The sequence below is a fragment of the Sphingomonas quercus genome (assembly GCF_018863195.1).
Lineage (GTDB): Bacteria > Pseudomonadota > Alphaproteobacteria > Sphingomonadales > Sphingomonadaceae > Solisphingomonas > Solisphingomonas quercus.
The window spans coordinates 513,006-555,627 of the sequence record NZ_JAHKRT010000003.1 but is presented as its reverse complement, the minus strand read 5'-3'; the positions used below and the strand labels follow the sequence as shown (position 1 = coordinate 555,627).

The window sequence follows — 42,622 nt, the reverse complement described above, 5'->3', positions numbered from 1 at the left end:
GAGGCTGGCCTCAGCGGTCGGGCCGTTGCCGACCAGCGTGTGATAGTCGCCGCCGGTGTGGATGTCGCCCAGCGCGCGCACCTTCAGGTCCGGCAGCACGCGATAGGGCAGGTCGCGCGCCACCGCCGCCGCCGCCGCCGCCCCTTCGCCGGAAAGGGCCGCCCCGGCTGCTCCCGCCACCAGCGCCTTGCCGAAATCGCGCCTGTTCACTGATCCCTCCAAAGCTTGCCGAACAGCCCTCAGCATGGACAGGAAAGGGGTTCCGCCGCAATCCGCAGGCGGAACCCCGTTCGATCAGAGCTCGAAGCGCGCGCCGATCACGAAGCGCCGCCCCAGCGTGTCATAGAGCGTCGGGTTGGTGCCGTTGCTGATCGGCAGGCTGCCGAAGGACGGGTTCGGCGCCGGAGCCTTGTCGAGGAGATTGGTGATCTTGAAATAGGCGGCCAGCCGCCGGCCGTCCTCGCGCTTGAAGATATTATAGGTGCCGGCGATGTCGAGATAGAGGGCGCCGGGCATGTGATTGTCGTTGATCGTCTGCGCGGTGGCGGTGGCGACCGGGCAGCTCGATTGGCATTCGATATAGCTGTTGTCGATCACGCCCGAGCTGAACCAGCGCTCGGTGAGCGTGAAGTCCCAGCGGTCATTCGCATAGGTCTGGGAGACGTTGAGGCGCCATTTGGCGATCGAGCCGCTGTTCTGGCCGGCAATATCGGTGATCGGCTGGCCGGGCAGGCCCGGATCATTCTTGTAGTGGAGAGTATTGGTGGCGAGACCGCGGAAGGAAATGGTGCCCGGCACATTGTCGAAGATATCGGAGAGGTTCTTGGTATAGGCGACCTCGATATCGATGCCGTTGGTGTACACCTTGGCGAGATTGATCTTCGCGACGGCGACGACGGCGGGCGGCTGGTTGGTGACCTGGCTGACCGGCAGCGTCGGCGAGCCGTTGGGATCGCTGGCGCCGCCGGCGGTGGTCCAATACTGGATCAGATTGCACAGCGTCGGATTGCCGGTGTCGGCGCACAGATCCATCTCCTGCTGGGCGCCGATGGTGCCGATCGCGTCCTTGAGAGACAGCTGGTAATAATCGACCGACACGCTGAGCCCGGGCAGCCAGTCGGGCTGATAGACCACGCCGGCCTCGTAGGTGCGCGACACTTCGGGCTTGAGGTCCGGGTTGCTGAGCGTCGGGTTCTTCACGATGACGTTGTTGGTCACCGAGCCGAACCGGCCGACCACGCCGCCCGTCGGCGTCGAAGCGGCGGCATAGAGGTCGTTGAGGTTCGGTGCGCGGATGTCGCGCGACGCGATGCCGCGGAAGCGCAGGCCGGGGACGATCGGCGGCGCATAGGTGATGCCCGCCTTCCACGTCCATACGCCTCCCGACGAGCTGTAGCTGGCGTAGCGGGCGCCGAGGTTCAGATCGAAATCGCCGGTCTTCTCGCCCTTGAGCAGCGGCGCGAGGACTTCGACGAACCCTTCCTTCACGTTGAACGTGCCGCGCGAGGGATGGAAGTTGCCGGAAAACCAGTTGTTCTCGGCAAGCAGCAGCGGATTGTTGCACTGGGTATAGGAGCAGGGATCGGCCTGCTGGCGGAAGGCTTCGCGGCGATATTCGCCGCCGAACGCCAGCGACACCGGCCCGGCCCAGGTCGAGAAGGGCTCGCCGTTGAAGGACAGGCTGGCCGCGTCCTGCCGCAGCCGCGTCTTCAGCCATGCCGTGCCGCTGAAGTAGCGCGCCGCGGAGGGATCGCCGACGCCGGTGCCGAAGATGTTGTAAGGCTGGCAGCCCTGGCCCTGTGCCACCGTGTTGCGGCACATGACCGTCCCGTTCGGCCCCGGCACGGCATCGATGGCGGCGTTATAGAGATTGGTAAGCGTCTGGCCGATATTGTTGTTGGTGATGTGGTTCAGGCCGATGGTGTAATAACCGTCCCACTTCCATTCCGTGCCGAGCAGGTTGAATTTGCCATCCCCGCCGAACGTCCAGCGGTACATCTTGCGGATGTTCTCGACCTGGATGCTGGGCAGGTCGACATTCATCGTGCCGACCGTCAGCGTATCGTTGGCGGTGCCGCAGGCGGCCGAGATGCCGGCAGGCAGGAACGGATTGTTGCAGTGGACCGTCAGGTTGCCCGGCTTGTAAGTGCTGAGGAAGGCGATGTTATTGGTATAGACCCGCGCGAAGTTATAGGTCGCATAGACGTTGATGAAATCCGAGAAATCGTAAGACACACGGCCGTAGAAGGTCTGGCGGTTCAGCCTCGTATCGAGGTCGGCGACGCCGCCCTCGTCGGAATTCTGGTCGCCGCCGATCATCCACGGGCTCACCTGCGCGCCGGTCGCATCGATCGGCACCCAGCCGCGTTGCAGCCGGGCCAGCGAGCCGCCCGCCCCGAAGGTCGTGTCGATCAGGCCGCGTGCCGCGGGGTTGCTGGTATTGGTGATGATCGCGCCCGGCGCGAGCAGGAAGTTGGAGACGTTGGGCGAGGCGATGTTGAGCGGCGAACCCGCCGGCACCCGGCCGATCGGATAGCGGATCAGCTTCCAGCCCCGGTACCAGTCGCGATTGGCGGCCGGCCCGCCGACGCCGCTGTTATAGGCATATTCGCCGCTGGCCTCGATATGACCACGGCCGTCGGCAAAGCTGGTGCCGGCGGTGAGCTGGAGGTTGAAGTTGCGGCCGTCGCCATAGGTCGTCTCGCCGGCGCTGACATTGCCCTTGATGCCACTGAAATTGTGATCGAGGATGAAGTTGACGACGCCGGCGACAGCGTCCGAACCCCAGGAGGCGGAGGCGCCGCCCGTCACCACGTCGACGCGCTGGATGAGGCCTTGCGGAAACTGGCTGATGTCCGTGCCGCCGGTGGTGTCGACGCCGATCACACGCTGCCCGTCGAGCAGGACGAGCGTGCGGTTCGCGCCAAGGCCGCGCAGATTGAGCGTGGAGCGGCCGTTGGTGCCGGCGCTGCTGCTGGTCGTGCCGGTCGAGGTCGCGGCGCTGCCGGCGAGCGCGGGGATCTGGTTGACGACGTTGAAGATGTTCGGCTCGGCCTTGCGCTCGATCTCGGCGATGCCGACGACGGTGGTCGGCGTCGGCGCGCTGAAGCCGCTGCGCGTGATGCGGCTGCCCGTGACGACGATCTCGCCCCCGCTGGCCGGGCCCGCGTCGGCGGCGGCGGGGCTCGGCGGGGCGACATCCTGGGCGAACGCCGAGGTGCTGGCGATCGAAAGCGCTACCAGCCCGACGGTCGCCAGGGCGAACTGCCGCGTCGCATGGCCGTGGCGGGTGTTGCGGAGGATGAGCTCCGACGGGCAAACCGGGTAGGTCATGTCTTCCCCTCTCGATGACGTCACTTACGTGACATTCTTTTTGGAATATTCAGACGCAATTTAACTATCGCCTTGGCAATACTTGCCAAAAGCTATGTCAGGGACGGATCGTCCTGACGTGCATTGACGTGTATGTGCCGGAGGAGCCGCCTGTTGTTGAGCCGCTCCCCAGGCCACAGTCCGACAACCAGCCCGCTCAACGTCGGGACAGGGAGACTGTGTTTGAGTAAGTATGAGCTATATCCGCCGCGCTTTTCCATGCTGACTGGCTCATGAACCTATGCGCGGAATGAAGGTCGCCATTATGCGGCGCCGCCGGTACAAGCGTTGGTCAGACGGTGTCCGACAGGAATCTCGCGCGAACTGGGATAACGGGGAGCGCGGATCGCCGCGCTCAGGGAATTACTGCGGGGGGCGGCCGGCCCGTCGCCCCGGCACCCTGTCGGCTCCTCGGGATATTTGTCGACGCGATGGCGCCGTTTTACTCGAGACGGGGATGGGTGCTGAAATGCAGGAAAGGGTTCGGCAATGAAGTCCATGACCTTCGCAGCATTGGCCGTCGCCTTGATATTGAGCGGGCCAGCGAACGCGGCGGACGCCGCCAGGGGGCGCATTCTGCTGGTCGCGTCCAGCGTCAACGCGATGACGCTGAAGGACGGGCGCAAAATCCCCACCGGCTATTTCCTCAACGAGCTGGCCGTGCCGGCCCAGGCCTTCATCCGGGCCGGCTATGACGTCGTGGTCGCCACGCCGGACGGCAATGCGCCCGCCGTTGACGCCATTTCGCTGACCCCCGAGCTGTTTCGCGGCGACGAGGCTGCGCTCACGAACGCGCTGAAATTCGTGCTGACCAATCCCTCGATCCAGAAGCCGCAGCGGCTGGATGCGGTGGTGAAGGGCGGGCTGGACAAGTTTGCGGCGATCTACGTGCCGGGTGGCCGGGCCCCGATGGTCGATCTGATGGAGGACCGGTCGCTCGGCGCGGCGCTCAATTATTTCCACAAGGCCGGCAAGCCGACGGCGATGCTGTGCCATGCGCCGGTCGCCTTCGTCGCCACCGTCAAGGACCCGAAGGCATTCCGCCAGGCGCTGGTCCAGGGCGACACCGCCCGGGCGAAAGCGCTCGCCTCGGGATGGTCCTACGCCGGCTACAAGATGACCCTGCTGTCGACGGCGGAGGAAATGCCGAAGGAAGAGGCGCTCGGCGGCAAGATGCCCTTCTATATCGAGGATGTCGTCCGCGTCGCCGGCGCTGAGGTGAGCGTCGGCCCGCCCGCCAGGCCGTTCGTCGTGGTGGATCGGGAGTTGATCACCGGCCAGAACCCGGCCTCCGACCACGAGTTGAGCGACGCGGTGCTCGCGGCGCTCAAGGCCAGGCCCTCCCGCTAGGCGGCCGGGCTGAACTCCCCGGTTCTCGCCCGCGCGCTCGACCATCATCGGCGCGGCGAACTCGGCGCGGCCGAACGCGGATATGCCGCCGTGCTGCGGGCGGCGCCGGAGGATTATGCCGCCCGCTTCTCATTGGGCGTGCTCAAGGCTCAGCAGGGCCATGTGGATGCGGCGATCGATCATCTCGGCAAGGCGGTGCGCCTCCGGCCGGATGTCGCCGCGGGCTGGCTGAACCTCGGCGCATTGCTCGGCGCCGCAGGGCGGTTCGCCGAGGCGCTCGACGCGTATCGCCGGGCGGCCGCGCTCCTGCCGGACGATCCCCAGGCCCATCGCGCTCTTGCCGCCGCGCTGCTCGATGCCGGTCGCGTCGAGGAATCGCTGGCGGTGTTCGACCGGGTGCTGACCCTGGCGCCCGGCGACCTCGAGGCCCTGAAGGCGCGCGGCTCTTTGCTGTGGAGCCTTGGGCGGCCGGAGGAAGCACTTGCCGCGCTGGACAGCGCGCTGGAACGCGCGCCCCACGATGTCGAGACGCTCAACAATCACGGCAACGTGCTGCGCGACCTGCGCCGGCCTGAGGACGCGATCGCCAGCTATGACCGGGCGCTGGCGCTGCGGCCGGGATCGGCCGAGATTCACAATAATCGCGGCGTCGCCCTGGCCGAAACGCGCGACCGGCCAGCAGCACTCACCGCCTATGACCGGGCACTGGCGCTCGATCCGTCCCTTGCCGATGCCTGGAATAATCGCGGCCTCGCCCTGCACGAGGCCGGCGAGATCGCGCCGGCGCTCGCCTGCTATGGCCGCGCGATCGCCCGCAAGCCGGACTTCGTTGCCGCCCTCAACAATCGCGGCAAGGCGCTCTGCGAGGACTGGCGCGTGGCCGAGGCGTTCGCGTCCTTCATGCAATCGGCGCGCATTGCCTTTGGCGACACGCTTGTGATCGACGGCGGCGAGCGGCTGGCCGGGGCGGCGATCGATCCGGGCAATGCCGTGGCGGCGGAATGCGCGTGGCTGGCGGCGGACCCTCATAATGTGGTGATCGACGGCTTGCTCACGCCACCGGCGCTGGCGGGTTTGCAGCGCTTCTGCTGGGGCTCGGCGATCTGGCGCCGCGCCTATGCGGCCGGTTATCGCGGCGCGTTCCCGGAGACCGGGTTCGCCTGCCCGTTGCTGGCGCAGGTGGCGGAGGAAATGCAGGCGAGCTTTCCGCGCATCTTCGCCGCCCATCGGCTGCGCTATCTCTGGGCGTTCCGCTATGACCAGTCGGGCACCGGCACGCATGTCCACGCCGACGATGCCGCCATCAACGTCAATTTCTGGATCACGCCCGACGCCGCCAATCTCGACCCGGACAGCGGCGGGCTGATCTTCTGGGACAGATGCGCGCCGGCCGACTGGGGCTTCGCGGATTATAATGATGACGCCGATGGCGCGATGGCGTTCCTTGCCGAGACGCGGGCCAACCGGGTGAAGACCGTCTATCGCGAGAACCGGGCGGTGATCTTCGATTCCGGCCTGTTCCACGCCACCGACGCCTTCCGCTTCAAGCCCGGCGATCGCAACCGGCGGATCAACGTGACGATGCTGTTCGGCCGTCGCTGACCCTAGGGCTCGCGCTCCTCCCCGCGGCGGAAGTCGCGCGGCAGGATGCCGTAGCGCGACAGCTTGTCGTAGAATGTCTTGCGCGGGATGCCGAGTTCCTTGATCGCGGCGCGCACGTCGCCGCCTTGGGAGGCGAGCGCGGTGCGGATCGCCTCAGCCTCAAAGCGCCGCGTGCGTTCCGGCAGAGTCAGCGTGCTGCATGTCGGCGGCGTCGTCTTCACCTCCAGGACAAGGCGCTCCGCATAATGGGCGAGCTCGCGGACATTGCCGGGCCAGTCATGGCTCAGCAGATAGGTGCGGGATTCGACGTCGAGCTCGGGTTGCGGCAGGCGATAGCGCTTCGCCGCCTGCTCCAGCAGATGCGCGAACAGCAGCGGGATATCGTCGCGCCGATCCCGTAATGGCGGCAGATGCAGGCGGACTGTGTCCAGCCGGAAGAAGAGATCCTCGCGCAATGCCCCGCGCGAGACGAGCTGGCCCGCGGGCCTGGCGACGGCGGCAACGAACCGCACGTCGACGGTATAGGGGTGATCGCTGCCGAGTGGCGTCACCTCGCGTTCCTCGAGCACGCGCAACATGCCGGCCTGCAACTCCAGCGGCATCGCATCCAGCGCGTCGAGGAACAGGGTGCCGCCGTCCGCCGCCTCGATACGGCCGGTGCGCGACAGCCTGAGCCCCGGGATGACGCCGTCGCGATGGCCGAACAGTTCGCTCTGGGCGAGCGGCAGCGGCAGGGCGCCGCAATCGAAGGTCAGGAACGGGCGCCCGCGCCGCCCGCTCCAGCGATGCAGCAATGTCGCGACGAGTTCCTTGCCGGTGCCCGTCTCGCCCTCGATCAGCACGTCAACATTGGTGGCGGCGAGCTGACGCAGCGTCTTGCGTAACTGGATCATCACCGGAGTCTCGCCGACCAGCGGATCGCCGTCGGCGGCGACCTCCGCCGCGGTGCGCAGCGCGCGGTTCTCCAGCACCAGCCGCCGCGCCATCAGCGCGCGGCGCGTGCTCGCGACGAGCTGGTCGGAGGCAAAGGGCTTGGTCAGGAAATCCCATACGCCGTCCTTCAGCGCCGAGACGGCCATCGGCACGTCGCCATGGCCGGTGACGAGGATCACCGGCAGCTCCGGATCGACGGCCTTGAGGCGGCGGAACAGCGCCAGCCCGTCCATTCCCGGCATACGCACATCGGTGATGATGACGCCGGGGAAATCCTTGTCGACGCAGGCCAGAGCCGAGGCAGCATCGGCATGCGCCTCCGCGTCGAGATTGGCGAGGGCGAGCGTCTGGAGATTGGCGGCGCGCACCATCGGATCGTCGTCGACGAACAGCACGCGGCGAAGTTCGCGATTGATCATGCGCGCATCAGCCTCAGCCGAAAGGCGGTGCGCCAGGGTGGACGCGCCTCGATGACCTCCAGCTCGCCGCCGAATTCGCGGGCGATGTCGCGCGCGATGCCGAGCCCGAGGCCGAGGCCGGCCGGCTTGGAGGTGGTGAAAGGGGTGAACAGCGTGTCGGCGACCTCGGCGGCGATGCCGGTGCCGGTGTCGTGGAGCACCAGCTCGACCATCTCGCCGCATTCCGCCACCGACAGCAGCAGGCGCGCCGGGCGCTCCTCCTCGAACGCCTCAAGGGCGTTATGCAGCAGGTTGACGAGGATCTGTTCGAGCCGCAGCGGATCGGCCAGCACCTCGACGGCAGTGTTGCCGTCGCGCTCCAGCACGATGCCGGCGTGGCGCAGCTTGTGGCCGGTGAACAGCAAGGCGCCATCGATCGCCGCCTCCAGCGGGGTGCGGCGAAGCTCGCCTGAGCCGCGGCGGGCATAGGAGCGCAGCTCCATCGTGATCGCGCCGATCCGCGCCGTCAGCTCGCTGATCGTGCCGAGATTGGCGAGCGCGCGTTCGCAATCGCCCTGGCGGAGCAGCTCCCCGGCATTCTCCGAGAATGACCGGATCGCGGAGACCGGCTGGTTGATCTCGTGGGCGATCGCGGCAGTGATCTGCCCGATCGAGCCCAGCCGATTGGCGTGGGCCAGCCCCTCGCGCGCCTCGCGGAAATGCATCTGGGTGCGTTCAAGCTCCTCGGTGCGCAACGCCACCTGTTCCTTCAGTTCGACGCGGGTGACGGCGGCGAGATCGGCGCGTTCCCGCGCGCGCAGCCACAGGAACAAGGGCAGCGCCAGGAACACGGTGGCGGCGATCGTCGCCAGTCGCGCCGTCGCCAGGTAAGCGGAGCGGATCGGCCGGATCGGCTCCAGCGCGGTCAGCGTCCAGCCGGCGACCGGCACGGCGACGTTGGCGCGTGCATAATGGGCCGGCTCGTCGCTCTCCAACGCCATCAGCTCGGCCGCCTCCGGCCCGATGCGGAGCGGAGACAGCACGGCGCTGCCGAACTGGCGGGTGTTGCGCATCTCGGCCAGCCGGCCGGGCCGAAGGCTGCGAGTGGTGTGAAAGCGCCACGCCGGGCGGTTGGTGATCAGCACGACGCCGTCGGCGTCGGTGACGAACGCCGGCTCGGTGGCCGACGCCCACGCCCTCTCCACCGTGTCGAAGCCGAACTTCACGACGATCACGCCCGAATGCCGGGCATCGCTGACGGCCCGCGCGAAATAGAGACCGGGCTGGGCGCTCACCGTGCCGAGGCCGAAGAATTCCGCCGTGCCCTTTTCCCGCGACACCGTGAAATATGGACGGAAGGCATAATTCTGCCCGATGAAGCTGGTCGGCAGATGCGCGTTGCTGGCGGCGATGGTGCGCCCGTTCCTGTCGAGCAGGTAGAGCGCCGAGCTGCCGATCATGCGGGCGATCTGTTCCAGCTTGTCGTTGAGGCGCGCGGCGGTCGCGCCGCCGGGCGAGGCGAGGGTGGTGTGGACGTCCGGATACTCGCCGAGCACGATCGGCATCAGCCGATATTTCTGAAGTTCGCTGATCAGCAAAGAGGCGCGTCCCGCCGCGCTCGATTGCGCCAGGCGCAGGGCCTGTTCGGTGGCATGCGCGCTGGCCCAGCGATTGCCGCCCCAGATGATCGCGGCGACGAGCATGACATAGGTGATGGCGACGAGCAGCAACCGGCGCCGCGCGGCACGGGACCGGCCAAGAGCTATTTCGGGGGAGCGGAGCATCATTCAACTATAGTCTGAAGGAAACGCCGCCGTCTGCCACCGCGCCCCGAAGGAGGACATGCATCCATGCCCCATTCGATCGGGGACGGGCATGTCGATTGTGCGGATTTCCGCACTCTGCGCAATCTCCTGCGATGCCGGCAAAGCTCGCATGCGCCGCCCGCTGGAATAAAATCGTGCGATAACAGAAGGATGTCCCATATCTGTTTTTCCTCCGATTCCCGAGAGCGGCTTTCTAAGCTTTGCCAAGAAGCACGGTGCTACGTGCTCGCAGGTGAGAGGATAGAAAAATGATCGACATCGTTCGTCTGCGACGATCCGCCAGTCAAGCCATGACCACGATCCTAACGGCAGCCTCCGCTTACGTATAGTCAGCGTCTCGACCAGCGGAGACATTGTAAAATCGTGCCGCAACAGGCGTGGCGCGGGCGATGAGTTCGGCACGGCATTTTGCCCTCATCATCCCGGTCGCCAGCCAAAGGTCAACGCCGCCGCGCCGCTCTGGTGGAGTCTAGGGTAATTCCCGAGGCGCGGAGTGCGACAGCGTCGGAGGGGATGCGCGTGGATGTCGAATGGCTAGAAGATTATCTCCTGTTGCTGGAGGAAGGCGGTTTTTCGCGGGCGGCAGACCGCAGGGAACTCAGCCAGCCGGCCTTCAGCCGGCGGATACAGGCGCTGGAAAGCTGGATGGGAACGCCGCTGCTGGTGCGCGGCTCGCATAAATTGACCCTGACGACCGCCGGCGAGCGGTTCCGGCCGCTCAGCGAGGCGTTGTTGCTGCGCATCAACGCTGCGCGCATGGAAGTGCGCGAAGCAGCCGCCAGCAGCAAGACGGAAGTCCGCTTCGCGTCGACGCCGGCGCTCTCCCAGGCCTATTTCTCCTCGTGGATCAGGGGGCTGGAGGCCGGCGATCCGCTGCAGTCGATGGTGCTCTCCGTCGATACGCTGACGGCCTGCGAGCGCTCGCTGCTGCACGGCGAAGTCCATTTCGTGCTGTGTCATCATCATGAAGATGTCAGGACTCCGCTCGACACGTCCGAGTTTCTCACTGCGCAGATGGATGACGATCCGCTCGTCGCATTATCTGCGCCGGATGCCACCGGAGCGCCCTTGTTCAAGCTGCCAGGGACCGAGAACAGGCCGGTCAGGTTCCTCAACTATACACGCGAATCCGGTCTGTTTCGTATCATCGAGACGGTGCGCAACAATAGTCGGCTGAACGTCAATCTCGACCAGGTCTTCGCTTCGCCTTCTTCAATGGTGCTGGCGGCAATGGCCAGGGATGGGCGCGGCGTGGCCTGGATACCGCGCCTGCTTGCCCAGGATGACATCGCCGCCGGTCGGCTCGTGCCCGTAGGCGATGCCCGGTCGGACATCGCGACGGAAATCCGCCTTATCCGCCCGCGGCATCGCCAGAGCCAGGCGGCCGAGAATTTCTGGAGCAAGGTTATCAAGTACAGCAAGATGAAGCACTAGTCTCCACAACACGGAGACGGAAAAGCGGGCGCTGATTTGTCGGGCATTAGCGGCCGTCAGGCAACATGTTACACGCGGCATGCCCCATCAGCAAGGCTCCGGCCGCATGATTGTATGCGTTTGACGGCCGTGCCCGCCTATTCGATCAGAGATATGCTGGGCTGACCTCCAATAGCTTGGACAAGTAAAGCGGAAGATTCAGGCGAAAATGATAATCAGGGGAAGGTGAGATGGACAGGCGGGAATTTGGCAGGAGCATTCTCGGCGCGGCGGGTGTGGGCCTTGCGGCGGGCATGCCGGCGCTTGCTGCCGCGCAGCCGTCGCGCCGGGTCGGGCGTCTTGGTCCGGGGCAGGTGTTTGCGGATCTTAAGGTGCGCGTGAACGAGGGCTTCAACCTGGGCGGCGATTATCACAGCGTTGCCGGCGACGCGCCGACCGACAGGAAGAGCCTGGAGTTCTTCAAGCGCTACGGCGCCAACCTGGTGACGATCACCGCCAGCCGCAACCTCGCCCAGGTCGTCGGCCAGCCGGTGCCGAGCGAGCGCAGCGTCGAGGAGCTTGGCCCATGGGACGGCGATGCGCTGAAGCGGATGCAGGATGATTGCCGCAAGATGGACATGGTCCTCGAATGCGTGCGCATGGATTCGGCGTTCATCATCATGAAGACCAATGACGATCGCCGCCGCTGGCTGGATCGGCTGAAGGACAATATCCGCAAGTGCAGCGAGGCCGGCGTCACCTCGATCAGCTATCACTGGTGCATGATCCCGCAGCAGCGCAACAAGCGCGCGGTGGTGCGCGGCGGGGCGACCCATAACGGCTTCACCCTGCCGGCCAACTGGCGGACGCTGCCGCCCGATTATGCCGGGGTCGTCTCGCTGGAGGAATATTGGGCGCGGATCGAGATCTTCCTGAAGGACATCATCCCCGTCGCGCGCCAGTACAAGGTGCGGATGTCGCTGCATCCGTTCGATCCGGGCGGCCTGCCCGCCGGCTATCTCGGCGTGACCAACTATGATGCCGACTTCGCCAACGGCCTCAAGCGCTATGTGGCGATGGTCGACGATCCGCATAACGCGCTGTCCTACTGCGCCGGCGTCGGCGGGGAATCGTTCAAGAACCCGAACGACCAGCTCGAGATCATGCGTTACCTGCTCGAACGCAACAAGGTCACCCAGGTCCACATGCGCAACATCATCGGCGGCCAGAACGACTTCCAGGAAGTGTTCCTCGATATGGGCGACATCAATTACTACAACATCACCCGCCTGCTGCGCGACACCGGCTATGCCGGAACGATCCTGCCCGACCACAATCCCCGCCACCCCGACGACCCCAAGAGCCTGCAATCCTACGGCTTCGCCAATGGCTACCTCCTCGGCCTCAAACGCGGCGTCAACGAAGAGGCAAAACTCATCCTCGGCCAGGCGGCCTGAGCCGCTCTCTCAGCCCTCATTATAGTTCAAGGATCAAAGTCGATGATGTTGACCAGGCTCGGCGTGGGCGGCGTGACCGCCATCGCACTTGCGACGGCGGCGCCCTTGCGCGCCGCCGATCTGCCCCCGGGGCCGGGGCAGGATATCGTCAACCGGGCATGCACGGGATGTCACGACAGCAGCATGTTCACCTCGCAGCGCAAGGATGCCGCGGGATGGACCGATACTGTCAACGCCATGATCGCCAATGGCGCGCCAGTACCGCCGGCGAGCGTGCCGACGGTGGTCGCCTATCTCGTCCAGAATTTCGGCGCGCCTGCCGCTGCCGCCGGCGCCGCGCCGCCGCGATCGAAGAACCTGCCGCCGGTATATGTGCCGATCCCGTGGCAGCGCACGCCGGGCAAGCCGATCGACCAGCGCACGCCCGAACGTCAGGACAATGCCGCGGACTTCCCCGGCCAGTATCGCGCGCCCTACATGACCGCCAATGTCCAGTACAAGACGGAGGTGATCACCAACAAGCTGGTCCGCCCCTGGGCGCTCCAATTCCTGCCGAGCGGCAAGTTCCTGATCACGCAGCGCATGGGCCAGATGGTCATCGTCGATAATCAGGGCAAGATCACCGAGCTGAAGGGCATCCCGGAAGTGGCATGGGAGGGCGGGCAGGGCGGCCTGCTCGACGTCGCGCTGGATCCGGACTTCCGGACCAACCACCGCATCTACTTTGCCTTCAATGAGCCGACCGGGCCGAAGGAGGGCGTCGGGCGGGACGGCGCGCAAAGCCGCATCGCCGTCGGCCGCGCGGTGCTCGACGAAGCCGGCGCGGCGCTCAACGACCTCAAGATCATCTTCCGATCCAAGCCGACCGTTTCGATCACCCTTTATCCGACCAAGCAGGGCAGCCGCATCGTCTTCGACAAGGCGGGACTGATGTATGTGTCGATCGGCAATCGTGACAGCACCCGCCTGCAGCCGCCGCCATGGAATGTCGCGCAGGACATGCAGACCCATCTCGGCAAGATCATCCGCATCACCACCGACGGCCAGGCGGCGCCCGGCAATCCGTTCATCGGCGTGCCCGATGCCCTGCCGGAAATCTGGGCGCTGGGCACGCGGAGCCAGGAGGGGCTCGCCTTCGACAGCAGCGGCCGACTGTGGGAAACGGAGCACGGCCCGCGTGGCGGCGACGAACTCAACATCATCAGCAAGGGCAAGAATTATGGCTGGCCCCTTGTTACCCACGGGATCGACTATCCGGGCTGGATGGTGACCACCGCGACGCACAAGACGGGCCTGGAAGATCCCCGTTATTTCTGGGATCCCAATATCGCCCCGTCTGGCCTGACCTTTTACTATGCCGATCTGTTCCCGGCATGGAAGGGCAGCCTTTTCGTCGGTGGCTTGCATGGCGGGTTGCTCGATCGGCTGACCATCGCCGGCGACAAGGTCGTCGGCGAGGAGCCGCTGCTCACCGAACTCAACAGCCGCATCCGCGACGTCCGCGTCGGCCCGGAGGGCGGTCTCTACGTCCTCACCGACGATACGAATATGCTGGTGAAGGTGACGCCGAAATAATCTCGCCTATGTTCGCCGACGGCCCTCCCCCGTCGGCGAACAAGACACGGCCATCGCCGCGATCGGGAAAAGTCTATGTCGCCACGGATTGAGATGGACCCCGCCGAGTGACGGGATGATTAAAGTCTGACGCATAGGATCATCTGTGAGATGCCATAGCCCGATAGCAGGGCATGTCCGTATCTTCTCCGATGTGTTCGCTCTGGCGCCCGGTTGCCAGGATTCCACAGCGATGGCGGAGGCAGTCCGCCGCGAGCGCAGAATGCATGCATGAGGGGGAGACAATGCCGATGAGGTTCCTGAAGCAGCTCTACGTGCAGGTGCTGATCGGCATTGGCGCCGGCATTGCGGTTGGTGCTTTCTACCCCGACCTCGGCGTGCAGCTGAAGCCTCTCGGCGACATGTTCATCAAGCTCGTCAAGCTGGTGATCGCGCCGGTGATCTTCTGCACCGTCGCCGGCGGCATCGCCCGGATGAGCGACCTCAAGGCGGTCGGCCGCGTCGGCGGCAAGGCGCTGATCTATTTCGAGGTGCTGTCCACCCTGGCGCTGGCCCTCGGCTTGCTGGCAGGTCATGTGCTGCAACCGGGACGCGGCTTCAACATCGATCCGGCTACGCTCGATCCGTCGGTCGCGGCGGGCTATGTCGTGAAGGCGAGCCACGGCGGATCGCTTGTCGAACATCTCATGGATCTCGTCCCTGAAACCTTCTTCGGGGCCTTTGCCGACGGCAATCTGTTGCAGGTGCTGATCCTTGCCATCCTGGTGGGGTTCGGATGCGCGCGCATGGGCAGGATGGGCCAGCAGGCGGCAGCCGCGATCGAGGGCATCGGCAGGGTCTTCTTCGCGGTCATACATATCGTCGTGATCTTCGCGCCGATCGGCGCATTCGGCGCGATGGGCTTCACCGTCGGCAAATATGGCGCGCGCAGCCTCGTTCAGCTCAGCTATCTGGTCGGCGCCTTCTACATGACGTCGATCGTATTCATCGTCGTCGTGCTCGGCGCGGTGGCGGCCCTGTCGGGCTTCTCCATCTTCAAGTTCGTGCGCTACATTCGCGAAGAACTGCTGATCGTGCTGGGCACCAGTTCCTCGGAATCGGTGCTGCCGCAGATCATGGAGAAGATGGTGCGCCTCGGCGCGTCGGCGCCGGTTACCGGGCTGGTGATCCCGACCGGCTACAGCTTCAATCTGGACGGCACCAACATCTACATGACGCTGGCGACCCTGTTCCTCGCCCAGGCGACCAATTCGCACCTGAGCTGGGGACAGGAGCTGGCGATATTGGGCGTGGCGATGCTCACCTCCAAGGGGGCGAGCGGGGTGACCGGCGCCGGCTTCATCGTGCTTGCCGCCACCCTCACCGTGGCGCCGCAAATTCCGATCGCGGCCCTCGCGGTGCTGGTCGGTGTCGACAGGTTCATGAGCCAGTGCCGCGCGTTGACCAACCTCATCGGCAACGGCGTGGCGACCCTCGTCGTCGCGCGCTGGGAAAATCAGCTCGATCGGGACAGGTTACGGTTCGAGCTGGAGCAGGACCGGCATCGGGCCGGCACCGCCGGCGATCTGGTGTCCGACCCGCCAGGCTGAGAAGAGCGCCCCCGCGCGCATCGCGGGCGGCGGTTGTCGCCGGTCGGGAACAGCGCTTGCCCCGGCGTCTCGAAATGGCCCTGGTCCATCCCGACATCATCCCCGCCGCCGCCGGCAAGACGGGCGCCCGCCGTCGGATCACGCAGACCTTCGGCGTCAGCTGGAACAGCGGGACGAAGATCGCTGCCGGCGATCCGGGCTTCGATCGGTCGCCGAGAGGTTCTGCGATCGGCCGGCGTGGATAGCCGTGATCGGTGGCGTCGGCCCCGCCAACGGCTCCGCCGCCGTCACTATTTGTCGGGACGGTCTACCCGCCACTCCAGAAGAGTGACCCCACCGAGCACGACCATGAAGATGAGGGCGCAGACGATCGAAAGGTAGAGGAAATAATCTCCGAGGGTGTCCGACATGGCGATGTCCCGTTTATGGTGCGGCTCCTCCTTCGGCCGGCGGACGCGATCGCGCCTTGACGATGGTCAAACCTGCCGATGAATCTTCGGCGGCGGGGAGGGCAACCATAAACAGGGGCCGCCTGCACCGGAGCAGCGGCGACGAGCACGGGCTCGATCGCCGCCGCTCCCGGCGGGGGCGGCGGGCGTTCTGGCGAAGGCGCGCGCCTATTTTTTCTGGAGCGTCACCAGGCCGTCAGCTTCCCGGCCCTTCAACGTCGCCGTCAATTCGGCCAGCGACAGCGGCGTGAACTCGCCAGACAGGAAGTCGCGCATCTGCAGGATCGTCATGTTGCCGCGATCCACCAAATACTGGAACTCGGCCATATACTCGTCCGGCAAGCCGGGGCCTGTCGGCCGCGGGCCGCCGCGCGTCCCCGGCGCCGGCGCCTTGGGGCCGCGCTTCACGATCAGGCTGGACGCCTCGCGCTCCTCTGCCGTCAATGCCGGCTCCGCCGCGGAGACGCGATGCTGGGCCGCCTCCAGCTGATAGGTGGCCTTCGCCTCGGCGAGGAGCGCTGCCGCGCGCCTCTCGATCAGCGGCTCGATCGCGCTCGTATTCTTCTTGCCGGAGGCGGCGTCGGTCCACATCACATTGGCCGAGCGGATCACCGCCTTTTCGATTTCCGCCTGATGGCGGATGGCGATCTGCGCTTCCCGATAAGCGCGCGGCAGATCGGCCGGGGTGGCATCGGCGATATAGCCGAGGCCCTTAACCTGCGCCTCGCCCATGCGGCCGGTGCCGCGCGCCAGATTCTCGGCGACGACGCGGGCGGCCATGTCGTCGGTGCCGTTGGACAGTGCCGCCAGCCCGCCCAGCGCCACCACGGCGGCGCGCTTATACTGGGTCGGATCCTGCTTGTCGGGCGTGTCGTCGGAGGAGTGATACCACATGTCCGGCCAGGTGATGAACATCACCGCCGGGATGCCATGCTGCATATAGGTGACGTGATCCGACGAGCCATAATGCTTGTCGGTCTTGATGTAGAAGGCGTCCTTGGAGCCGTGCACCGATTCCACTGGCTGGGTCGGCGCATAGCCGTTGATCGAACGGCGGAACCGCACCCGCTCGCGGGTGATGTCCGAGACATATTCCATCATGCTCTGGGCGATGTCGTTCAGATAGGACGGGAAGGTGTCCGGCGTGCGCTGAAGGATCCAGTAGCTGCGGCTGGCGGCGACGCGGATCGCCTCCATGTCGAAGTTCAGCGTGCCGATCATCGCCCTGGCCTTGTCGGCATGCTTGTTCAGATAGGCATTGGTGCCGGAAATCTCCGGTACGAACTGGAAGTTGATGGTCCGCTTGGGCGGCGGCAGCTTTCCTTCCTTGATCAGCTTGATGTAGGCGCGGCCGACCTCGAGGATCATCGCGCAGCCGGAATTGTCGTCATTGGCGCCCTGCTTGATGACGCCCTCGAACAGGTGGCAGCTGATGCCGACTTCCTGGCGTGTCGAGCCGTCGCCGGGGATTTCGGCGTGGACATATTCGCTGCGGCCGGACACTTCCGTGCTCTTCGTCACCGAGCGGATGGTGAGTTTCTCGCCGCGCGCCATCAGCGCCTCGAGATAGCCGCGCGCCTCCGGCGTCACCGACCACGCCACCGTTCCCGGCTTGGCGGTGAGGTAGGATGCCATGATCTGGCGCGGGTAATCGATCGCCCGCTGCGGGCTGTTGGCGACGATGCCGAGCACACCCAGCGCGCCGCGCTCGACGGCGAGATTATAGACGGCGGTGGTGTTGCCGGACGTCAGCACGAACTTGCCCTTGACGTCTTTGCCCTCGAAATCCTCCGGCCGCCCGGCGCCGAGGCTGATCAGCTCGCCGGACAGATCGCCATTGGCGTTGAGCGAGACGAGGCTGAGCGGGATGTCGTGGATGTCGAACAGCTTGATGCTCTTCGGCGTGGTCAGCCACAGCTCGCCGACCGTCGGCTGGAAGGCCTTCTTCTCATCGTCGAACGTCTCGACGCTGATGTTGGAGAAGCCATATTCCTTGGCGAAGTCGGTGATGACCTGCGTCTCGCGGAACTTCTTGTCATAGTCGCCCGGCAGGCGGACACGCTGATAGGGGACCAGCTCCAGCACGTGCTGCATCGCGCGATCTCCGGACACCTCGTTGATGATCGAGGTCATCTGCGCCTGGCTGAGCAGGGTGCGATCCTCCCGCTCCTGCGCGAACACGGATGTCGAGGCGACCAGCGCCAGGACGAGGCCGACCCGGCCGGCCCGCTTGAATTGCATCACAATTGCCCCCCTGTGCAGCAGAACTGCATCATTGTTGTCTGCGGAAATCCGCCGATTTTTCGGGCTATACATCAGAAATCGTCGGCCGATCCACCCCTCGCGCCCGAGCCGCAACGCCGCCGCGGGGGCGTTGCGGGCTATCATACGGAGGCGGGGATGCGGCGGCGCCGCTGCGGCCGTTCAGGCCAGCTCGTCGCCGAGGATCACGGTCCCGTCCCAGTCGAGGCCGAATTCGAGCTGATCGGCGGCCATGTCGCAGATCAGCTCCATATTGTTGACGATGACCTCGTCGATGGTCCGCTCGCGGCCCGTGCGCCACCAGCAATCCAGAAGCTCCGCCTTGAGCATGACGACCAGATCGGTCGCCTTGGTCGGGAGCAGGATGACTGTATCCGAGAAGGTCATGCCGGTTGAACGATCGACGCGCCTCGCCGGGTCCGTCCGGTAATCATCCGCGCGTGCCGAGATGCGAATAAGGGTCGGTCTGGCCGGCCAGCCACGGGTCATGGGTCGCGGCCCGCATGGCGCGCAGCCGCTCGCGCAGCTCCGCCAGCAGCGCCGCCGCCGCCCGCCGGCCGGCAATATTGGTCAGCTCCTCCGGATCGGCGCCGAGATCGTAAAGCTCTTCGGCCGGGCGCCTGAGATAGGCAGCCTGGGTCCGCCGGCCGAGACGGATGGCGGGATCGGCGGCGATCGCCCGCCAGCTCGGTGAGGAGGCGACATCGCCGGCGATCGGATAGGCGAGCGGCGCAGCGAGATTGAGGATGTAATTATGCGTCCTCGTGCGCAGCGCCCGCATCGGATAATATTGGTTGATCTCGTGGAAGTCATGGCTGGCGAACACCGCATCGCGCCCCGGCCCGCCGGCCCTGCCGAGAAGCGGCAGGAGCGACGCGCCGGACAGCTGGTAGCCGGTGGGCGGTGGCGTGCCGGTGAAGTCGAGCAATGTCGGCGCGATATCGACCCAGCTGACCATCGCATCATTGACCGCCGGCCCCGTGCCCGGCGCCCGGATGATCAGCGGCAGATGGAGGCCGGGATCGTAGAAATTGGTCTTGGCACCGGGAAATGGCCGGCCATTGTCGCTGAGGAAGACGACCAGCGTGTCCTCCGCGTGGCCGCTCCCGGCCAGCGCGTCGAGGATCATGCCGACGCCCGCGTCGAGGCGGCTGATCGATGCATAATATTCGGCGAGGTCGCTGCGCACGGCGGGAAGATCGGGCAGGTGCGTCGGCAGCGGCACGCGCGCGGGATCATAGGTGGTGGTGCGCACGCCCGGCCAATCCCGGTCATTGCCGTAATTGGCCTCGGCGCGATGCGGATCGCTATAGCCGACCGTTACGAAGAAAGGACGGTCGCCCGAAGCGCGGATGAAATCGGCCGCGGCCATCGCCAGCGCGCGCACGTCGCGGATGCCGGAGCGTTCCGGCACCAGCTCCGCCTCATAGGGGAAGGCCGCATCCGGCCCGACATGCTTCTTGCCGACCAGGGCGGTGGCATAGCCCGCCCGTCGGAGCATCGCCGGCAGCGTCTCGATGCCGTCGAGCAATGACTGGTGATGCACGTCGTGTTGCAGGCCGTACATGCCGTTCTGATGGGTGAAGAGCCCGGTGTTGATGACGGCGCGGCTCGGGCTGCACGAGGATACCGCCGCATAGCCATGGGTGAAGCGCGTTCCTTCGGCTGCCAGCCGATCGATGCGCGGCGTGCTGATCGGCACGCCGTAGCAGCCGAGGTCCAGCCCCTGATCGTCGGAGATGAGCAGCAGCACGTTGCGTCGGCGGGGTGCCGCTGCGCGCCCCGTGTCGAGGGAGGTGGCGGCGGCGGCCAGCGCCGCCGCCTTCAGGACCGTGCGGCGGTCCACGTCATCCTCAGAAGCTCATCTGCGCGGCGAAGCGGAACGAGCGCCCGAGGATCGGCCGCGCCAGGATCGGCCCGCTGCCCTGCGAGCCGATAATGCGCGGATTGCCCTCGGTCAGGCCGATCTCGTTGGTGAGATTGTTTCCGGTCACCTGCAGCCTCAGCCGCTCGCCAATATTCACCGCGACACCGGCGTCGAGCTGATAATAATGCGGCAGCAACTGGTTGTTCTCGGGATCGGAGAAGCGGTCGCCGGTATATTGCAGCGTCGCGAACAGGGACGGGCGCAGGCCGCCCAGCTCCAGCTCATAGGCCGGCGTCACCCGCCACATCCATTTCGGCTGGCGCTGCACGCGGTTGCCGGTGTTGTCGATGGTGCCGTTGCCGGTGAAGAAGTCGCGATACGTGGCGTCGAGCCACGTACCGGCTGCCGACACGCTGAAGCCCGCGAACGGCCGCACCGTGCCTTCCAGCTCGACGCCGGTCGCCTTGGCGCCGCCGATCTGGCTGTTCGGCACGCCGTTGATGATCTGGGTGGTGGCGAGCCCGTCGAACTTGTTGTGGAACAAGGTCGCGTAGAGGTTGAGCCACGGCATCGACAGCTTCAGCCCGCCCTCATAGGTGTCGACCTGCGCGACGATGGTCAGCCCCTCGCGCAGATTGTCGAATTGCGGGAAGCTGTTGCCCCGGCTGTAGCGGGCGAAGATGCCGATCTGGCTGGTCAGGTCGTAATTGGCGCCCGCCGTCCACGACCATTCGGACTGGCGGTAGCGGATATTGGTCGCCGGCCCGAACGTCGCGGTGCCATTATCGTAGAGCGTGGCGGCATTGCCGTCCTGGTCGATGCTGGCGCTGGACGTGCGCACCCGCGCGTCGACCGCGTGCCGTTGCCACCGCGCGCCGCCGTCGATGCGCAGCTGATCGGTGATCTGCAACTCGTCGACCGCATAAAAGGCATAGTCGCGGCCCTTGTAATAGGCATCGACGAGGAAGCTCGGCCCGCTGGTGAAGCCGTCCCGCGTCGCCGCGCGCCCGTCGCCCAGCGTGAGGTTCAGCCGCCGCGCATTCTCCTCGGCGGTAAGCAGCACCTGGTTGCCGAGCGCCCAATTGTCGCGCGTCGTATAGTCAGCAAGGTAGAAGCCGCCGGTCAGCTTGTTGCGGCCAGTGGTCAATTCCAGCGCCATGTCGTTGACGAAGGAGTCGATATCCTTGCGGACTTCCCAGATGCCGGCCTGCATGACCTGCTGATTAGGCCCGGCAACGCCGCCGCCATTGGCAAAGGTGAGGCTGCCCACGGTGGCGCCGGTCCCGCCCAGCGTCACCGCCATGTCGCCCGCCGAGACCGGCGCGCCCACCGGGACCAGCCCGACCGTGTCGGCGCTGCCCCACAGATAGCTCAGCCGCTCTCGCGCGCGCAGCCCGTCGGCCAGCTCATAGTCGAAAGCGACGCCGATATTGCCGATCCTGGCGCCGCGCCCGTCGGCGAGATCGACGGTGCGCCCGCTATTGTTGGTGGTGATGCGCGTGTCGCGGCTCGGCAGCGCGCCGGTGCCCGCGTCGAAGCCGGGATAGGCGCTGATCTTGCGGCCCTGCTGGATGATCGGAATCGGCAGCAGCCATTGCCCGCGGTCGTTGAGATAGCGGCCATAGATCAGAACCGATCCGCGCCCGGCGAAATCATGGCGCAGATTGGCGGTGATCTGTCCGCCCTTCTCGGCGCGGAACTGCGGATCGCGGATGCCGTTGCCCTGCGCATAATAGCCGCCGACCATGAAGCTGGTGTCCTGGGAAATCGGGCCGGATATCCAGGCATCGCCGCGGATCTCGTCATAATCGGTGTAGGAGAGTTTGGCGAGGCCGTGGAAATCGCGGCCCCCCTCGCGCTGGACGACGTTGACGGTGAGGCCCGGCTGGCCGTTCGAGAAGAGCGAGCCGGTGCCGCCGCGCACCGCCTCGACCCGCTGCACCGTCTCGTCGAGCCGGATCAGCTGGCTGTTCTCGAGGAAGGACAAGGTCGACGGCGGGAAGATCGGCACGCCGCCGAGCTGGAAGGTCACGAACTGCGCATCGCCGCCCGAAGGATAGCCGCGCACGAAGATGTTGGCGCCGTTCTGGCCGCCGGAGCTTTCCGCGCTGACGCCGGGAATGGTGCGCAGCAAATCCGCGGTGCTGTTCGGCGCGGCACGCTCGATGGCGTCGTTGGTCAGCGTCGTCACCGCGAAGGCGGCGTCCTGGCGGCGGGTGCCGCCGCCGGCGGTGCCGACGACAACGATCTCGTCGGTGGCATTGCCGGCCGCCGCGGCATCGCCGGGGGTGGCATCCGCCACCGCCGCGCCGGGCGTCGACTGGGCTTGAGCGGGAGCCGTGACAAGCATGGCGAGCGGTGCCGCGCTCAACAGCAGCAACGCATGACGGGAACAGCACTTGTCCATAAATCCTCCTCTGCGATCGGCGTCTGATGCGCCTTATCTTTCCGAGGTCCGCGACCATTCAGCGCGTCGCAGACCGCTGAGCGTCATCCGGGGACGCGATGCGGGTGGAATCATCCGCGCCCGCTTTTGTTCCGGAAGGGGCCCGGGGGAGGAGGAATGAGGAGGTGCCGCGGGCCTTATTCCCGGGTTTTATTCAGGCATGGCGAAGGCGTCCGCGCGCTGGCCGAGCAGCGTCACCTCGACCCGCCGGTTGCGCCGCATGCCGTCGGCCGTGCTGTTCGGTGCCACGGGATCGGCCTCGCCATGGCCGGCGACGACGAAGCGGGCCCGCGTCACGCCGAGCCCGATCAGGGCGGCGCGCACGCTTTCCGCGCGTCGTTCGGAGAGGCTCTGATTGTGGGCGTCGGTGCCGCGCGAATCCGTATAGCCGTCGATCGCCACCCGCACGCCGGGATTGCCCGCGAGATAGCCGGCGAGCGGTCGCAGCCGGTCGACCGCATCGGCGCGCAGCACGGCGCTGTCGGTGGCGAACAGCACATCCTCCTGCATCGTCATCGTCGCGCCGCGCGGGGTCTGGCGGAAGCGATAGTCGCGCATTGCGCGCCGATCCCAGCGCGGCTGGCGGAAGCCGGCGTCGCGCGCGTCCCAGTCGAAGCGATCACGGCGCGGGCCGGCCAGGCGGGCGAAGACGCGATTGGCCTCGTCTGCCTCGGGCGGCGTGATCAGCCCGTTCCGGTCGCGATCGAAATTGCGCATCACGAACGCCCGGCCCCGCGCGCTGCCGCGAAGCTCGGGAAAGAGCAGCCGCGCGCCCGGGCCGGCGAGCCGGTAATCCACGCCGCCGGGCCGCCCGCCGCTCCAGTCCCATCGTTGCTGGGCGGGGGCGATGGCGAGAGTGCCGACGCTGGCGGCGGCGGCGGCAAGAATGGCGGTCCGGTTCATCAATCCTCCCTTGGCGAACGGGCGCCCTCCTGAGTCGGGCGGCTGTGTCCAATCAACATATTGAAACATGGTTTTGTCTGAATGCACGATTTCCACATTCTCGACGAAGCGGACGCCGGCTGCGCGGGGACTCAGGCCCGGGGAATGAGCGAGCGGTGGGTAGGTCTGGCGCATCCCGCATTGTCCTGCCAATGCAGATAATCCATTTAGTGCATTGATAGGGGAAGGGTTTTTTGATGATTGCAACCAGGTCAGGGCTCATCGCGGCGGCGGCGCTTCTGGCGATCGGCCAGCCGGCCTTGGCGAAGCCGTGGCGTGTGCTCGGCGTCACCGAGACAATGCTCGTTTCCCTGGACGCCGGCAGCGTCGAGAAGGCGGGCGGCATCGCGCACGGGTGGCTGCACATGCTCCGCTGGCAACCGACCGACCTCTCGGAGATGCGCGTGTTCATGGAGGTGGATTGCGGCGGCGCGCGGGCGCGGATGCTCCGGGCGGAAGCGCGGCTCAACAAGGAAACCGACCCGGTCATGATGGACGGCGCATCCGAGTGGCGGTCCACCGCCGACGATCCCGAGGGCGCGATCACCCGGGACGCCCTTTGCGACGCCAGATTTGACGCCCGTGGCAGCAGGGATTGGGACGATTATGACGCGATGGTCGCCGCCCACCGCGATCTGCCGCGCGACAAGTGACGCCGACGCCGGCCGGCGGGCGATGAATATGGGGATGCAATAGCGGTCAGACGCAATGTATGAGAAATTGCGTTCAGCGCGTCGTCAGACCGGACGCCCGCGACGGCGCAGGAGGCGATAATGGATTTCGAGCAGCCCTTTGACAGCCTCTACCTACAACCTCAACGCCTTGCGCACGATGTTCGTGGCGACGGAGGAGATGTGGCAATTGCCCCGCTTCTGGCTCACCTCCTGGTGCGATCTGATCGTGGATAGCTGGGAGGAAGCGCGCGATCTCGACCGGGGAGACTGACGCGGCGCTGCGGCGCCCGCGCCACGGCTGACGACAAGGGATCATCCCCAAATGCCCGACAAGATGCTTACCCTCGGCTTTCACGGCGCGGCCGGAACAGTCACCGGCTCCTGCATGGAATTCCGCCTCGGCAAGCGTTGCCTGCTGGTGGATTGCGGGCTGTTCCAGGGCTCGCGCACGCTGGAGGAGCTGAACCTTCGGCCATTCCCCTTCGACGCATCGCGGGTGGACGCCGTCATCCTCACCCACGCCCATATCGATCATGCCGGGCTGTTGCCGAAGCTGGTCGCAGACGGCTTCGCGGGCGATATCTGGTGCACCGCGCCGACCGCGGACCTGCTTCAGTTCATGCTCGCCCATGCAGGGCGCATTCAGGAAAGCGAGGCCGCCCGCCGCAACCGCCGCCGCGATCGCGCCGACCGCCCGCCGACCACGCCGCTCTACACCGAACGGGACGGTATGGAGGCATGGGGACGGACGCGCCCCGTCGCGCTGGGCGAATGGTTCGAGCCGGTAGGGGGCTTTCGCGCGCGGCTGTGGAATGCCGGCCATATCCTCGGCTCCGCCTCGGTCGAGCTGGCGGCGGGGGGCACGCATCTGCTGTGCTCGGGCGATCTCGGCCCGGAGAACAAGGCCTTCCATCCCGATCCGCAGGGCCCGGCGACGTTCGATCATGTCGTCTGCGAATCCACCTATGGCGATCGCCGCCGCGAGCACCTGACCATCGCGGCACGGCGCGACAAGCTGGCCGACGAGATCGGCGCGGCGCTGGCGCTGGGCGGCAATCTGGTCATTCCCGTATTCGCGCTGGAACGCACGCAGGAGCTGCTGCTCGACCTCGCCATGCTGATCGACGGGAAGCGGATCCCGGCGGTGCCGGTGTTCATCGATTCGCCGCTCGCCAGCCAGGTGACCGGGGTGTTCGCCGCCCATGCCGAGGAGCTGGAGGACGTGGGCGGGCGCAACCCCTTCCGCCATCCCGCCTTCCACTTCGTGCATGACGCGGCGGAATCGATCCGGCTCAACGCCATGTCCGGCGCGATCATCATGGCGGCATCCGGCATGTGCGAGGCGGGGCGCATCCGCCATCACCTCAAGCATAACCTGTTCCGGCGGGAGTCGACTGTGCTGTTCGTCGGCTTTCAGGCGGAGGGCTCGCTCGGCCGCGCGATACTGGAGGGGGCGGGGCGGGTCCGCATCTCCGGCGAAGATGTCATGGTGCGCGCGCGCATCCGCGCTATCGACAGCTATTCCGCCCACGCCGACCAGAGCGATCTCGTCGCCTGGATCGACGCCCGCCGCCCGATAGCGGGCAGCCTGTTCCTGTCCCATGGCGAGGCCCGCGGCATCGAGGCGTTGCGCGGCCTGGCCGAGGGGCGGGGTGTCGCCTCGGTGATCGCGCCGGAGCTGGACGAGGTCTATGGCCTGCCGCCCGGCCAGCCGGCGACCCGCCTCAAGACCGGCGATCCCGCGCTGCGCCACGCGGTGGGCTGGGATTGGGAGAACAGCTATGCCGATTTCACCACGCGGCTGAAGCATGACCTCGCCCAGATCGAGGATGCCGAACGGCGCGAGCAGGCGATCAGGGAGATGCGCGCCGTGCTCGCCAGCTATAAGCAGGCGCGCGCGAAGCAGGCCTCAGCGCGGCAGCGTGAACGCCAGCCCAAGCAGCGACGCCACCAGCGCGGCGAATAACGGCGCCGCGGCGCGTCCGCCCTCGCGCCAGCCGGCGATGGCGATGGTCATCGCGCCCTTGACCGCGGTGTTGGTGAGCACCGGCACGGCGAGCACCATGCCCGCCGTCGCCCCGTCGAGCGCGCTGTCCGGCAGCCCGGCCAGCGCCATCACCGCGGCGTCCACGTCCATCATGCCGGTGAGCCCGAGCGCCACCGCCAGCCCCTCCCCGCCGAAGGTCGCCTGCGCCCAGCGCGCGACCACCGACAAGATCGCGACCAGCCCGGCCAGCAGCAGCGCCGGCGCGAAATCGAACGGATTGCCGAGCTTCACCGCCGCCGACGCCGTCGCCCGCTGGCGGCGCCAGACGAACAGCGCCAGCCCCGTCGCCACCACCGTGGCGGGCGCCATGGCGAGCGCCAGCGCGGGCAGCGCGCGCGGCGCGAGCGCCGCCGTCAGCACTTGCACGCGCACGAACATCACGATCGAGGCCAGCGCAATGCCGGCGGTGAGGGCGCCGCGCGCCTCCGGTTCGCCGCGCAGCCGGCGTGCATAATCCGCCGTCACCGCCGTGGACGACACCATCGCGCCCGCCAGCGCGACGACGACGATGCCGTGATCGCTGCCCAGCCGCCGCGCCGCGACATAGCCCGCGAAGGACAGCGCCGCGACGAGCACCACCACCATCCAGATCCGGCGCGGATTCCACGCGCCATAGGGCCCGTAATCGGCATCCGGCAGCAGCGGCAGGATGACCAGCGCGACCAGCACGAAGCGCGCCACTGCCTCGACCTCGGTCTCGCTGAGGCCGCGCAGCAGCGCGTGCATGGATCGCCGCGCGCTGAGCAGGATGAACGTCGCCGCCGCCGTCCCGAGCGCCGGCACCGGGCCGACGTGCACCGCCGCGAAGCCGATGGCGAAGGTCAGCATGCCGGTGATGCTGGTGGTGGCCGAGAGCGCGTCGGCCGTCGCCGAGCGCGCGTAGCCGATCGCCAGCACCAGCATCACGCCGAGCCCCAGCGCGGCGGCCATCATGTCCGGCGCCAGCCCGGCGACCCCGCCGGCAAGGCCGATCAGCCCGAAGGTCCGGAAACCGGCGACGCGCCGGCCCGGCGCCAGTGCGCGCTGGCTCCAGCCGCGCTCCATGCCGATCAGCAGCCCGGCCGCTCCCGCCGCCGCCGGGCCGGCGACCATGTCCAGAAAGGGCGGGATGGCTTCAGGCGAGGCCTTCCTCCTTGAGGCTGCGGACCACCGCCGGCCGCGTGGCGATCTCCCCCCTGAACCGCAGGATATTGGCGTAGGGCGCGAGATCGAGATCAATATGCCCGGCCCAGCCGAGCAAGGTCCAGAGATAGATGTCGGCCACGCCGTATGTCTCGCCGACCAGGAAGGACTTGCCGGCCAGTTGCCCGTCCACCCAGCTCAGCCGCGCGTTCAGATGCGCGCGGTTCGTCGCCCGGGTCTGCTCCGGCGTGTCCGGGCGGAAAAGGGGCCCGAAGCTCTTGTGCAGCTCGGTCGCGATGAAGGCGAGCCATTGCTCGACCTTGTAGCGGGCGAAATCCCCGGCCGGCGGGATCAGCCCGGCGGCCGGGTTCAGGTCGGCGAGATACTGGACGATCACGGATGACTCGGTCAGCGTCCCGCCATCGTCGAGAACCAGCACCGGCACATAGCCGTTCGGGCTGACCGCGAGCAGATCGTCCCCGGTGTCCGTCGCCTTGGTCCGGCCATCGACCCTGACGAGATCGACCGCGATCCCGGCCTCGTTCGCGACGATGTGCGGGGCGAGCGAGCAGGCCCCCGGCAGATAGAAGAGCTTCATCGGACAAACTCCGGCAATGGCCTCCCGACGGCCGGTCGGCTCTCAACGAGCGGGATCGATAGAGATGTGTATCGCCAGTCGTCAAATATCCAATCGCCCATGCTCGCTCAGGCCGTGCGGCGCGGTCGCGGCCGGGCTCTTGCAAGGGCGAGGCGGCGGCGTTTCGTTCCAAGCTTCCGCGTGGCGGTCGCCAGCGTGCGGGGGCCGCGATCGCCACGGTCCGCCAACAAGAATGGCACAGAGACGATGCAGAGAGACGGAGATTTGCATCAGATTAAGCATATCTTCAGCGTAATGGTGTGTCGTGGACGCATGACGCGCCATCATCGCCCCGCTGCCATATCGTCCCGTCGCCCGGCCGGCGCGCCCGCCGGGTGGGGGGCGCTCGTCCGCAACGAGCGGGGCGCCGTCCTGCCGATTGCGGTGTTCGCGTTCCTCATCATTCTCGCGCTGCTCGGCAGCGGCCTCGATCTCGGCCGCGCCTATATGGCCAAGTCGCGGCTCCAGCAGGCGTGCGATGCCGGCGCGCTCGGCGGGCGAGCGGAGCTTTCGCTCAAGGAATGGGCCGCCGGCCCGCACGACAGCGCCGACGGGCTGTTCCGGGAGAATTTCCCGGCCGGCGTCTATGGCTCGGCCAATCTCCAGTTCGCCTACATCGCGACCGATGACGACAACAAGAAGGTCACCGGCACGGCCTCGGCCGACGTGCCGACCACGCTCATGAAGATTTTCGGCTTCCGCAAGATTTCCGTCTCGGCCGAGTGCACGGCCGAAGTCGAATCCAATTCGGTGAACAACGACTTCATGTTCGTGCTGGACGTGACCAGCTCTATGGCCTGCCCCGCCGACAAGAACGTGCCGTGCGGCGCGACCGTCCAGAATACGGTGAACGAGGAAGCCCCGTCGGATTCGCGCATCAAGGCGCTGAAACAGGCCGTGCTGGACTTCTACAAGACGGTGGAGGCCGGCAAGGGCCAGGACACGCAGACGCGCTATGGCTTCGTGCCCTATGCCTATAACGTCAATGTCGGGCATCTGCTGAAGCGCGATTGGGTGGCTGATCGCTGGACATACCAGTCACGCAGGCCGGTCGGGATGCTGACGCCGCCGCCCGGTGAGCAGGTGGACTATGTCACCCTGTCCGTGACCTATACCGGCACGTCGGACAGGCTCGACTGGATCAATGAGCCCGTGTCGGGATCGGAGGGCGGCGTCAATTGCGCTCCCCCGCCGTTCAACACCTATACCGGCGGGAACCCGGACAAATGGCAGAGCGAACCGCAGACCTATACCGGGGGCGACATGACGGTACATTTTCCGGACGGTGACTACATCATCCCCGCCCAAAGATTCATCGATAATAATATACCCGTCGGCATGCAATTCGACGTGACGTTCGAAAGCACGATGAGCAATCCCCTGAACGGCTATGAATATTACGACTCAGGCTTTAATTCCGATGACAAAATGTGCCACTATGCCACCATCACATATAACAATCGTGGTGTGGTAGAGAAATATCTTCGGCCATACCGGGCCAGGCCGATGATGTACTGGCTTTATTCGCCACTCTCTTACAACATCAGCGGATTGAAGGTCACCGATGCGCAGGGGAACCTCGTCCCTTATGCCCAGCCGCTCAAGGTGAATATTTCCGATTGGGTGTCCGGCCCGGTGCAATTCTTTCTGACCGGCGAACTCGATGGGCCGTGGGTGCCCCCGTCCGAATGCGCGACGCTGATCTGCGTCGTGGGCGGCAACATGCCGGTGGGCTGCGGCGGCGTCACCATCTTTTCGGTTCCGTTCGACGTGATTCCCACGCGCGCGCCCTGCACATTGCCGATCGCCGACAATCCTTCCTCCGGCGTGCCCTTCCTCGGCGCCGAGAGTTGGGCACAGACCTGGCACAAGGCCGGCTCCGAACCCAATCTCCCGGACAGGTCGGCTGGAATCTTCTATCAGAACTTCGTCTTCAATTTCCATCGGGCCTTCTGGAACGGCTGCATCCAGGAGCGTGCGACCGTCCCCGAATATCGCGGAAGCAATGTTCTCACCGGCAGCAGCAACGTTCCCGATGGCGGCCCTTATTGGGATCTGGACATCGACACGGTGCCCAATCCCGCCAATCCCGCCACGCAATGGGGCATGGCGATCCCGTCCCTGATCTGGACGCGCGGCACGGATTATAACTGGAAGGAGCCAAGGATGAACAGCGGCTCCGTCTATGAGTATGAGGAAAGGTGGTATTACAGCGATAATTATTATCTTACCGGCAACGAATGGGATATTGACGGCGATCTTTGGGGCCGGAAGATGATCGGACTGACTGCCTGCCCGACCGAGGCGCGCAAGCTCTCCGCGATCACCGAAAGCGAGCTTGCCGCCTATCTCGACAAGCTGGACGGCAGCGACTGGAGCGATCCCGAAGATCGCGCGCGGCATTATTTCAAGCGCAATGCCGGCACCTATCACAGCATCGGCATGATCTGGGGCGCGCGGCTGCTGTCGCCGACCGGGCTGTTCAAGGACGAGAACGCCACCGCGCCCAATGGCAAGGCGATCCAGCGCAACATCGTCTTCATGACGGACGGCCGGATCGAGATCAACGGCATGTCCTACAATGCCTATGGCCTCGAAGGGCTAGACCTGCGGCGCTGGGCGCAACGGGAAGGCGTTTCCGGGTACGATCTGGGGGACGACCCATTGCGAGGAGATGGCATCTTGCACCGGGTCGAGGAGGCGCGCTTCCAGATCGCCTGCACCAAGGCCAAGGCCAAGGGCATGAAAGTGTGGGTGATCGCCTTCGGCACCGATCTGACGCCAAGCCTCAGCCAATGCGCGACGGACACGTCGCACGCCTTTCAGGCGGACAATGTCGCCGAACTCGCGCAGAGCTTCGCGCAGATTGCCGGCAGCACCGGCGGCCTCAGGATCACCCACTGAGCCGGCGGGCGGGAGCGAGCCGAAACAGCGCCGCCGCCGGCGGGATGACGGCGTTCAGGCGCGCCTGTCGGACCCGAGCAGGCGGTCCAGCGACCACGCCCCGCCGCCCCGCGCGATCAGCGGAAGCAGCAACCCCGCCCAGCTCAGGTGCGTCGGCCAGGCATCGGGATAGACGAAGATCTCGATGACCGCCGTCATGCCGAGCAGCGCCAGCGCCGCGGGCCGGGTCAGCAGCCCGAGCACCAGCAATGCCGGGAAGAGATGCTCCGACCAGGTCGCGACATGAGCGGCGACATCCGGGTCGATAAAGGGCAGCGCATAGTCCGTGCGGAACAGCTCATAGGTGGCGTCGGTAATGTGGATCACCCCATCGACCTTGGTGCGACCGGACAGGAAGAACGGGGCAGCAATGCCCAGCCGCGCGACGAGCAGCAGCAGCCTCTCCGGCAGCACGCGGCAGGCAAGCGCGGCGGCACGGGCGTGCAGCGCGATCAGCAGCGACATCGCGGTCCTTTCGATCGTGGGGCGCCGCGCCGCCGCCGTCTCGTGCGGTCGCGGCCGGGGCTCAGGCCTTGGGGGAGAGCGATCCCGCCCCCTTGGGCGTCATGATCGTGGTGCAGCTGCCGGCCTTGACCAGCGTCCACGCATCGCCCTGGTAATCGACCCTGGAGGTGCCGGCGCAGCTGGTGCCGGCGCCGGCCTTGCAGTCATTCTTGCCGGCCAGCGCCACGCCATAGCATTTCTCCATCGGGGCCTTTGCCGGGGCGGCGGCATGGGCGGCGCCGGCGGCGAAGGCCAGGGCGAGTGCTGCGGCGGCGGCGGCGGCGGTGTGGGGGCTGGTCATGATCGGGTCCTTCCTGAATGGGGTGGCGGCCGGGCGGCGCCGGCGACGGAAGGGCTTACGCGGGGCGGCATCGTGCGGTTACAATCGGACGATCGGCGACGCGGCTGTAACCGATCGCGCGCGCGGGCCGTAGTCCCCGCCGGGAGCGCAGATGCAGACGGGCGAGGACCAGCTCAGGACGTGGATGACGGCGGGACTGGACGGCGACGCCGCCGCCCATGAGGCGTTGCTGCGCGCGCTGGTGCCGCTGCTCGCCGCCTTTTACCGCCGCCGGTTGCGCGGCGCCGAGCATGATGTCGAGGATCTGGTGCAGGAAACGTTGATCGCCATCCACACCCGCCGCGCCTCCTATGATCGCGACCGTCCCTTCACCGCATGGCTCTATGCGGTGGCGCGCTATCGCCTGATCGATCACTTCCGGCGGCAGCGGATGACCGTGGCGATCGAGGATGTCGAGGCGATCCTCGTCACCGAAGGGTTCGAGGATGCCAGCTCCGCCCGGATGGACGTCGACACGCTGCTCGCGACCCTGTCGCCGAAGCAGGCGCGGGCCATTCGCGACACGCATGTCGACGGCCTCAGCGTCGCCGAGGCGGCATCGGGCGCCGGCATCGGAGAATCGGACGTGAAGGTATCGGTGCATCGCGGCCTCAGGGCGCTCGCCGCCCGCATCCGTGGGGAGCGCGTATGAACACCGAACAGCTCATCGGCGATCTGAGCCGCGATGTGCCGGCGGTGCCGCGTCACGCGCTGGGGCGGCGCATCGGTGTCGGCATCGTCGCCGGCGGCTGCGTCACGCTGTTGCTGGTGGCCGCGGTGCTCGGCGTGCGGCCGGATCTGGACGCGGAGATGCGCGGTTTCTCCTTCTGGATGAAATGGACCTACACCACCTCGCTGGGGATCGGCGCGGTGATCGCGGTGATGCGCCTGGCGCGGCCGACCCCGGTGGCGCTGAACAGCCTGTGGCTGCTGGCGATACCGGTGTTGCTGCTCAGCGGGATCGGCATTGGCGAGCTTGCCGGGACGCCCTCGCGCGATTGGGTGGTGATGTGGCTGGGCGCGAGCTGGAAGGCGTGCCCGTGGCTGGTGCTGGCCTTGTCCATGCCGATCTTCATCGGCCTGCTCTGGTCGTTCCGCCGGCTGGCCCCCACCCGGCTGCGCGCCGCCGGGGCGGCGGCCGGGCTGGCGGCGGGGGCATGGGCGGCGACGCTATACTGCCTGCATTGCCCGGAGGTGTCGGCGATCTTCGTGCTGACCTGGTACAGCCTCGGCATCGCGCTGGCCGGCGCGTTCGGCGCACTGGTCGGCCCGCGTCTGCTGCGCTGGTGAGCCTGTAACCGCGGGACCGCCCCGCCCGTAGGAGGGAAGCCGATCCGGCAACCCTTTCCAGGAGATCATCATGACCCGTTCCAAGTCCACGGCCGGCTTCGCCGCCGCCGCCGCGCTGATCGCGCTGTCCGGCGCCAGCTTCGCCGGCACGGCGCAGGCCGCCGGCGCCAAAGCGGTGCATTGCTATGGCGTCAATGCCTGCAAGGGCCAGTCCGACTGCAAGGCGGGCAATCATGACTGCAAGGGCATGAATGATTGCAAGGGCCAGGGCTTCAAGGAGCTGACCTCCAAGGCCTGCGCCGCGCAGGGCGGCAGCCTGACCGCGCCGGGCAACTGACGCGATGGTCGACCGGCATCTGTTCGGCCTCGGCCTGCGCAAGCCGCATTATGGCGCGTTCCTCGACGGGGCGGAGCCGGTGCCGGTCGATTTCGTCGAGGTCATCTCGGAGAATTTCATGGTCGAGGGCGGGCGACCGCTGGACGTGCTGCGCCGGGTGCGGGCGCGGCATCCGGTGGCGCTGCACGGGGTCTCGATGTCGATCGGCTCGGCCGACGGCATCGATGTCGACTATCTGCGTCGCCTGCGGGCGCTGGTCGACGCGGTCGAGCCGCTGTTCGTCTCCGATCATCTCAGTTGGTCGCGGATCGGCGGCTTCAACGCCCACGACCTGCTGCCGCTTCCCTATACCGGGGATGCGCTGGCGGTGGTCTGCGCCAATATCGACCGGGCCCAGGAGGCGCTGGGCCGGACGATGCTGGTCGAAAACCCGTCCAGCTACATCCATCTGCCCGGCGAGATGCCGGAATGGGAATTTCTCGACATGATTTGCCGGCGCACCGGTTGCGCGCTGTTGCTCGACGTCAACAACATCATTGTCAGCGCCAGCAACCACGGCTTCGACGCGACCGCCTATCTCGCCGGCATTCCTGCCGCGCGCGTCCGCCAGATCCACCTCGCCGGCCACAGCCAGGGCCGGGCGCTGCTGATCGACACGCATGACCGGCCGGTGCCCCCGTCCGTCTGGTCGCTCTACGCTGCCGCGCTGGAACGGTTCGGTCCGGTCGCGACTATGATCGAGCGCGACGATGACATTCCGCCGCTTGCGGAGCTGCTCGACGAGCTCGCGCTGGCGCGGGACATCGCCTCGGACCGGGAGCGGCGGGCGGCATGACCTTGCGCGCGCTGCAGCACGGCTTCCGCGACTGGCTGACCAGCGAGAGCGGGCCGCTTGCCGGCCGCTATCCGGCGGGGCTGGCCGTGTACCTCAACACCTATCGCGCGCAGCTCATGGCATGCCTGTCGGATAGCTATCCGATGCTCGTGGCGTGGCTGGGCGAGGCGGCATTTGCCGCCGCCGCGGCAACCCATATCGACGGGTCGCCGCCGCATGGCTGGACGCTCGACGCCTATGCGCTCGACTTCCCCGTGACGCTTGACGGCCTCTATCCGGAGGACCCCGAGGTGGCCGAGCTCGCGCGGCTGGAATGCGGGCTGGGGCTCGCCTTTGTCGGCCCGGACGCGGCGGCGGTCGATCCGTCCCGGCTCGGCAATGTCGATTGGGAGGCGGCGGCGCTGCATCTTGCGCCGACGTTCCGGCTGCTGCCGGCCACCACCAACGCCGCGGCGATCTGGTCGGCGCTCGCAGCCGGCGAGCGGCCGCCGCCGGCCGAACGGCTCCCACAGGCCGCCAGCATCGCCATCTGGCGCCAGGGCTTCACGCCGCTGTTCCGCACGCTGGAGGCCGAAGAGGGCGAGGCGCTTGCCTTGATCCGCGCGGGCCACGGCTTCGGCGCGCTGTGCGCGGCTCTGGTCGAGCGCCTGGGAGAAGAGCATGGTCCGGCGCGCGCCGGCGCGTTTCTCGGACGATGGCTCGGCGATGGATTGATCGTGGATGTGAACTGAGGACCGGGCCATGGACATTGCAGGCAAGCGCATATTGATCACCGGGGGATCGAGCGGCATCGGACTGGAGATGGCACGCCGGATGCTGCAGGCGGGGGGCCGGCTGGTGATCACCGGCCGGCGTACTGCCGCGCTCGGCGAGGCGCTGGCGATGCTGGCCGAGGCGGGCGAGGTGACGGGGCTTGCCGCCGATGTCGCGACCTCAGAAGGCCGCGCCGAGACCATCGCCGCCAGTCTCAAGGCGCTCGGCGGGCTGGACATCCTCGTCAACAATGCCGGCATCGTGCGCGGCGGACGGCTGGAGGACGTCGGCGAGGACGAGATCCGGGCGATGATCGAGGTCGATCTCACCGCGCCGATCCTGCTCACCCGCGCCGCGCTGCCGGCGTTGCGGGCGAGCGGGGCCGGGCTCGTCGTCAATATAAGCTCGGGAATCGGACAGGTGGCGCTGCCCTTCTACACCACTTATGCGGCGGTGAAGGCCGGCATCGCCCATTTCGGCGAGGCGCTGCGCCGCGAGCTGGCAGGCGAGGGCATCAGCGTGCTCAACGCCTTCCCGACCGCCACCGCCACGCCGATGATGGCCAGCGCCAACGTCCCGTCTGCCGGGCTCGAATCCGTCGAGGAGGTCGCCGCGGAGATCGTGCAGGCGATCATCGAGGACCGCCGCGAGGTGGTGCGCGGCGGCCCGGAGCGACTGGCGCTCGTCGCCCGCAATCGCACCGAGCCGGATGCCGTCGATGCCGAGATGCGCGAGCGCAAGGCCGCCATCGCGGAGCGCGCACGCGCGCACATCGCCCTGTGAGCGCGAGCAAGGCCGCGTTCGCCGACCGATCTCGCTATCGTCAGGCCGGCGAAAGCCGATCCGTTTTTCCGGTGCCGGAGGCGCAGGCACAGTTCGGAAAGGGCCGGCCGGCCCCCTGTTGAGCGGCCCGGCGAGGCCCGCGGCAGCACCGCGGACGAGCGCTGTCAGCCCGAGAATGGCGAACCGCAGGAAGCCGAAACGGAGTTCCTTGGCCTCGCGACCGTCAAGGGATTTGCCGAAGCATGAGCGTCGGCATCAGCGCCGCCAACCAACCCGAAGGCGGCGCGGCGTTCACATTGTCGATCGGGTCGAGGCCGATCGTCGGCCCGCGACGGCGGAGGATTTTGGTCAGGCGCCACCCTGACCGCGGTTTCGCCCACCGCCGCCGCTGCGCCGTGGCACCTGGGCCCTCGCAGGGCATTTCGCCGGCTCGCGGGCGCTCTTGCATTCCCGCCGGGAGCGAGGCAGTTCCATCCGGATGCCGGACGAGCCCGAACTGGAGACGGTCCTGCTGGGGCCGGTACTCGCCGATCGAAGCTGCGGCGGTTGCACGGCATGCTGTACCGTCCTCACGGTCGACACGCCCGATTTCAAGAAGCCCGCGGGAATGCCATGCGCGCAACTCACGGCCAATGGGTGCGGCATCCATGATGTGCGCCCCCCTGTCTGCCGAACGTGGTTCTGCGCCTGGCGCAGGGTCGCCGACATGCCCGACGAGGCTCGCCCCGATCGCTCCGGCCTTCTGGTTTCGCTCAATTTCGAGCGTGAGCCGCGCAACTGCTTCGAGGGTGTCTCGATCAACGTCCGCAAGCTCGCCGGCAGCAACGCGATAGAGAGCGGCATGGCCGCAACAATCCTCGACAGCCTGTGCAATCAGCTGGTGCCGGTCTGGTTCAGCGACGGATCGACAAAGATGTTGATGCATCCCGAGGACGACGTCGCCCGCCTCGTCATCTCGGGAGACCCGGCGCCGGCGCACCTCAGGGACGAAGTGGCGGCATGGCGCGGGCGCTACGGCATGTTTTCTGAAGGTGCGTGACAAGCGGGAATGGCAGCTTGCGGGATCGGGAGCGCGGCCGTCGCACCTTCGGAAACGCAGAATGCCATCGCGCGCCCTGATTCAGCCGGAGGCAATCCGGGCATATCGCATCGGCGGCATCCCGACGTGACGGGCGAAGGCGGTGCTGAACGTGCTCGCCGAGCCATAGCCCACCTGTGCGGCGACATGTTCGATCGCCAGCTCGCGGCTGCGCAGCAGGCGTTTGGCAAGCGCCATCCGCCAGGTGAGCAGATATTCCATCGGCGGCAGTCCGACGACGCGGCCGAACCGCGCGAAGAAGGCCGAGCGCGACATCGCCGCTTCCCCGGCGAGATCGGCGACCGTCCAGCCATGTGCCGGCCGCGCATGCATGGCGCGTAACGCGGCCACCAGCCGTTCGTCGGATAGCCCTCGTGCCACGCTCGGCACCGATGCGATATCAATGCCGCAGCGAAACGCCTCGATCAGCAGCACCTCGAGCAGCCGTTCCAGCACCAGCTCGCGTCCGGGGCGCGACTGCCGGGTCTCGTCGCCGACCAGATGGAGCAGTTGCGCAAGCCGCGGCTCGCCGCGGGCCACGACCATCGAGGGTAGCAGGGAGACGAGCAGGGCCGCGTCGGGCGATGCGAAGCTGCATAATCCGACCTGCATCCTGAGATTGACCGGCTCGCCGGCCGGCCCGATCCGGAACCGGCCTTCACCGAGTTCCGTCGGCAGCATGGCGACGCCATGCGGCGGCGCCTCGATGCTCTCGATCGCCTGATCGTGAGTGGATGGCGACAGCACGAAATCGCCGGCCCGCACGATGATCGGCGGGCGGCCGGCGGTGACCACGCGGCACTCGCCGTCCAGCACGGCGAAATAGACGGGCTTGCCCTCGACATCGCGGTTGATCCGCCAGCGCCCGGCATATTCGACGAGTTTCGAGAAGCTGGCCGAAGGCTGGAGCAGCGTCACGATCTCCGCCAACGGATCAATGGTCATATCAGGACTATCGCCAATTGATTCGAGACGCACACGCATAGGAGGTCCTGGTGTGCGTGGCTACCTCCAGACCTGTCGACCATGACCCGGAGTTTCTCATGCCCACTGTTTTCATCACCGGCTGTTCCTCGGGCTTCGGCCTCGAAACCGCGAAGCTGTTCCTCGACAAGGGCTGGAAGGTTGTCGCCACGATGCGCGATCCGAAGGACGACATTCTGCCGCAGTCCGCCAACCTGATCATCCTGCCGCTCGACGTCACCGATCCCGCCAGCATCGCCAGCGCATTCGAAAGATCCGGCGAGGTCGACGTGCTGGTCAACAATGCGGGGCTTGGCGCCGCGGTCCCGATCGAGCTGATCGAACCGGCCACGGCCCGACAATTGTTCGAAACCAATATGCTCGGCACGCTGGCGATGATCCAGGCGGTGCTGCCCGGCTTCCGCACGCGCCGGAGGGGCACGATCATCAACGTCACCTCCTCCGTGACGTTCAAGCCATTGCCCCTGGTCAGCGTCTACCGGGCGAGCAAGGCGGCGGTGAATGCGCTCACCGAATCGCTCGCGGTGGAGATGGAGCCGTTCGGCGTGCGCGTGCACATCGTCCTTCCCGGCCGCTCCCCCGAGACCAGCTTTGCGAGCAATGCGATGCCACACCTGCGCGGGCTCGATAACCCCGACTACAAGCCGCTGATCGAGGGCATGATCGCCAATTTCCGCAGCGATAGCGGCCCGGTCACTCACGCTGTCGACGTTGCCGACGCAGTATGGCGGGCGGCCACCGACCCGAGCGCACCGCTGCGGATTCCGGCGGGCGAGGACGCGGTGCAGTGGATGGCCGAGGCCCACTGAGCTGGCTCCCGGAGGGCGGAACGCCAGTCCGGTCCGCGCGCTCGACGCGGACCAGACGAACTTGCCGGCGAGTGCCGGCGGCGGCCGCGTTCATCCATTGTCCGGCTCGCGCGATCCGGGACCGGGCACTGGCTGCGCGCCCGGACAGCCGAGCAACAACGACGCCGCGATTGCGCGCGCCCGCGGCGCCAGCTCCTCGTCCTCAAGCTCACGCGCCGCCCAGAACGACAGCACGCCGCGAAAGGCGAACGCGAGCTGTTCGGCCAGCCCGCCCTGTTTGCCGATCTGCTCTTCCAGGACGGCATCGTCACCCGCGGCAAGCGCAGACGCCCAAAGGGCGGTTGAGTGCGTCAGCACATGGCCGGGCGTCGCGCTGGCCGCACCGATCCACCCCATGACGGCGCGGTTCACCTCCGGCTCGGCCAACATCACGGCGACGGCCGTGTCGATGGCAAGCATGACGCGGTCCGTCGCGCGGACAGGTGGCGGCGCCTCGGCGAGGCGCCTGATCATCAAATCAATCCGCCGTCCGGACAAGGCAAGCATGATCGCCGCCTTGCTGCCGAACTGATTGAACGGCGTCGCGAAGCTCACCCCTGCCTCCGCCGCCAGATCGCGCATCGAAAACCCGGCCTTTCCTTGCCGGAGAAGCCTTTCGGCGGCGTCGAGGACGCGCTGCCGAACGGGCTCCCCGCGTGGAGAGGCATGGGCGTGGGAGCGGGTCTTGTCGCGCGACATGGCTTTCTATATCATGATATAAATATGGATCACAGGACGGAGTTTAACGTGTCGATCAGTCCTTCGAAGGTATTTCTGATCACGGGGGTCAGTTCGGGCCTCGGTCGCGCCTTCGCGGCCGCCGCGCTGGATGCCGGCCACCATGTCATCGGCACGGTGCGGCGCGCGTCCGACGCGGAAGCGTTCGGCGCCATGTCCCCGGGCAGAGCGCACCCGCTTGCTCTGGACGTTACCGACTATGATGCGATCCCGGCGGCCGTGATCGAGGCCGAACGACAGGTCGGCCCGATAGATATCCTCGTGAACAACGCCGGATATGGCCATGAGGGGGTGGTCGAGGAATCCTCGATGGCCGATCTCCAGCGCCAGTTCGCGGCGAACGTGTTCGGTCCTGTCGCAATGATCAAGGCCGTCCTGCCGGGCATGCGCGAGCGTCGCAGCGGTCACATCATCAACGTGACGTCTATGGGCGGCTTCATCACCATGCCCGGAATTGCTTTCTATTGCGGCAGCAAGTTCGCGCTTGAAGGCATATCCGAGGCGCTGGGCAAGGAAGTCGCGGGCTTCGGCATCCGCGTGATCGCGCTCGCCCCCGGGCAGTTCCGGACAGACTGGGCGGGCCGGTCCATGGACCGCACGCCTCGCAGCATTGCTGATTATGATTCCGTGATGGATCCCATTCGCGCTGCACGCCAGGCGAAAGACGGAAACCAGCCGGGCGACCCCGCCAAGGCTGCGCAGGCCTTGCTCGCGCTGGTCGCCGCGCCTAATCCGCCGGTGCGATTGTTCCTGGGTGAGGACGCGCTCGGGCTGGTCGAGCAGAAGCTCGAGGCAGTTCGGGCCGAACTGGCGCAATGGGATGAGCTCTCCCGCTCAACCAACTGGGTTCCCTGACGACCGATGGCATTTGGCGGCGGGCCGGAAAGGGATCAGGGCGGGTTGCGCGGTCGGGCCTATCCGGCCTCCTTTCCGGACGCCCCTATGATGAGAGGCCGCTCATGGTGATCGCCTACCGAGATGCCGTTGAAGCTGATCTCCCGGCGATCGTGGCCTTGCTCGCCGACGATGAACTTGGCGCGGAACGTGAGGACGTCGCCGCCCCGCTGGTGGCCTCATATGTCGACGCTTTCCACGCAATCGCGGCGACGCATCACCTGCGGCTGATCGTGGCGGTCGATGGCGAGCGGATCGTCGGGACGATGCAGTTCTTGCTGATCCCCGGCCTCTCATCGCGGGGGAGCTGGCATGGGCAAATCGAGGCGGTACGTATCGCCGCGGACCTGCGCGGCCAGGGGCAGGGCGAGGCGTTCGTGCGCTGGGCGATCGAACAATGTCGTCTGGCCGGCTGTGCTTCCGTGCAACTCGTTTCACATGAATCCCGCCGCGCCGCCCATCGCTTCTGGCGCAAGCTCGGCTTTGTCCCGAGCCACGTCGGATTCAAGCTTCATCTTTAACGCGCGCAGCAGCCTGCCTACGCGGGGGGCGCGGGAGGCATGTCCGTCCCATCGGGAGGTTCGCAGCGCCAAGGCGGGAGATCGTCGAACGACGCTGCCAGTGTCATGATCGACCGTGCGTGGCGGCGGGCGACCGCCATGAGGTCGGCCCCGTAGCCTCCGCCCAGCGTACTCGCGAGCGGAATGGCACGGTCTCTGGCGAGGGACGCGACCAGCCGGTCCCGGTCGATCAATCCCTGGTCGGTCAGGGCCAGGCGGCCGAGGCGATCATCGACGTGCGGATCGACGCCGGCCTGATAGAGGATGAGATCGGGCGCGAATGCGTCCAGCACCTCCGGCAGTGTCTGGCTGAGCACGGTCAGATAGGCGTGATCGCCAGTGCCATCGGGTAGCGGCACGTCGAGCGTCGAGTGGGCCTTGCGATGCGGGAAATTGCGCTCCGCATGGATCGAAAGGGTGAAGATATCGTCCCGGTGCGAGGTCAAGGCAGCGCTGCCATCGCCCTGATGGACATCGAGGTCGAGGATCAGGACGCGCGCGACATCGCCCTCGGCGATCAGCCGATTGGCGGCGATGACGAGATCGTTGAACACACAATAGCCGGCACCGGTCTCGGCCAGGGCATGATGGCTGCCGCCGGCGGCGTTGGCGGCATAGCCATCGACAAGGGCAAGTCGCGCGGCGCGCCATGTGCCGCCCGGTGAGAGCAGCGCCCGCAGCGCCACGCGCTCGGTGATCGGAAAGCCGATGCGGCGCTCCTTGGCTCGGGGCACGTTGAGGGTAAGCACCTCCTCGACATAGACAGGGTCATGCACGGCCTCGATCCAGCGGCGGGGCATCGGTTCGGGCGCGTGGAGGGTGAAAGGAAGCTTTGCCTCACGCAGGGCTTCCATCACCAGGTGATATTTGTCGAAAGACGAGCCCGTGCCCGGTGCGCCAGATGCGACATAGCCGGGATGATGGACGATATGCATGGGTTGTTCGATCTGCCTGAACGTCGGCAGGAAGCAATAGGGGGCGGTCTCGCCGCGATCGGCTTCGACGACAGCCGCGGTCATGGCCCGCGCGCCACCGCTACCGGCTCGTTCCGTCTGCGCTCCGATTGAGGACGGGTCGCTGTGGCGATGACACACGGCAGGACGCCGCCGGTCCATCGACCGGCGGCGTCTGCGTTTCCGCGCTGCTGCTGTCAGGCGAGGACGGTTGCCGTCCGCCGGCGGTTGCGCAGTCCGTATCCCGCGAGCCCGAAGCCCATCAGCATCATGGCCCAGCTTGCCGGTTCCGGCACAGCCCCGGCCGGAGCGGACTCCCTGAGGCGGATCTGGCGGACATCACCCACGCCGGTCCCGTTGAAGCTCAACGAGACGCTGGCGATGGTCTGGCCGTCAATGCCCTGGAAGCCGAAGAAGTTGGAACCATTCCCGAGGGCCTGGACGAAGTTGAACACGACGCCCTCATCGTCGGTAAGGACGAACGTCGCCGAGGTGGCGCCGCCGCCGAAAACGTTGAATTCAAGGTCGTTGAACGTGTTGCCGCCCACGAGGGAGAAATTAAGTCCGCTCAGCGCCAGCGTGTCGTTGGGGTTTGGGGTGGCGCCGTTAAGGGCGCCTTCCACTTGCGCCTGCCCGCCGCTGGCGCGGATTATATTGCCGCCACCCACGGTCGAGCCCGTGAACGCAACGGTGGTTCCGCCTTGGGTGAACCCATTGACGGTGGTGCCGGTCTGCGTCCCGACGTTGAACAGGACGTTGTCCCCCTGGATCGAGCTTGCGTCGACCAGAATGATGGTGGCGGAAGCCGGGGCCGCCGCAGC

38 protein-coding genes (1 of these 38 running past the window's edge) are annotated in these 42,622 nt (G+C 66.8%); 21 read left to right on the top strand and 17 right to left on the bottom strand.

Annotation, left to right across the window (positions count from 1 at the left end):
• Window positions 1-210 (bottom strand): hypothetical protein (locus KOF26_RS08420; protein WP_216323054.1); only part of this gene is annotated, 210 nt, incomplete at its 3' end.
• Between the two features lie 84 nt (window positions 211-294).
• Window positions 295-3,333 (bottom strand): TonB-dependent receptor plug domain-containing protein, encoded by a 3,039-nt coding sequence (locus KOF26_RS08415; RefSeq protein ID WP_216323051.1) that lies wholly within the window; start codon window positions 3,331-3,333, stop codon window positions 295-297.
• 528 nt (window positions 3,334-3,861) lie between these two features.
• Here KOF26_RS08415 and KOF26_RS08410 point away from each other — a divergent pair.
• Both KOF26_RS08410 and KOF26_RS08405 read left to right on the top strand, forming a co-directional pair.
• The gene (locus tag KOF26_RS08410; protein ID WP_216323048.1) at window positions 3,862-4,722 is read left to right on the top strand and encodes a type 1 glutamine amidotransferase domain-containing protein; all 861 of its coding nucleotides are present in this window, start codon (window positions 3,862-3,864) and stop codon (window positions 4,720-4,722) included.
• A 9-nt stretch (window positions 4,723-4,731) separates the two neighbouring features.
• Window positions 4,732-6,324 carry a tetratricopeptide repeat protein gene (locus tag KOF26_RS08405; RefSeq protein WP_253201277.1) on the top strand — a complete coding sequence of 531 codons (1,593 nt, stop codon included), beginning with the start codon at window positions 4,732-4,734 and terminating at the stop codon, window positions 6,322-6,324.
• Window positions 6,325-6,326: 2 nt separating this feature from the next.
• Here the strand turns inward: KOF26_RS08405 and KOF26_RS08400 are convergent, their stop codons facing one another.
• Window positions 6,327-7,676: a sigma-54-dependent transcriptional regulator gene (locus KOF26_RS08400; RefSeq protein ID WP_216323043.1), complete on the bottom strand. Its 1,350-nt coding sequence runs from the start codon at window positions 7,674-7,676 to the stop codon at window positions 6,327-6,329.
• A complete protein-coding gene (locus tag KOF26_RS08395) occupies window positions 7,673-9,385 on the bottom strand; it encodes a sensor histidine kinase (protein ID WP_216323040.1) in 1,713 nt (570 codons plus the stop codon). Before KOF26_RS08395 ends, KOF26_RS08400 begins: the two co-directional genes overlap by 4 nt.
• Window positions 9,386-9,994: 609 nt before the next feature.
• On the opposite strand from KOF26_RS08395, the gene KOF26_RS08390 reads away from it, so the two are divergent.
• The 5 genes from KOF26_RS08390 (at window position 9,995) to KOF26_RS08370 (ending at window position 15,760) form a co-directional block, all read left to right on the top strand.
• Window positions 9,995-10,915, top strand: coding sequence for a LysR family transcriptional regulator (locus KOF26_RS08390; RefSeq protein WP_216323037.1), 921 nt, complete (start codon window positions 9,995-9,997; stop codon window positions 10,913-10,915).
• Between the two features lie 293 nt (window positions 10,916-11,208).
• Window positions 11,209-12,351, top strand: coding sequence for a mannonate dehydratase (locus tag KOF26_RS08385; RefSeq protein WP_216323034.1), 1,143 nt, complete (start codon window positions 11,209-11,211; stop codon window positions 12,349-12,351).
• Window positions 12,352-12,396: 45 nt separating this feature from the next.
• A complete protein-coding gene (locus KOF26_RS08380) occupies window positions 12,397-13,926 on the top strand; it encodes a PQQ-dependent sugar dehydrogenase (RefSeq protein WP_216323032.1) in 1,530 nt (509 codons plus the stop codon).
• 284 nt (window positions 13,927-14,210) lie between these two features.
• The gene (locus tag KOF26_RS08375; protein WP_301183121.1) at window positions 14,211-15,515 is read left to right on the top strand and encodes a dicarboxylate/amino acid:cation symporter; all 1,305 of its coding nucleotides are present in this window, start codon (window positions 14,211-14,213) and stop codon (window positions 15,513-15,515) included.
• A 56-nt stretch (window positions 15,516-15,571) separates the two neighbouring features.
• On the top strand, window positions 15,572-15,760 hold the full coding sequence (locus tag KOF26_RS08370; RefSeq protein WP_216323029.1) for a hypothetical protein: 189 nt from the start codon (window positions 15,572-15,574) through the stop codon (window positions 15,758-15,760).
• Between the two features lie 372 nt (window positions 15,761-16,132).
• Here the strand turns inward: KOF26_RS08370 and KOF26_RS08365 are convergent, their stop codons facing one another.
• The 5 genes from KOF26_RS08365 to KOF26_RS08345 all read right to left on the bottom strand — a co-directional run bounded on the left by KOF26_RS08365 (window position 16,133) and on the right by KOF26_RS08345 (window position 23,442).
• Window positions 16,133-18,205 carry a M28 family peptidase gene (locus KOF26_RS08365; RefSeq protein WP_216323026.1) on the bottom strand — a complete coding sequence of 691 codons (2,073 nt, stop codon included), beginning with the start codon at window positions 18,203-18,205 and terminating at the stop codon, window positions 16,133-16,135.
• A gap of 183 nt (window positions 18,206-18,388) precedes the next feature.
• Window positions 18,389-18,613, bottom strand: coding sequence for a hypothetical protein (locus KOF26_RS08360; protein ID WP_216323024.1), 225 nt, complete (start codon window positions 18,611-18,613; stop codon window positions 18,389-18,391).
• A gap of 43 nt (window positions 18,614-18,656) precedes the next feature.
• A complete protein-coding gene (locus KOF26_RS08355) occupies window positions 18,657-20,072 on the bottom strand; it encodes a sulfatase family protein (RefSeq protein ID WP_216323022.1) in 1,416 nt (471 codons plus the stop codon).
• Window positions 20,073-20,079: 7 nt separating this feature from the next.
• Window positions 20,080-22,500: a TonB-dependent receptor gene (locus KOF26_RS08350; RefSeq protein ID WP_216323020.1), complete on the bottom strand. Its 2,421-nt coding sequence runs from the start codon at window positions 22,498-22,500 to the stop codon at window positions 20,080-20,082.
• 189 nt (window positions 22,501-22,689) lie between these two features.
• Window positions 22,690-23,442 (bottom strand): OmpA family protein, encoded by a 753-nt coding sequence (locus tag KOF26_RS08345; RefSeq protein WP_216323018.1) that lies wholly within the window; start codon window positions 23,440-23,442, stop codon window positions 22,690-22,692.
• 236 nt (window positions 23,443-23,678) lie between these two features.
• On the opposite strand from KOF26_RS08345, the gene KOF26_RS08340 reads away from it, so the two are divergent.
• The 3 genes from KOF26_RS08340 to KOF26_RS08330 all read left to right on the top strand — a co-directional run bounded on the left by KOF26_RS08340 (window position 23,679) and on the right by KOF26_RS08330 (window position 26,121).
• On the top strand, window positions 23,679-24,134 hold the full coding sequence (locus KOF26_RS08340) for a hypothetical protein (RefSeq protein WP_216323016.1): 456 nt from the start codon (window positions 23,679-23,681) through the stop codon (window positions 24,132-24,134).
• Between the two features lie 139 nt (window positions 24,135-24,273).
• Window positions 24,274-24,426: a hypothetical protein gene (locus KOF26_RS08335; RefSeq protein ID WP_216323014.1), complete on the top strand. Its 153-nt coding sequence runs from the start codon at window positions 24,274-24,276 to the stop codon at window positions 24,424-24,426.
• A gap of 51 nt (window positions 24,427-24,477) precedes the next feature.
• Window positions 24,478-26,121: an MBL fold metallo-hydrolase gene (locus KOF26_RS08330; RefSeq protein WP_216323011.1), complete on the top strand. Its 1,644-nt coding sequence runs from the start codon at window positions 24,478-24,480 to the stop codon at window positions 26,119-26,121.
• On the opposite strand, the gene KOF26_RS08325 is transcribed toward KOF26_RS08330, so the two are convergent.
• Window positions 26,065-27,294, bottom strand: a complete 1,230-nt coding sequence (locus KOF26_RS08325; protein ID WP_216323008.1) for an MgtC/SapB family protein — start codon at window positions 27,292-27,294, stop codon at window positions 26,065-26,067. The two genes, KOF26_RS08330 and KOF26_RS08325, sit on opposite strands and share 57 nt — an antisense overlap.
• Window positions 27,295-27,316: 22 nt before the next feature.
• Window positions 27,317-27,922, bottom strand: a complete 606-nt coding sequence (gene gstA, locus KOF26_RS08320) for a glutathione transferase GstA (protein WP_216323005.1) — start codon at window positions 27,920-27,922, stop codon at window positions 27,317-27,319.
• Window positions 27,923-28,234: 312 nt separating this feature from the next.
• Between gstA and KOF26_RS08315 the strand changes: the two genes are divergently transcribed.
• The gene (locus KOF26_RS08315; protein WP_216323002.1) at window positions 28,235-30,865 is read left to right on the top strand and encodes a pilus assembly protein; all 2,631 of its coding nucleotides are present in this window, start codon (window positions 28,235-28,237) and stop codon (window positions 30,863-30,865) included.
• A 54-nt stretch (window positions 30,866-30,919) separates the two neighbouring features.
• Here KOF26_RS08315 and KOF26_RS08310 read toward each other — a convergent pair whose 3' ends face one another.
• A complete protein-coding gene (locus KOF26_RS08310; RefSeq protein ID WP_216322999.1) occupies window positions 30,920-31,369 on the bottom strand; it encodes a DoxX family protein in 450 nt (149 codons plus the stop codon).
• 61 nt (window positions 31,370-31,430) lie between these two features.
• Window positions 31,431-31,709, bottom strand: coding sequence for a BufA1 family periplasmic bufferin-type metallophore (locus KOF26_RS08305; RefSeq protein WP_216322996.1), 279 nt, complete (start codon window positions 31,707-31,709; stop codon window positions 31,431-31,433).
• A 151-nt stretch (window positions 31,710-31,860) separates the two neighbouring features.
• Here KOF26_RS08305 and KOF26_RS08300 point away from each other — a divergent pair, with 151 nt between their 5' ends.
• The 7 genes from KOF26_RS08300 (at window position 31,861) to KOF26_RS08270 (ending at window position 36,785) form a co-directional block, all read left to right on the top strand.
• Window positions 31,861-32,400 carry a sigma-70 family RNA polymerase sigma factor gene (locus KOF26_RS08300; protein ID WP_216322992.1) on the top strand — a complete coding sequence of 180 codons (540 nt, stop codon included), beginning with the start codon at window positions 31,861-31,863 and terminating at the stop codon, window positions 32,398-32,400.
• Complete coding sequence (locus KOF26_RS08295; RefSeq protein WP_216322989.1) at window positions 32,397-33,038, top strand: DUF1109 domain-containing protein; 642 nt, start codon at window positions 32,397-32,399, stop codon at window positions 33,036-33,038. Before KOF26_RS08300 ends, KOF26_RS08295 begins: the two co-directional genes overlap by 4 nt.
• A 70-nt stretch (window positions 33,039-33,108) precedes the next feature.
• Window positions 33,109-33,375 (top strand): BufA2 family periplasmic bufferin-type metallophore, encoded by a 267-nt coding sequence (gene bufA2, locus KOF26_RS08290; protein ID WP_216322984.1) that lies wholly within the window; start codon window positions 33,109-33,111, stop codon window positions 33,373-33,375.
• Between the two features lie 4 nt (window positions 33,376-33,379).
• Entirely contained in the window at window positions 33,380-34,210 is an 831-nt protein-coding gene (gene bufB, locus KOF26_RS08285; RefSeq protein ID WP_216322981.1) for an MNIO family bufferin maturase, read from the top strand.
• Window positions 34,207-34,941 carry an HvfC/BufC N-terminal domain-containing protein gene (locus KOF26_RS08280; RefSeq protein WP_216322978.1) on the top strand — a complete coding sequence of 245 codons (735 nt, stop codon included), beginning with the start codon at window positions 34,207-34,209 and terminating at the stop codon, window positions 34,939-34,941. The genes bufB and KOF26_RS08280 overlap by 4 nt, the downstream gene beginning before the upstream one ends.
• Before the next feature lie 10 nt (window positions 34,942-34,951).
• Window positions 34,952-35,746 carry an SDR family NAD(P)-dependent oxidoreductase gene (locus KOF26_RS08275; protein WP_216322975.1) on the top strand — a complete coding sequence of 265 codons (795 nt, stop codon included), beginning with the start codon at window positions 34,952-34,954 and terminating at the stop codon, window positions 35,744-35,746.
• Between the two features lie 478 nt (window positions 35,747-36,224).
• A complete protein-coding gene (locus tag KOF26_RS08270) occupies window positions 36,225-36,785 on the top strand; it encodes a YkgJ family cysteine cluster protein (RefSeq protein ID WP_216322974.1) in 561 nt (186 codons plus the stop codon).
• 81 nt (window positions 36,786-36,866) lie between these two features.
• Here KOF26_RS08270 and KOF26_RS08265 read toward each other — a convergent pair whose 3' ends face one another.
• Window positions 36,867-37,769 (bottom strand): AraC family transcriptional regulator, encoded by a 903-nt coding sequence (locus KOF26_RS08265; protein WP_216322971.1) that lies wholly within the window; start codon window positions 37,767-37,769, stop codon window positions 36,867-36,869.
• A 98-nt stretch (window positions 37,770-37,867) separates the two neighbouring features.
• Here KOF26_RS08265 and KOF26_RS08260 point away from each other — a divergent pair, with 98 nt between their 5' ends.
• Entirely contained in the window at window positions 37,868-38,617 is a 750-nt protein-coding gene (locus KOF26_RS08260; protein WP_216322968.1) for an SDR family oxidoreductase, read from the top strand.
• 90 nt (window positions 38,618-38,707) lie between these two features.
• On the opposite strand, the gene KOF26_RS08255 is transcribed toward KOF26_RS08260, so the two are convergent.
• Window positions 38,708-39,355, bottom strand: coding sequence for a TetR/AcrR family transcriptional regulator (locus KOF26_RS08255; protein WP_216322965.1), 648 nt, complete (start codon window positions 39,353-39,355; stop codon window positions 38,708-38,710).
• 24 nt (window positions 39,356-39,379) lie between these two features.
• Between KOF26_RS08255 and KOF26_RS08250 the strand changes: the two genes are divergently transcribed.
• Window positions 39,380-40,249 (top strand): oxidoreductase, encoded by an 870-nt coding sequence (locus tag KOF26_RS08250; protein WP_216322962.1) that lies wholly within the window; start codon window positions 39,380-39,382, stop codon window positions 40,247-40,249.
• Between the two features lie 104 nt (window positions 40,250-40,353).
• Complete coding sequence (locus KOF26_RS08245; protein ID WP_216322959.1) at window positions 40,354-40,809, top strand: GNAT family N-acetyltransferase; 456 nt, start codon at window positions 40,354-40,356, stop codon at window positions 40,807-40,809.
• 17 nt (window positions 40,810-40,826) lie between these two features.
• On the opposite strand, the gene KOF26_RS08240 is transcribed toward KOF26_RS08245, so the two are convergent.
• Complete coding sequence (locus KOF26_RS08240; RefSeq protein WP_216323166.1) at window positions 40,827-41,783, bottom strand: histone deacetylase family protein; 957 nt, start codon at window positions 41,781-41,783, stop codon at window positions 40,827-40,829.
• 215 nt (window positions 41,784-41,998) lie between these two features.
• A protein-coding gene (locus tag KOF26_RS08235) for a PEPxxWA-CTERM sorting domain-containing protein (RefSeq protein WP_253201238.1) crosses the window boundary here: on the bottom strand, window positions 41,999-42,622 show its 3' portion. It continues 117 nt past the right edge of the window; the window shows 624 of its 741 coding nt (coding positions 118-741); its start codon lies off the right edge, out of view — the gene reads right to left on this strand; it ends in the stop codon at window positions 41,999-42,001.

What these genes read in the sequence shown, in the direction of transcription:
- KOF26_RS08415 (WP_216323051.1), bottom strand. Translation starts at nt 3,333, where the DNA reads ATGACCTACCCGGTTTGCCCGTCGGAGCTCATCCTCCGCAACACCCGC.
- KOF26_RS08410 (WP_216323048.1), top strand. Translation starts at nt 3,862, where the DNA reads ATGAAGTCCATGACCTTCGCAGCATTGGCCGTCGCCTTGATATTGAGC.
- KOF26_RS08400 (WP_216323043.1), bottom strand. Translation starts at nt 7,676, where the DNA reads ATGATCAATCGCGAACTTCGCCGCGTGCTGTTCGTCGACGACGATCCG.
- KOF26_RS08390 (WP_216323037.1), top strand. Translation starts at nt 9,995, where the DNA reads ATGCGCGTGGATGTCGAATGGCTAGAAGATTATCTCCTGTTGCTGGAG.
- KOF26_RS08385 (WP_216323034.1), top strand. Translation starts at nt 11,209, where the DNA reads ATGCCGGCGCTTGCTGCCGCGCAGCCGTCGCGCCGGGTCGGGCGTCTT.
- KOF26_RS08380 (WP_216323032.1), top strand. Translation starts at nt 12,397, where the DNA reads ATGTTGACCAGGCTCGGCGTGGGCGGCGTGACCGCCATCGCACTTGCG.
- KOF26_RS08375 (WP_301183121.1), top strand. Translation starts at nt 14,211, where the DNA reads ATGCCGATGAGGTTCCTGAAGCAGCTCTACGTGCAGGTGCTGATCGGC.
- KOF26_RS08365 (WP_216323026.1), bottom strand. Translation starts at nt 18,205, where the DNA reads ATGCAATTCAAGCGGGCCGGCCGGGTCGGCCTCGTCCTGGCGCTGGTC.
- KOF26_RS08360 (WP_216323024.1), bottom strand. Translation starts at nt 18,613, where the DNA reads ATGACCTTCTCGGATACAGTCATCCTGCTCCCGACCAAGGCGACCGAT.
- KOF26_RS08350 (WP_216323020.1), bottom strand. Translation starts at nt 22,500, where the DNA reads ATGGACAAGTGCTGTTCCCGTCATGCGTTGCTGCTGTTGAGCGCGGCA.
- KOF26_RS08345 (WP_216323018.1), bottom strand. Translation starts at nt 23,442, where the DNA reads ATGAACCGGACCGCCATTCTTGCCGCCGCCGCCGCCAGCGTCGGCACT.
- KOF26_RS08340 (WP_216323016.1), top strand. Translation starts at nt 23,679, where the DNA reads ATGATTGCAACCAGGTCAGGGCTCATCGCGGCGGCGGCGCTTCTGGCG.
- KOF26_RS08330 (WP_216323011.1), top strand. Translation starts at nt 24,478, where the DNA reads ATGCCCGACAAGATGCTTACCCTCGGCTTTCACGGCGCGGCCGGAACA.
- KOF26_RS08325 (WP_216323008.1), bottom strand. Translation starts at nt 27,294, where the DNA reads ATGGTCGCCGGCCCGGCGGCGGCGGGAGCGGCCGGGCTGCTGATCGGC.
- gstA (WP_216323005.1), bottom strand. Translation starts at nt 27,922, where the DNA reads ATGAAGCTCTTCTATCTGCCGGGGGCCTGCTCGCTCGCCCCGCACATC.
- KOF26_RS08315 (WP_216323002.1), top strand. Translation starts at nt 28,235, where the DNA reads ATGACGCGCCATCATCGCCCCGCTGCCATATCGTCCCGTCGCCCGGCC.
- KOF26_RS08310 (WP_216322999.1), bottom strand. Translation starts at nt 31,369, where the DNA reads ATGTCGCTGCTGATCGCGCTGCACGCCCGTGCCGCCGCGCTTGCCTGC.
- KOF26_RS08305 (WP_216322996.1), bottom strand. Translation starts at nt 31,709, where the DNA reads ATGACCAGCCCCCACACCGCCGCCGCCGCCGCCGCAGCACTCGCCCTG.
- KOF26_RS08300 (WP_216322992.1), top strand. Translation starts at nt 31,861, where the DNA reads ATGCAGACGGGCGAGGACCAGCTCAGGACGTGGATGACGGCGGGACTG.
- KOF26_RS08295 (WP_216322989.1), top strand. Translation starts at nt 32,397, where the DNA reads ATGAACACCGAACAGCTCATCGGCGATCTGAGCCGCGATGTGCCGGCG.
- bufA2 (WP_216322984.1), top strand. Translation starts at nt 33,109, where the DNA reads ATGACCCGTTCCAAGTCCACGGCCGGCTTCGCCGCCGCCGCCGCGCTG.
- bufB (WP_216322981.1), top strand. Translation starts at nt 33,380, where the DNA reads ATGGTCGACCGGCATCTGTTCGGCCTCGGCCTGCGCAAGCCGCATTAT.
- KOF26_RS08280 (WP_216322978.1), top strand. Translation starts at nt 34,207, where the DNA reads ATGACCTTGCGCGCGCTGCAGCACGGCTTCCGCGACTGGCTGACCAGC.
- KOF26_RS08275 (WP_216322975.1), top strand. Translation starts at nt 34,952, where the DNA reads ATGGACATTGCAGGCAAGCGCATATTGATCACCGGGGGATCGAGCGGC.
- KOF26_RS08270 (WP_216322974.1), top strand. Translation starts at nt 36,225, where the DNA reads ATGCCGGACGAGCCCGAACTGGAGACGGTCCTGCTGGGGCCGGTACTC.
- KOF26_RS08265 (WP_216322971.1), bottom strand. Translation starts at nt 37,769, where the DNA reads ATGACCATTGATCCGTTGGCGGAGATCGTGACGCTGCTCCAGCCTTCG.
- KOF26_RS08260 (WP_216322968.1), top strand. Translation starts at nt 37,868, where the DNA reads ATGCCCACTGTTTTCATCACCGGCTGTTCCTCGGGCTTCGGCCTCGAA.
- KOF26_RS08255 (WP_216322965.1), bottom strand. Translation starts at nt 39,355, where the DNA reads ATGTCGCGCGACAAGACCCGCTCCCACGCCCATGCCTCTCCACGCGGG.
- KOF26_RS08250 (WP_216322962.1), top strand. Translation starts at nt 39,380, where the DNA reads ATGGATCACAGGACGGAGTTTAACGTGTCGATCAGTCCTTCGAAGGTA.
- KOF26_RS08245 (WP_216322959.1), top strand. Translation starts at nt 40,354, where the DNA reads ATGGTGATCGCCTACCGAGATGCCGTTGAAGCTGATCTCCCGGCGATC.
- KOF26_RS08240 (WP_216323166.1), bottom strand. Translation starts at nt 41,783, where the DNA reads ATGCATATCGTCCATCATCCCGGCTATGTCGCATCTGGCGCACCGGGC.